A 57,027-nucleotide genomic window follows, 5' to 3' on the forward strand; every position below is an offset into this window, starting at 1 on the left:
GGCGTCGATGCCTTCCGGGCGCGGGCCGATGAAGGCGATGCCGGCATCGGTGCAGGCGCGTGCAAACGCGGTGTTTTCGGAAAGAAAACCGTAGCCGGGATGAATCGCCTGCGCACCACTCTTGCGTGCCACTTCCAGAATGGCGTCGCCGCGCAGGTACGACTCGGTGGGGCGGGGGCCGCCGATCGGCCATGCCTCATCCGCCAGCCGCACGTGCTGGGCATTGGCGTCGGCCTCCGAGTACACGGCGATGGTGTGGATGCCAAGCCGGCGGCAGGTGCGAATGACGCGGCAGGCGATCTCGCCACGGTTGGCAATGAGTACGCGCTCGAACATGCGGCTTCCGGGGATGAGGCGAAGCTGCCAAACGTAGCAGATTGCAGCGCCGCAGCCGATGCGCGGCGCAGCATTCCGCCGTCAGAAGGCCCTGGTCATTCCTCGTCCCAGTAATCCACACGCAGCTCGGTGCGGGTGACCAGGCGGAAGCCTTGCGGGGAGCCATCGGCGGCGGGCGGATATTCGGCCATGATGCCGATCTTGCCGCTGTCCGGGTATTCGCAGACTTCGGGAGACTCCTTGGTGCTCACGGCGAGATAACGCATTTCGGTGGTGCCGGTGTTGATGATCTGATGCGCCTTCTCCGGGCCGCCAGGAGGACAGGCGATGACGTCACCCGAACGTATCGGATAACGCTCCTCACCGATGCGAACCTCGCCGTGGCCTTCCAGCACGAAGAACATTTCTTCGTTGATGCGATGGTTGTGGAAGGGAAATGCGCGCTTGCCCGGCGGCACGGTGGTGATGTTGTAGCCCAGTTTTTTTGCGCCGATCTGCGTTGAAAATCGCCCGATGCGTGCCTCGAAGCGTTCGGCCGTTTCACCGGTGGGACCCATGCCGGGCGGAAACGGCTGCACCTCGACGTCGGCGATGTTCATGATGGGGTGTGTCATGGTGTGGCTTCCCTTGAAGTGGCCTGCAGCATCCCTTGTCGGCATGACGCTTTGCAGGTGCTGGATGGCCTAAGAACCTGTCACTTCGCTGTCATTCCGGCTGGTGACAAACCGCTTCGATATTGTGCCCATCGGGGTCGAGCACGAAGGCACCGTAGTAGTGCTCGTGGTAATGCGGGCGAAGCCCCGGTGCGCCGTTGTCCTTGGCGCCCGCTTCGAGCGCAGCGTGATGGAACGCATCCACGGCGGCGCGGTTGCCGGCTGTGAACGCCACATGCACGGCGCCGTTGCCTTGACCGTTATGCGAGGTGCCGATCCAGAACGTGGGTACACCGTTGGTGCCAAACCCGGCGTGTGCGCCGTCGCCGGTCTGCTCGGCGGTGACTTCCATCACCAACGTGCCGTCGAGCGGCGCCAGTACCTTGCGATAGAACTCTCGGCTGCGTTCGTAGCCGGAGACTTGCAATCCAACGTGGTCGAGCATGGCGTCATTCCTTGTGATGGCCAGAACCACGCCGAGTATGCGACGACGAAGGTCAGCCCGTCGTGCACCACGTTGCGGCGCGTTTGCCCAGGAACGCGCCAAGGCCTTCCTGGCCCTCCTCGGACACGCGAAGGCGTGCGATCAGCGCGGCATTCTCGCGATCGATGTGCTCCGCCTGTGCTTCGTCCGCACCCGCCATGCGCAGGGCCAGCTGCTTGGCTTCGGCCTGCGCGATGGGGGCGGCTTTTGCTAGCAGGTTCAGTGCGGTTTGTACGGCTTCATCCAGCTGTTCAGCGGGCACGCATTGGTGCAGCAGGCCGATCTGGAGCGCGGTGGGTGCGTCGAACAGCTCGCCGGTGACGAACAGCCGACGTGCGTGGCGCAGCCCAATGGCGTGGATGACGTAGGGCGAGATCACCGCCGGAACGAGGCCGAGCTTCACTTCGGTAAGCCCAAAGCGTGCGCTGTCCACGCCAATGGCGATGTCGCAACACGCCACCAGACCGACGCCGCCGCCATAAGCCGCACCGTTGACGCGGGCAATGGTGGGCTTAGGCAGGTATTGCAGCGTGCGCATCAGCTTGGCGAGGCGCAGCGAGTCTTCGCGGTTCTCCGCTTCGCTGGCGCTGGTCATGCCGCGCATCCAGTTGAGGTCGGCGCCGGCGGAGAAGCTGGCGCCTTCGCCGGTGAGCACCACGGCGCGCACGCTGACATCGGTGCCGGCCAGTTCCAATGCGCGAGTCAGCTCCGCGATCAATCCGTCATCGAAGGCGTTGTGCACCTGCGGACGATTCAATGCGATGCGACGGACGCCTGCGTGATCAGTAATCTGGATGCTGCTGGACATGGCGTGCTCCTTTCGAGGGCCGTCATCTTAAGGCGGAACGCGCTAATCCTTTACGGGTAACGCCAGAAATTCCGCCGCATCGATGGCCGCGCTCTGCCAATGGCCTGGTGCCACCTCGCGCCACCATGGCTGCACCAATTCAACCCGCGCCGGTTCCACGGGCTCGCCCAGGCGAGGCATCACGAGTCCTTCCTGTGCTTTTGCCAGCAATACCTCTGCAGGTTCTGCCCATGGGTGCATGGCAAGGTTGAAGGTGCCCCAATGCACTGGCAGCAGCCGTCCGCTGCCCAATTGGCGCCATGCCGTGAGCGCGTTGTCTGGCCCCAGATGCACGCTGCCCCATGAAGGATGGAACGCCCCAACTTCGATCATCACCAGATCGAACGGCCCCAGGCGTTGGCCAATCTCCGCGAAATGCGGCGAGAGGCCGGTGTCACCACTGAAGAACACCGAACTTTTCTCGCCGCGCAGCGCGAAGGATGACCAGAGTGTCGCGTTGCGATCCTTCAGGTTGCGCCCGGAGAAATGATGCGAGGGCGCGGCCGTCATGGTCAGCCCGCGCGGCAGCGTCACGCTTTCCCACCAGTCCAGCTCGGTGATGCGCTCGGGTGGTACGCCCCACGCTTCCAGATGCATGCCCACCCCCAGCGAGGTGATGAACGGCACGCGCAGCTTCGCCAGCGCGCGAATGCTTGGGTAGTCGAGGTGGTCATAGTGATCGTGCGAAATCAGTACGGCATCGAGCGGCGGCAGGGCGCTGATATCCACCGGCACTGGCTGAAAGCGCTTGGGCCCGAAGAACGAAAACGGCGAGGCGCGGGGACCCCATACCGGGTCGGTGAGCACGCGTACGCCATCGATCTCCAGCAGCACGGTCGAATGACCAAGCCAGGTCGCGCGAAGGCCGCTTTCGACCGGGCCGGTCCACGCAGCGCGTGGGTCGAGCGAGGGCAACGGGCGTAATGGCGTGCGCCCCTCGCCGCCGAAAAGGAGATCGGACATGGCAGGGCGAGCACTTTCGATGCGTGGGGCGCTGGAAGGGTAGGTGTTCACGAAACCGTCGCCACGGTACTGCGCGGACGCTTGCATGCGTTCGAGGCGCAGCCCTGAGGCATGTCGGGCAAACAAAGCCATATCGACCTCACGAAAAGTGGGCGCGGCCGGCGCTGTGCTTGAGGAGCGCCGTGCCGCTTCAGGTCGGACGTGCTGCGGCCAGATGCCGCAACCCCATCCACGAGTTCTGCTATCGGGGCGTGCTGCGTCAGTTCCAAGCCGAGCGGGCGCGGAACGGTTCAGGTTGCACGTTCTTGCGCTGCACCAAGGCCAACGCCAAGCGGCATTGCGTCGCGCTGCAGTTCAGGGGCAACTCATATACAATGCGAACCATTCTTATTTGGTTTTGGTGACCAGTGCGCCTGTCCGACCTGCCGAAAGGGGCTACTGCCGTGGTGGACCGAGTGGACGATGCTCACGTTTCCGACCCCATCGCGCAGCGGCTGCGTGACCTGGGGTTCGTGGCGGGTGAGCCGGTCCGCGTGGTGGCGCTGGGCCCCATGGGCGCTGATCCCTTGCTGATCCAGATCGGTTCAACCCGCTTCGCGCTTCGGCGCAACGAAGCGGCGCGGGTGATGGTGCACCCGGGGGCGAGGGCATGAGCGCCAGTACGCTGCGCATTGCCCTGGTCGGCAACCCCAATTGCGGCAAGACGGCGCTGTTCAACCAGCTCACCGGCGGTCGCCAGAAGGTAGCCAACTACGCCGGCGTCACTGTCGAGCGCAAGGAGGGCCGCTTCAGTGCGCCATCCGGGCGTGTGCTCCAAGTGCTGGATCTGCCGGGCACTTACAGCTTCGACGCCACCAGCCCGGACGAGCAGATCACCCGCGACGTGCTGGAGGGCAACTACCCGGGCGAAGCGGCACCGGATCTGGTGGTGTGCGTGGCCGATGCCACCAATCTGCGCCTGCATCTGCGCTTTGTGCTCGAAGTGAAGCGCCTGGGTCGCCCGGTGGTGCTGGCGTTGAACATGATGGATGCCGCCCGTCGTCGTGGCATCGCCATCGACGTGCCCGAACTCTCGCGCCGCCTTGGCATGCCGGTGGTGGAAACCGTGGCGGTGAAGCGCGACGGCGTGAAGATGCTGATCGCACAGGTGGATGGCGAAATTCCGGAAGCACCGCCGGCGCTGGCGGACGACCCAGCAAGCCGCGCCGATCTGCACGCGCAAGTGCGCGAACTGCTGGCGGCCACCGTCACGATGCCGCGTGCGACCGCCGAACTCGACGACACGCTGGATCGCTGGGCGCTGCATCCGGTGTTCGGGCTGGCGATCCTGGCCGTGGTGATGTTTCTGATCTTCCAGGCCGTATATGCCGCCGGCAAGCCGATGAGCGACCTGATCGGCGGAGGCTTCGGCTGGCTCGGTGCCCATGTAACGGCGTGGATGCCCGTCGGGCCACTGCAGAGCCTGGTGGTCGATGGCGTGTTCGGTGGCCTGGGCACGGTGATCGGCTTTCTGCCGGTGATCCTGGTGCTGTTCTTCTTGATCCTGGTACTGGAGGAATCCGGCTACCTGCCGCGCGCGGCCTTCCTGCTGGATCGCCTGATGGTGTCGGTGGGCCTCACCGGGCGCTCGTTCATTCCGCTGCTCTCAAGTTTCGCTTGTGCGATTCCCGGCATCATGGGTACGCGCAGCATCACCGATCCGCGCGATCGTCTGGCGACCATCCTGGTGGCGCCGCTGATGACGTGTTCCGCGCGCCTGCCGGTCTATGCGTTGCTGATTGGTGCGTTCATCCCCACCCGCAAAGTGTTCGGCATCTTCAACATGCAGGGGCTGGTGCTGTTTGCGCTATACGCACTCGGCATCGTTGGCGCGATGGCGGTGGGCTGGGTCATCAAGAAGGTACGTCGTGACCGCAGCGAGCACGCGTTGCTGATGGAGCTGCCGTCCTACCGCCTGCCCAAGGTGCGCGACCTGTCGATTGGCTTGTGGGAACGCGGCATGATCTTCCTCAAGCGTCTCACCGGCGTGATTCTCGGGCTGACCGTGCTGATGTGGTTCCTCTCCAGCTTCCCGGCGCCGCCGGCAGGGGCTACCGGGCCGGCCATTGATTACAGCTTTGCCGGCTACATCGGCCGTGGCCTTCAGGTGATCTTTGCGCCGCTGGGTTTCAACTGGCAGATGAGCGTGTCGTTGATTCCCGCCTTCGCCGCTCGTGAAACTGCCGTGGCAGCTCTGGCGACGGTCTATGCCGTGGGCGGGGATGGTGCGGACGGCGCAGGCCTGGCGCAGGCGCTGGCGGCCAATTTCTCGCTGGCGAGTGCGTTGTCGTTGCTGGTGTGGTTTGCCTTTGCGCCGCAGTGCATGTCGACCCTGGCGGTGATTCGCCGCGAAACCAACTCCTGGCGCAACGTCGGTATCTCGTTCGGCTACATGTTCGTGGTGGCCTATGTGGCCTCGTTCCTCACCTATCAGATCACGAGCTGGCTGACATGAGCGACGGCTTGCTGCTGCAGTACGTGATCATCGGTGTGATCGTGCTGATCAGCGCGCTGATCACCTTGCGCAAGCTGGCGCCGCAACTCACCAACCGCTGGCTTGCCGCCGCTGCGTTGCATTTCGATCGGCCCGGAAGGGTGGCGTGGCAACGGGCGCTGGGTCGTCACCTGCAACCGAAGCAGGCCACCGGCAACTGCAGCGATGGCTGCAGCACTTGCGGTGCCTGCGGCCCCAAGCCGCCCGCCGCGGCGCACGATGTGCAGCCGCTGGCATTCCGTCCCCGAGCAAAGTGACTCGCGCGCAGGGTTACGGGTGATCCGGCGGTTTGCTATCCATCGGTGGATTGATCTTGCGTATGGCCGGATCATCCGGCTTGACCGGCGTGAGGATGCCGACCGTCACTGTGCCCGATAGCAGATACGTCTCGAACTTCGGATCGTAGGGGTTGTTGCTCGCGCGCAACTGTTGGTAGGCCGTGACGCCGTCGGTGATATGTACGCCGGTCACCTCGCCGGGTGTATTGGCGAACATGCCACCCGCGCCCACGTCGTAGCTCGGGGGCGCCTGATGATTGTTCAGGCCCGACATGCCGCCAATCCACAAATGCGGTGCCGCTGAGCCGACGCGTGATCCCGTGGCGGAACTCAGCACTTCGCGCCAGCGCGCCTTGGCACGGCGCAAGGCCACCTCATCGCTATAGGTAGGCAGTAGTTCGCGCCAGATGGCGTTGGCTTCTTCGAACTGATCCTTCGTCATGTGCGCATAGAGCAGTTGTTTGGCATACACGTATTGCGTTTCGCCGCGCTCGGCAGCGAGCGCAAACCACGCCATGGCTCGCGGCATATCCACCGGCGAACCGTGGCCGTTGAGATAGAGCACGCCCAGGTTGTACTGCGCCGGCTTGAACGCCCACGACGCCGATACCTTGAACATGGCAATGGCGTGCGCGTAGTCCTGTCTCTGGTTGGCCAGCGCACCGAGATAGAAGAAATACTCCCCGGGGCGTCCGTCGTCGTTGGGCGTGTTGAATGGATCAGTGCGGCTAGTGGGGACATCAGGCGAGGCGTGAAAGCTCACCACCTGCGGTCGTTCCCAATGCGGGTCGATGGGGATGGTGGGCAGTGAGGTATCGCTGCCTGCATGGGCCGAGGTAACAACGAGCGCCAGCGACGCTACGAAGCAGCGCCAATGCCCTGTCGAGAGAATTCGCGTACTCATGCCGACACCCCGAGCGGTTCGCGTGGACATGCAGCAGGATCAAGCTACTCCCAACATGGGGCAGGGGCAATGGTGACCGTCTGGGCTTGCTTCCAGCGCTGATACCGCCCGCAACGCGCCGCCTGCTGCACGTATCTGCGACGCCCCTTTGTGGTTGATTTCCCGTGGGAGGGGCCGCAGATGGCTACAATCGCTGGACCTACCAGGAGTCCCTCATGCAGCAGACGTCTTCCACGGACAACATCGTGCCTGATGGCGACACAACGGAGATCACTGTGCCACCGACGGCGATGCGCCACCCGGCCAGTCACGGCCTGGCAGACAACGTCGATATTGCCGGTCATGACGAAGTGGATCATGAGGCGGCATTGCGCGATTCCGCGTTGCGCGCACCGCGCTGAGTCGTTGATGGAAGGCCGCCCGCCCACCCATGGGCAGGCGGCACAGCGGATCACATGCGAAACACGCCGTAACGCTGCGGCTCGATCGGCGCGTTGAGCGAAGCGGAAATCGCCAGGCCGAGTACGCGGCGCGTATCCGCCGGGTCGATGATGCCGTCGTCCCACAAGCGAGCGCTGGCAAAGTACGGATGCCCCTGGCGCTCATACTGTTCGCGAATGGGGGCCTTAAAGGCTTCCTCGTCTTCCGCGCTCCAGCTTTTGCCGCTGGCTTCAATGCCATCGCGACGCACGGTGGCGAGCACCGAGGCGGCCTGTTCGCCACCCATGACGCTGATACGCGCGTTCGGCCACATCCACAGGAAGCGGGCGCCATAGGCGCGCCCGCACATGGCGTAGTTGCCCGCACCAAAGCTGCCGCCGATCACCACGGTGAACTTCGGCACATGCGAACAGGCCACGGCGGTCACCATTTTGGCGCCGTCCTTCGCAATGCCCGCGTTCTCGTACTTCTTGCCGACCATGAAACCGGTGATGTTCTGCAGGAACACCAGCGGCACATTGCGCTGGTTGCACAGCTCGATGAAGTGCGCACCCTTGAGCGCCGACTCGGAGAACAGAATGCCGTTGTTGGCGATGATGCCCACGGGATAGCCGTGAATATGCGCGAACCCGCATACCAGGGTCTTGCCATAGCGCGCTTTGAACTCGTGGAACTCGGAGCCGTCGACGATGCGTGCGATGACCTCGCGGATGTCGAACGGGCGGCGCGTGTCCTGGGGAATCACGCCATACAGTTCTTCCGCCGGGTAGAGCGGCTCAGTCGGTGCGCGCAGCGCCAGCGGCATCGACTTCTTGCGGTTGAGGCTGGCGACGATATCGCGGGCGATCGAAAGCGCGTGCGCGTCGTTCTCCGCGAAATGATCGGCCACGCCGGATACGGACGTATGGACGTCTGCGCCGCCGAGTGCCTCGGCATCGACCACCTCACCCGTAGCCGCCTTCACCAGCGGCGGGCCGCCGAGAAAGATGGTGCCCTGTTCGCGCACGATGATGGTTTCGTCGCTCATGGCTGGCACGTAGGCGCCGCCGGCGGTGCATGAACCCATCACCACGGCAATCTGCGGGATGCCCAGGCCAGACATGCGGGCCTGGTTGTAGAAGATCCGGCCGAAATGCTCCTTGTCTGGAAACACCTCATCCTGCAGCGGCAGGAAGGCGCCGCCGGAGTCGACCAGGTAGATACAGGGCAAACGGTTCTCCAGCGCCACTTCCTGCGCACGGAGATGCTTCTTCACCGTCATCGGGAAGTAGGTGCCGCCCTTGACGGTGGCGTCGTTGGCGACCACCACCACTTCGATGCCGTTGACGCGGCCGATGCCGGTGATGAGGCCAGCAGCAGGCGCAGCGTCGTCATACATGCCGTGTGCGGCGAGCGGGGAGAGCTCCAGGAACGGCGAGCCGGGATCGAGCAGGGCGCGGATGCGCTCACGCGGCAGCAGCTTGCCGCGAGCGGTGTGCTTCTCGCGAGCCTTGTCGCCGCCACCTTCGGCGCTGCGCGCCAGCTCGCGGTGCAGGTCGTCCACCAGCCCCTTCAGCTGCGCGCTGCTGGCCTGGAATTCCGGAGAGCGGAGATCGATCTGCGAGGCGATGACACTCATGAGCTAACACTGCCGTTCGAAGGAAGTCACCGATGATACCGGTGCCGGCTCAGCGGCTAAATCGGCAACGCAGCATCTTGATAGGGCATAAAAAAAACCGGCCGCGCGAGGCGGCCGGTTTTCCGAAGTACACGAATGTACTTAGTGACCAGCAGCGGTCGAAGCAGCAGCCGGAGCCGCAGCGGTCGAAGCCGGGGTCGGAGCCGGCTGTTCGGCCGGGGCAGCAGCCGGAGCCTGCTCAGTCGGAGCAGCGGCCGGGGCCTGCTCAGCCGGAGCAGCAGCAGCCTTCTGTGCCTGATCAGCAGCCTGCTGCTGCTGGTCAGCCGACTTCTGGGCGTCCTGCGCGGAATCCTGCGCGCCGTTGCTGCAAGCCGCCAGCAGCGCGACGAGCGCAGAGGCGAGAAGGGTACGCGTGAACTTCATGGTGAATCTCCTTTGCCGTGGAATGCCGTTTGGCGGGCGTATTAATAGCGCTTTCGTGGAAATTGCGCCACATCTTTATGTAAGGCAGTGAAAATGGTTAACCCCGCTTTCATCGGCACCGGGGTGTCCAGATGCCGTGAAAAGCGCTGAATCAGGTCAATTCCACTGCAATAGCGGTGGCTTCGCCACCACCGATGCAGAGCGACGCCACACCACGCTTAACGCCGCGGGTCTTCAGGGCGTTGACCAGGGTAACCACCAGGCGGGCACCGCTGGCGCCGATGGGATGACCCAACGCGCAGGCGCCGCCGTTGACGTTGATCTTGTCATGCGGGATGGCCAGTTCGCGCATGGCGGCCATGGCGACCACGGCAAAGGCCTCGTTGACCTCGAACAGGTCGACGTCGCTGACCTTCCAGCCAGCCTTCTCCAGCACCTTGTGCAGCGCACCCACTGGTGCGGTGGTGAACCACTCCGGCTCCTGCGAATGCGTGGCGTGAGCGACGATACGGGCCAGCGGCTTAAGACCACGAGCCTTGGCGTCGTCGGACGACATCAGCACGACCGCCGCTGCGCCGTCAGAGATGCTGGACGAGCTGGCTGCGGTGATGGTGCCGTTCTCCTTGCGGAACGCCGGCTTGAGGGTGGCGATCTTGCTCAGGTCCGAGCGGCCCGGCTGCTCATCGGTGTCGACCTTCACCTCGCCCTTGCGGCTAGCCACGGTCACCGGAACGATTTCACCGGCAAAAGCACCCGATGCCTGCGCGGCCTTGGCGCGTTCGACCGACGCGGTGGAGAAGGCGTCCTGTTCTTCGCGGGTGAAGTGGTACTTGTCGGCGCACAGTTCGCCGAACACGCCCATGGCCTTGCCGTCGTACGGGTTGGTCAGGCCGTCCCACGCCATGTGGTCGACCAGGGTGCCGTCGCCATAGCGGATGCCGCTGCGCGCATTGACCATGTGCGGCGCGTTGGTCATCGACTCCATGCCGCCGGCCACCACGATGGAGGCCGAGCCGGCCTTGATCAGGTCATGGCCCAGCATGATGGCCTTCATGCCCGAACCGCACACCTTGTTGATGGTGGTGCAGCCGGTGCCGGCCGGCAAACCTGCGCCCAGCGAGGCCTGGCGCGCAGGCGCCTGGCCGAGGTTGGCCGGCAGCACGCAGCCCATGATGACTTCGCTGACGTCCGGGGCACCAACGCCCGACTGCTCCAGCGCGGCACGAATGGCGGTGGCGCCCAGCGTGGGCGTGGGTACGCCGGTGAACTGGCCGAGGAAGGAGCCAATGGCAGTGCGCTTGGCACCGACGATGACAACGCTGACGTCCGACATGGAGATCTCCGCAAATACTTGATGGGGCAAGGATGCCCGGTAGATAACCGGTGGATTATCGCAGTCTGTCCCAGATGGGGGCAAACCAGCCGCGTTTGCAGTGGCATGGCGATATTGGCGGCATTTAGTTGCGTTTTCGTTGTGCCACTATGGTGCTTGTCGCGCGTTATCGAGGCCAGGGGCTGGCGTCGGACGACCATCAAGAGTCACGTGGTAACGGGGTGGGTGCCATGAAGACAGGTATGCAGGGTTTGCGCTACCGCCAGGCGGCGGTGCTGGTGTGGATGGCCTTGGGCCTGGCAGCGTGTGGAGGGGGAGGCGGCAACAGCAACACCCGACCTAACCCACCCACCCCCACACCCCCGACGACACCGCCCTCAACGCCACCGCCCACGTCCAACCTTCCACAGCCACCGGTCGATGCACAGCTCAGCATCACCAATACCTATGCTGCGCATTCGGCGGGTTTCAACGGTGCCGGCGTCACCATCGGTGTGGTAGATACGGGTGTGATGCCCTCGCATCCCGCGCTGGTCGGGCGTGTCGTCAGCGAGCTCGTCTACGTCAATCCGAGTACCAACAACCTCAGTGTCGGCGATGCCAATGGTCATGGCACGTATGTGGCCGAGATCGCCGCGGGCACGCCGTTCGGTCAGTTCGCCGGTGGCATCGCATCGGGATCCAGTATCGTCTCGGCACGCATCATCGACGACAACGCGCCTGACGATAACGGTTCCACCCCGGCGACGCCGGTATCTTCCTCGGACGCCATTCCGCTGGGGCAGGTCAGCGCCGACCTGATCAACCATGGCGTGAAGGTCATGAACAACTCATGGGGCGGGGTCAGCTGGAGCTCCACCGACACAACGACTACCAAGGGTTTCCACGACGCGTACAACACCTTCATCAATTCGTGGGGTGGCCTGGTGGTGTTCGCAGCCGGCAACGATTCGCAGGCCAACCCCAGCACCATCGCCTCGCTACCTAGCCTGGCGCCTGACCTGGAGAAGGGCTGGCTCACCGTGGTGGCCGTCAACAGCAACCAGCCGACCCAGCTGGAGAGTTACTCCAACAAGTGCGGCATCGCGATGAACTACTGCCTGGCGGCGCCGGGCGACGTGATCGTGAGTGGCAAGGACGACACCAGCACCACCAAAGAGACGTACTGGATCGTTGAAGGCACGTCGCTCGCTGCTCCCCAGGTGTCAGGCGCGGCAGCACTGGTGTGGCAGGCCTATCCGTACTTCAGCAATGACCTGATACGACAGACGCTGCTGGGTACTGCCGATCCGCTGGGGGGCTCACAACCCAATGTCACCTTCGGTTACGGCGAGCTGGATGTGGGCAAAGCGGTGAATGGTCCGGAGCAGTTCAACTGGGGCGATGTCACGGTCAGCTTCAGCGGCGCTTCCCGCTGGAACAATCCCATCTCCGGTGCGGGTGGCCTGATCAAGCAGGGGTCGGGCACGCTCAGCCTCACCCAGCCTTCGAGCTATACCGGACTAACCCAGGTGCAGGGTGGCATGTTGGTGGCGAAGTCACTCGCGTCCAGCGTCACCATCGGCGCACAAGGTGTGCTCAGCGGTACGCCGTCCGTTGGAGGCTCGGTGATCAACGCCGGCGTAATCGCCGTGAGCGGTGCCGACACTACCGTTGGCGGCAATTACAACCAGACGGGGGCTGGTCGCCTTGCCGTGTCGCTGGGCTCGGCATTGCGCGTGACAGGTACGGCGAGCATCACGGGTGGCGATCTCTACGTCACGGGCATCAACAGCGGCTATGTGGCGAACTCGCATACCGATGTGCTTACCGCCAACGCCGGCCTTAGCGGTACGTTTTCGGCGGTCAACCAGGCCACTGGCGTGATGCTTGTCGCCTCAATCAATTACAGCGCTATCGATGCCTGGTTGAACGTGAGTCAGGTGCAGGCCACCAGCGTGACTGGCGTGACCTATACGCCGGCTTCGTTTGGTGCAGCTCAGCGCGTCGATGCCGCTTTCGGGCAGATCAATTCACAGGTCGGTCAGGGCGGGACGACCGCTGGTCCCACACCCACATCGTTTGTCAGTGGTGCAGCCCATTTGCAGCAGACCGCCACGGCCGCTGCCTTGCAGCAGTCACTGACCAGCCTGTCCGGCCAGTTGCATGCGGCCAGCGCGGCCATGACGTTCGATGCCATGGACGCAGGTACGCGGGCGCTTTCCCATCGTTTCGATCAGCTCACCGACGTCGGTGGCGTCGGTGGCTGGACACAGACGCTGGGTGATTACGGCAGCATGAGCCGCAGCGGCTATGACAGCGTGGGTTATGACCTCAACGGCTGGATGGTGGGCCAGGATCGGCGCCTGGGCAGCAATGGCGTGCTCGGTTTTGCGGTGAGCCAGAGCCAGGATCTTGGACGTCTGGATGAGTTCGCCGATCAAGGCAGAAGCCGTGCCGTGGAGGGCATGCTCTACGGCGGCCTGGTGCAGAACCGTTGGTATCTGATGGGACGCCTGGGTGTCGGCACCTATCGCGAAGACATGCACCGCCACATTGAGCTGGGCAGCGACATCGAAGCGGTAGCCAGCGACAGTAGCGGTCGTTACGACGTGGCATATGGCGAAAGCGGCTATCGCATGTCGCTGGGCGGCGTGCAGATCACGCCTTACGTCAATCTGCAGTACGCCAACATCCGTACCGATGGCTTCAATGAGTTCGGAGGCGATGGTTTTGGCCTCAAGGCTGGCGCGCAGACCATCGAGCGTTGGCAGGGCGGTGCGGGGTTGCGTGCAGGGCGGGACTGGTCGCTCGCAGGCGGCGGCCGCCTGAGTTTGCAAGGCCATCTGTTGTGGCAGCGTGCCTTCAGCATGCATGGCGATATCGTCGACGCCAGCTTCGCCGTGCTCAATCAATGGGCGCCGGTAGGTGGCATTGGCCTGTCACGCTACGGTGGCGATGCTGGCCTGAGCCTCGACTGGGCCATCAGCACACGCTCCAGCCTGTCCTTCGGGATGGATCAGTACGTCGCCCAACATGATCACGGCAAGATGGACACGCTCAGCTATCGCCTGTCGTTCTGATAGCCAACGGCCTCACCCGTACCCCTTGCGACGGCGCCGTGCCAGTCCCGCAACCGGTCGCCAGCTTTGTGACATAACGTAAGAACTTTTGGCGCAAGCTTGTGCGAATATGCCCCGAGGAGGTGCTGGCGGAGTCCAGTAAGGGACCGCTGCGCCGGGATGGCACAGGTTGCTCAGAAGAGCACAGGGGAAGCTATGGATAGTGGTGCGCGCGGACTGCGGTTCCGCCAGTTGTCGGTCGTTGTTTGGATGGCGCTGGGTGTGAGCGCCTGCGGAGGCGGTGGCAACGGCAACGTCAAGCCAGCCTCCCCCTATACGCCACCCAGTCCCGGTTACATACCACCCGGCCCCGGCTATCAGCCGCCCGGCCCTGGCTATCAGCCTCCGACCGGCCCAGGCACGCCTGGTACCACGCCCGGTACGACGCCCCCCACCACGCCTCCGGTGGCGACGAATCCGCCGCCGCTGGACGCGCAACTCTCGCTGACCCATGCCGACGATGCGCAGAAGGCTGGCTTTAGCGGCACTGGCGTCACCATCGGCGTGGTCGATAGCGGCGTCATTCGCAGTCATCCCGCGCTCGCCGGCCGCGTGATTCAGAATCTGGTCTATATCAATCCCAGCACCAACAATCTGAAGGTCGATGATGTGATCGGCCACGGCACCTGGGTATCGGAAATCGCCGCTGGCCGACCGTACGGCGGCTTCGCCGGTGGTCTCGCCCCGGGCGCAAACATCGTGTCAGCGCGCATCCTTTCCGACGCGGCGCCCAGCGACAACGGAAGCCGGCCGCCATCGCCGGTCACGGCGGCAGATGCCGCGCCGCTCCAGTACATCAACGCCGACCTGATCACTGCCGGCGTCAAGGTGATGAACAACTCCTGGGGTGGCATCACCTGGGCCAGCAACGACACGGCCACCACCAAGGGTTTCCACGACGCCTACAGCCCCTTCATCAATACGCAGGGTGGGCTAGTGGTGTTTGCGGCGGGCAATGCATCGCAACCCAACCCCAGCACGATTGCCAGCCTGCCGAGCCAGCAAGGCGCTGCCGACCTGGAGAAGGGCTGGCTCACCGTGGTGGCGGTGGACAGCAACAACCCCACGAAGCTGTCCAGCTATTCCAATCAGTGCGGCGTGGCCATGCATTACTGCCTTGCAGCGCCCGGTGAAGTGGTAGTGAGCGACAAGGGCGACACCGGCAGCAAGGCCACACTTTGGGTGGTTGGCGGTACGTCGTTTGCGGCGCCGGCTGTATCCGGCGCGGCGGCACTGGTGTGGCAGGCGTTCCCGTATTTCACCAATGACCAGGTGCGCCAGACGTTGCTGGGTACGGCAGACGATCTGGGTGCGCCGGGCGTGGATCCGGTGTTCGGTTACGGCATGCTCAATGCGGCCAAGGCGGTGAAGGGGCCGGGTCGTTTCGACTGGGGCGATTTCGATGTCACCCTCAACACCAATTCCACCTGGAGCAACCCAATAACCGGCCAGGGTGGGCTTATCAAGCGCGGCACGGGCACGCTGGTGCTTACCAACACGCTTACCTATCAGGGCGCCACTCAGATCATCGACGGCACCCTTTCCTCGGCGACCATTCCCGGCAACCTGTTCATCAACAACGTCACCTCGACGATGCGCGATGTGCACACCATCAAGGGGAATGTGAACAACTGGGGCACGCTCATGGTGGCGGGTGGTGACGTCGCGGTGAGCGGTAACTACTACCAGGGAACGCCCGCCGATTCGAACAATCCGAACGTGGGACGCCTGGCGCTGGAGCTCGGTTCGGCGTTGCGCGTCAACGGCACGGCCACACTGAGCGGCGGCGAGCTCTATGTCATCGGAGCAGGGCAGGGTTACGTCGTCAATGCACATACCGATGTACTGACGGCTGCAGGCGGTCTTACCGGCAAGTTCTACCGGCTCAACACCGCGCAGGGTGTATTGCTTCAGGCCAACCTCAATTACGACAGCAACAGTGCGTGGCTCAATGTCAGTCAGGTACAGGCTTCCGCTGTCACCGGCATGAACTACACCGCCACCTCATACGGCGCGGCGCAACGTGTGGACAACGCCTTCAGTCAGATCAACACACAGGTCGGCTCGGGTAGCACAGTCAACAGTGGCGTCATTACCACGGACTTCATCAACGGCGCCGCCAACCTGCAGCAAACAGCGACCAATGAAGCTTTGCAGCGCTCGCTGGAAAGCCTCTCCGGCCAGTTGCATGCCGCGAGCGCAGCGATGACGTTCGAGGCGATCGACGCCGGCACGCGTGCCTTGTCCGATCACTTTGACACGCTGGTGGACACGCACGGCGCCGGCGGTTGGGCGCAAACGCTGGGCTACCACGGCAGCATGAGTCGCGCTGGCTACGGCAACGTTGGCTACGACCTCAGTGGCTGGATGATCGGCCAGGATCGCCGCTTCGGCAGCAATGGCGTGTTCGGTTTCGCGGTCAGCCAGAGTCAGGGCTTGGGGCGTCTTGCCGAGTATGCCGATCAGGGGCAGAGCCGTGCCGTCGAAGGCATGCTCTACGGTGGCGTGACGCAGGGCTCGTGGTATGGCATGGGCCGGCTGGGCTTCGGCACCTATCGTGAAACCATGCGTCGGCATCTTGAGCTGGGCAGCGAAATGGCTGCCGTGGCAAGCGACAGCAATGGTCGTTATGGCGTGGCCTACGGTGAAACCGGTTATCGCGCCTCATGGGGCGAGGTGCAGTTCACGCCGTACGCGAATCTGCAGTACTCGCGTATCCAGCGTGATGGTTTCAATGAGCTTGGTGGCGATGGCTTCGGGCTGAAGTCGGCTTCGCAGACGGTGGATCGTTGGCAGGCTGGCGTAGGTTTGCGTGCCGGGCACAGCTGGTCGCTGGCGGGCGGAGGTAGCCTGAGTCTGCAGGGGCGCCTGCAGTGGCAGCAGGCGTTCGCCACGCATGGCGATGCATTTGATGCCAGCTTTACCGGTGTGGATCAGTGGGCGCCGGTGAGTGGTGTTGGCTTGTCGCGTTACCAGAGCCAGGCGGGGCTCACCCTGGATTGGACGATGTCGGCGCGGTCCAATTTGCAGTTTGGGATGGATCAGTATTTTGGGCAGCGGGGGCAGGGAATGATGGGGATGCTTAATTACAGTCTGCGTTTCTGAGTTACTGCTCTCTCCCTCTCCCCTCCGGGGAGAGGGTTGGGGTGAGGGGTCACTCTTGCCTCACTGCTTCATCTTTGCCGTCATCCCGGCGCAGGCCGGGATCCAGAGCCTCGGTCTTTGGTTTTGGCGATTCCGCCAGCGTGCCGCCTACGACGCGAAGCTAAACCCCGTGGGACTTTGGGCAAGCAAAGAAAAGTGACCCGGCCTCCGGCAGGAGGTCGGAAGCCCGCCGTCCCACGGGGACTAGCTTTGCGTCGCAGGCGAGCCAGATCGCGGCAGCGTCTGGTCATCGCAAATAAAGTGACCGAGGCAAGGAGATGCCACCAATATCACGCCTTCCCGTGAAACAACTCACGCCCGATCAGCATGCGGCGAATTTCATTCGTGCCCGCACCAATCTCGTAAAGCTTCGCATCACGCAACAAGCGGCCAGCCGGGAATTCGTTGATATACCCATTGCCACCCAGCGCCTGAATCGCCTCCAGCGTCACCTTCACGGCATTCTGCGATGCATTGAGCAAGCACGCCGCGGGGTCGATGCGGGACTTCACGTTGCTGTCGAACTGCTGTGCCACCATGTAGGCAAAGCCACGCGATGACTGCAGTGCGGTGTACATGTCGGCCACCTTGCCCTGCATCAGGCCGAAGGTGCCGATCGGTGCGTTGAACTGCTTGCGTTCGCGCACGTAGGGCAGGGTGATATCCATCGCTGCCTGCATCAGACCGATGGGGCCACCCGACAGCACGAGACGTTCGGTATCCAGGCCGCTCATCAGCACGCGCACGCCTTCGTTGACTTCACCGACGATGTTCTCGGCGGGAATCTCGCAGTCTTCGAACACCAGTTCGCAGGTGTTGGAACCGCGCATGCCCAACTTGTCGAGCTTTTGTGCCGTGCTGAAACCCTTCATGCCCTTTTCGATGATGAAGGCGGTCATGCAACGGCTGCCGGCGGCGCGCGGTGCGGTGCGCATGTAGACCAACAGCACGTCGGCGTCGGGGCCGTTGGTGATCCACATCTTGGAGCCGTTGGCGACCCACACGTCGCCTTTCTTTTCCGCCTTGCAGCTCATTGAGCCGACCACGTCGGAGCCTGCGCCAGGTTCGCTCATCGCCAGTGCGCCGACGTACTCGCCGGAGCAGAGCTTGGGAATGTACTTGCGGCGTTGTGCTTCGTTGCCGTTGTGGAAAATATTCTGCACGCACAGGTTGGAGTGTGCGCCGTAGGAAAGGCCTACCGAGCCGGAAGCGCGGGAGATTTCCTCCATCGCCACCAGGTGCGCGAGGAAGCCCATGCTGCTGCCGCCGTACTCTTCGGGGATGGTGATGCCAAGCAGGCCCATGTCGCCAAACTTGCGCCAGAGGTCGGCCGGGAAAAGGTTCTCGCGGTCAATGTGATCGGCACGCGGGGCGATCTCCTTCTCGGCAAACGCATGCACGCTCTCGCGCAGCAGATCGATATCTTCACCCAGCGGAAACGGACGCATGCCTTCAAACTCCGGAGAAACGTGAGATGGATATGGTAGCGCGCGCTCCATGACAACCCGTTGCGCGTCGCACAACGCGAGCTGCGCACAAACCGTTAACACGCCCTTGGATTCAGCGTTCGTGTAGCGCGTTGGCCAGTGTTGCCAAGCGGTCTCGTTGAGTCAGTACCTGAACCAGCTGGCCGAGCACCAATCGAGCCGTGTCGTCACGTTCCTGCACGGCAAGCGCGGCGCCAAGGGTCTCGTCATTGGCTGCAGGAATCGCGTTGAGACCGCCAGCCAGGGCGTCGGCCAACTGATCGAGCGCGTTGACCGTCAACGCGCCGGCTTGCGTGACGGCATCACGGGCCGGTGTCGATACGATGGCCTGCCGGTGCACACCGAGGGCGGAGAGCTGGCCCAACAAGGTATGGGCTGCCGCCAGAAAGTGCAGGAGCATCTCGGTGCCACGTCGATGCTGCCCCGGCTCGCGCAGCATGTTGGCTAGCACGGTGCTCAGCGTGGCATTCGCGTTGTGGGCGTCGCGGCGCGCAATGCGGTATTCGAGATCATCGCGGCGACCGCTGGCGTACTGCGCGATGATGCGTGCCAGGTAACGCGCGTCGCTGCGTACCATGTCGGCCAGCACATCGTCGAAGCGTCGGCCTTGCCAGTCCGGCAAAATCAGATGCATCGCCAGTGCGGCAATGACGGTGCCGATCAACGTATCCAACAGACGCGGCAGCATCACGTCGTATCCGCTGCCGACCTGGTTGAAACACAGCACCACAAACAACGTGATTGAGGCCGTAGCCGTGGGGTAGCGGCGCAGTCGTGTAGCAAAAAACGCAACGCCGGAGGCGACGATCAGCGGCACTTGCCATGGCCCGAACGGCACCAGCCGCAGCGTCACCCAGCCAAGTATCAGGCCGATCACCGTGCCGACAACGCGTTGCACCAGCCGCAGTCGCGTTGCGCCATAGCTCGGCTGACAGACCAGCAGCGTGGTGAGCAGAATCCAATAACCATTGCGCGGATGCACCAGATGCAGCACGCCGTAGCCCGCCAGCAGCGCTATCGCCAGACGCACGGCGTGTCGAAAGCGAAAAGAACGCGGCGTGAGCTGCATGCGTATGCGCTCCCAGGCCTCGCCCAGCGATTGTGGCGCGGGGTTCTGTAAGGCGCTTTCTTCGCCTTCCAACGGCAGGGCTACCGGCGATTCGCCCAGCAACTGCCGATGGATATCGGACAGGTTGCGTATCAACGCTTCCAGCGTGCGCAGCAGATGGGCCGCCGGCGGATGTGTCTGCTCGCGAAGGGCATCGAGGGCGCCGTGCAGGTCAGCTACGGAAGCGCTGTTGTCCTGGAGGGTGGCGCGCGTACGCAAGCGCAGCGCATCGGCCCGCTTGCGGCAAGCGCGCGCTTCGAGGCGAAGCAGATGTTCGCAGCGGAACAGCACGTCGCTGTGAAACAACGCTTCGGCGAGTGCATCGTAAGGGTAGTGCGCGGAGCTGATCCGCTCATGGATATCCTGCGCAGCGAAATACAGGCGTAGTCGCGCCGCCGTGGCGCCACGTGGGCGGCGCGAACCGATGCGGTCGAGCAGCACCAGCCGCGTATCGTTGAGCGCCTCCACCACGCGCTCATTTTGCATGGCCAGCGACAGCTGCATGGCTTCGCGATCCACGCCGTGCACAGGCGTAAACAGCGCAGCTTTGCCGTCGAGTACGTCGGCGAGTGCATCGAACAGTCTTGCCAGTGAAAGGCGCAGCGCCTGTTGCGGCGCCAGCACGCTCCATAGCAGGGACAGCACGCCGTACCATGCGGCGCCAGCCAGCAGCAGCAAGGGTTGGCGCCACGGTTCGCCCGATATGCCGGCCTGGTCGGCACCGATCATGGTGTAAACCGCCAGCAGCAATGTTGCCCCCGCGACGGTGGCGTAGCGCTCACTGGCGGCGCCGAGCATCACCAGTACGAAGGTGGATAGTGGTAGACCGATGGCAAACAGCAGCGGGTACGGGAACAACCACTGCACCGCGAACGACGACACGGCGAAGCACGCCAGTGTCAACAATAGCGTCGAGAGCCGATTGCGCCAGTAGTCCTCGGTTTCCGCGAGGGCGCTGGCGATCACGCCGAGCAGGATGGAGACAAGGTCGTCGCTGTGCCCGGTACCGAAACACCAGGCGACGGCGCCGCCCAGCGCAAGCAGCACGCGCAGGCATTCGCCGTAGCGATCGGAGCCGCGCAGACGGCGCCAGCGGTAAGCCAGGGCGGCAGATGGAATCACGTGTCTAGCCCGTGGTGGGGTAATGCATCATATCCCCCACCGGCCGGGTGACTGCACTTTAGAGTGAAGGCGTCGCCGGTACGGGCGACGCCTTCGTGGCTTGCAGTGACAAAGCGAGATCAGGGCATCTTGGCCAGCTTGGCCTTCAGTTCTACGCCGGACATCAGGAATCCGACGTGACACTCATAGTTCTTCGGGTCGCTGTACTGCGTGCCGTTGTAGTTGCTGACAATATCGACCACGGCGTTGGCGCCGGCGGATTTGGCGCTGTCCTGCAGGGCGATAAGGGCGGACTGCAGCACCCATGCGCAAGTCACCTCATCCTTCTTGCCGAAGACGTTGGTTTTGCGATTGGTTGTCACGTTGTCGTTGACGACGGTGAACTGGCCCGAGGGTGTGTTGCCGGCGAGATAGAACTTGATGTTCGGATCCAGGCGACCGTCTTTCTGTGCTTCGGCCACGACTTGATCGAATGGCAGGTGCACGACTTTGTCCGTGGCCATGCCAAGGGCCGGAGCGGCCAGCAGGGCAAGCGCGATCAGATAATGCGATGTCTTTTTCATGCGTCGATCTCTCCTTAGAAAAACGGGCTCAAACATGGCCGCCAAATAACCTGGCGAGCCTCAAAGTGGATTCAGCACAGCCCGCCATTCACTGCCAACACCTGGCGCGTGACATAGCCAGCTTCCGAGCTCATCAAGTATTGGACGGCCGCGGCCACTTCGTCAGGCGTGCCCATGCGCTGCATGGGAATCATGGCGAGAATCTCGTCCAACGGGAGTTCGTCGCCGAGCATGTCGGTGTCGATCAGTCCGGGCGCCACGCAGTTGACCGTAATCTTGCGCTTGGCTAGCTCGACCGCCAGCGCTTTCGCTGCGCCGATGACGCCCGCCTTTGATGCGCTGTAGTTGACCTGACCACGGTTGCCGATGAGGCCAGACACCGAGGTGATGCACACAATGCGCCCCGGTGCGCGACGACGGATCATCGGCATGATCAGTGGATGCAGGACGTTGTAGAAACCGTCGAGGTTCGTGCGCAGCACCTGATCCCAGTCCTCATCGGTGAGCGCAGGGAAGGCGCCGTCGCGGGTAAGGCCGGCATTGCATACGACGCCATAGTAAGCGCCATGTGCAGCGACGTCGGCCTCCAGAATGGCAGCACTCGCCGCGCGATCGGCAATGTCGAACTGAAGAATGCGAGCCTGGCGACTTAGCGCCTGTATAGCACTCTGCACCGCCTCGGCCTCGTCGCGGCGAGAGCGGCAATGCAGCACGAGGTCGTAACCGGCGGCGGCCAGCCGCATGGCGATGGCGCGCCCGATGCCGCGGCTGGAACCGGTAACCAGAATGGTCTCGGACATGAGACTGTTTTCCTAGGCGAGTGACGCGAGAAAGGCAGAGGGATCCGTGGGGCTGAAGACGGTAAGTCGTGCTTCGGCGTGCGCGTCGCCGGCATCAATCCGGCAAGCGAACACGCCCATCCCATCCTCGTCGTGGAATGTTCGCACAGCCTCGATACGCAGTTCGCTGCCAGCGGGGAAGGTGTTCACGTTGCAGCTGTACAAGCGCGAGCCAAGCAGGAAACCCAGTCTTACTGGCAAGCCTGCATCCCGAGAATGACTGCCAGACCAGGCGGCAACCGTCTGGGCCATCAGCTCGACCCCCGCCCATGCTGGCAAATGGCCTTGGGAATCGACAAAGGGAGCCCCCGGTTCCAGCGTGCGCACACATACCATGCTGTTTTCGTCGTAGCTGACGATGCGATCGATCAGAATCATCTCGCCGGTATGAGGGAGCACATCAGCGAGCGGCCGGGGCGTCATGCCGCGTCTCCCAGGATAAGGGTGGCATTGTTGCCGCCGAAGGCGAACGAGTTGCTCATGAGATAGCGCCGGCCGTGCTCAGGCAGGTACTCGTCCGATCCGGTGAGATCAAGTGTGGGCAAGGCGGGGTCGCGCTGACCATCCCAGACATGACGCGGCAGGCGCCGACGGCTACCTGTGTCAGTGAGGCTGAGCCAACAGAAGGCGGCTTCGAGCGCACCCGCTGCACCCAGCGTATGACCCGTGAGGGATTTGGTGGAGGAGCACGGGACGCCATGCGGGAATAGGGCGGCGACTGCGTGGCTCTCCATCGCGTCGTTCTGCTCAGTGGCGGTGCCGTGAAGGTTGACGTAATCGATCTGTGTCGGATCGAGACCCGCACTGGCAAGCGCGGCGCGCATGGACGCCTGCGCGCCGAGTCCTTGCGGATCGGGCGAGGACATGTGATACGCATCGGAGCTCGCGCCGCCGCCAAGCAACTGCACCGGCCCACGTTCGCGCGTCATCAAGAACAGTGCAGAAGCTTCCCCGATGTTGATGCCGCCGCGCTGCCTGGAGAATGGATTGCAACGAGCCCGGTCCATCGCCTCCAGCGCGTGAAACCCATTAATGGGCAGCCCACTCAGCGTATCTGCGCCACCGCACAACACGGCATCGCACACACCCATCCGCAGCAGACGCTGCGCACTGAGCAGCGCGCGAGCGCTGGAGGTGCAAGCCGTGGAGATGCCATAACAGGGGCCAGCCAAGCCCAGCCATTCGGCGAGAAAGGCGGCCGAGGCGCCAAGCTCCTGATGGGCATAGTGGTAATGCGCTGGCCACGCGCCATCACGCCGATAGCCGTCGATACCCAGAGTCGCTTCTTCGATGCCCGTGGTGCTGGTGCCGATGATCACACCCATCCGCGCGCTGCCGAATTGTTCGATAGCTCGCCTGATCTCCGGCTCGATCTCCAGCGCGGCAGCCAACAGCAAACGGTTGTTGCGGTTGTCACGGGTGGCCGCCAGTGCATCCGGCACCGGCGGTAGTTCGATACGCACCGAGCCCAGGGGTACCTCGCGGTCGGGTATCCAGTCGGGCTCGAGCCTGATGCCCTGGTCATTGCCCGCAAACAGCGCGTCGGCCACGACGGCTTTGCCAGCCCCTAGCGTGCAGACGACACCCAAGGCGTTGAGATACGTGTTCATACCGTGGCGAGCGGTTTCTGGGCCACGACGTTGACCAGTGTTTCCTCACGAACGCCCGGCGGCGGCGGGGCACGCAGGCCCCAACGCTCCAGCAAGCCAAAGTCGCTGGAGCGGCTCCACCAAAGATAGGGCAGGGAGACGCGATCCGCACCAAAGACAAAGCCGCGACCATGCAACATGGCGATATATTCCTCGGCGCTCTTCTGCACATGCATCGGATGCCGGAAGAACCATCGAATCACCCAGGTGTCGATATATGCCTTGGTCGATTCGGCGAAGAGCAGCAAGCCACCGGGCTTGAGTACGCGCCAGTATTCGTCCAATGCACGTTCCTGTTCCACCAGGTGATGAAACGTTTGATGGCAGAACACAACGTCGACACTGGCATCGGGCAAATCGATCTTCGCGCAATCGCCGGTGATCAAGTCAACCTTGATACCTTCGCGTGCAGCTTCTTCGCGAGAGAGTTTGATACTGTGCGGATCGGCATCCAGCCCTATGAATTGCGCGGGTTGGAAGGCGTCGCGCAGCAGGCGAAACGAACGGCCCTGGCCACAGCCCACGTCCAGCAGCGTGCCGACCGATGGCAGTGGGCTGCCGATCATGCGCTTCAAGTCATTGATGGCCACGCGCAGGACATGATGCTGCCAGGTGTGGGTGCGGAGGAAGCGAAAGCCGATTCGAGTCTCCGGAACATAGGTGGCGCTGGCGTAGCTCATGCGTGTGTCTTGCTCAGAAGAATAGGGAAAGTGTGGGTCGCGGGATCTGCAGGCAAATGCCGTTCGACGGCGGCGATGAAAACGTGTGGCGATTCCAGTTGCATTTCACCCTGCAGATTCACCGCAACCTGGATGGTGCTGGCGCGGGTCAGACGCTCACCTGTAATCGCATCGCGAATGAGGTAATGCACCTTCAAACGGTTGCGCCATTCGACCAGCTCGGCGCTGACGATCAGCTGCTGGCCAAACTTGGCCGGGCCGACATAGCGCAGCTGCACGTCGATGACGGGCCAGACCCAGCCTTCGGCCTTCATCTGGGTGTAGTTGTGGCCAATCGCATCCAGCAGCGCACAGCGCGCCATTTCCAGATACTTCACGTAGTGGCCATGCCAGACAACATTCATCGAGTCCACATCGAAGAACGGCACCAGGATGTCAGTTTCGGTGCGGAGTACGCCTTTAGCTCGCAAGATCGGCCTCCGTCTTCGGTGATTGCCAATAGGGGAAGAAGTTGAACCATTGCTGCGGCGCCTCAAGGCAGCGCTGGGCAAGGCGATCTGCATAGCCCTGCGCCCAGCGCTGGATGGTCGCATCGCGCTGGCCGCGCGCCCATGAGCAATCGTCGAGGTATGGCTCAAGGTGGATGGTGTAGCGACCGTTCACCTTGAGGCAGCAAATCAGATTGACCGGGCAGCGCAACAGACCTGCCATCAGCCACGGTCCTTGCGGGAGCGGCGCCGTTTCGCCGAGAAACGTCACCTCGACGCAGCGACCACCGTGCAGAGGCACGCGGTCTCCGGCAACGGCCAGCCATTCGCCGCGCTCGATGCGCTGCGAGAGGTCCATCATCAGGGCCGTATCCAGTTCGCTCACCTGAATCAGGCGCATGCGATGCTCGCCGGCTTCGCCCAGCAGTTCGTTGAAGTGGCTGACGTGGTGCGTGTGCACCAGCACGTTCAGGGGCACCTGGTCACCCAGCTCCGCCATGGCGCGGCACACGTCCAGATTGCCCAGGTGTGTGCACACCAGAATCTGTCCACGCTCCTGGTTGCGACTTTGCAGCAGCCGGTCACGGATGCCGGCAGGGTCGTCGAGCAGGACCTGGTCGAGGCGAAGCTTGCCGGCCCACACATCCAGGCGATCAAGCATGCAGTCCGCGAATGCCATGAATTGGCCAAACACCGAGGAGCGGTGCGGCATCAGCTCGGCTTTCCCGGACCAGGTCGCCAGGCGGGACTGGTACTGGCGGATGCCCGAACGCCCGCGGCGATCAGTAGCGTAGAAGTAGAACACGATGAGATAGAGCAGCGGTGCCAACACACGTCGCCCCAGCCGACGCGCAATCCATGCCGTCAGCTTCATCAAGACGAAACTGCCGCGCTCTTTGCGGCCCGCCCAGTGCTGCTCGTTCGGAAGCACATCAGCCATCGGTGCGATCCCAAACCAGTCGGCCCGAGGAGTACTCAAGCTCACCCTGTGCGTAGGTGAAATGCAGGCGTCGCAGGTCCGCGTCGTAGCGCAGGGTCAGCGAGACATGGTCGCCCGGGCGCACCGGGCGCAGAAATTTCAGCTGCTCAATACGACGACAGACGTCCGGCGTACCAAAGCGAGTCGCGCCGAACGAAAGGACCCAAGCCAGCTGCACGACGCCCGGCAGAATGGGGAAATGCGGAAAATGAACGTCGAAATGGCGCAGATCCAGCGGAATGCGCAGAGTAAGCGTGGCTTGATCGGGAAGTAGCTGCTCGTCGAGCAGCATGGCGCACTCGGGACGCGGCTCCGCCAAAAAGCGACTCGCCCAATCGGTGTCGGCGTTTGCCGGCCATGCATCGCACAGCCGCCAGGACGTAGGTGATGCCATGCCTTGCGCGACCAGCTGCGTTTCCAGTGTTTGCACAAAGGCGGGCCGGCCCTGCTGACGCAGCGCGGTTACGCCGGCAGCGCTGGGCAATATCACCACGCCTTGTTCAGCGATTGCGGCTTGTGCCACCCAGGGGTGGCTGTGCAGGGCGTCCATTCCCGTTGCCTCGATCATGCAACGCCTCGTAGGCGCCGCCGCAGCAACCACTCACCGGCGAACAGCGTGCCCATGATGAAATAGACGATGAGGCCGTTGTAGAGCGTCCACCAGCTGAGCGGTTCCCAAAGCGTGAGTACGGTCGACGTCAGCGCATTGAACACGAAGAAGCCGACCCATACCCAGGTCACCTTGCGTGTGTAGGGAATGGCAGCGTCAGGAAGGTCCGGCTCTCGCAGGCGCGCTATGCGCTCCACGATGGGCGGCCCGAACTTGAGGCTGAAGCCGAAGACGAAAAGCAGCAGCAGGCTGATCAACGCGGGATACCAGCGCAGCAGGGTAGCCTCACCGCTGAAGGCAAGCACGACGCAATAGATCAGGGCGGCGCCCACCATCCATCGCCCACCGGGCTGCTTGAGCAGCGCCGGCGCACGTATCAGCCAGACCGCGCCCAGGATGAGCGCGAACACCGGTGCATCGACATGCTCCATGCCGAAGTACACCAGGAACGGATACAGCAGCCCGACGACAGGCAGCAGAATGGAGGTCAGCCGGCGCATGCGGTCCGTTGAGCTTCGACGAATTCAGTCAGGCTGGCCACGTTGGCAAAGTGGCGGCGCGCATCGCGCGAGTCCGAAGCGATCTGGATGCTGTAGCGGTTCTGCAGCGCCAGCGCCAATTCCAGGGCGTCGATGGAATCCAGGCCAAGACCCTCACCAAACAGGGGGAGCGTGGGCGTAATGTCGCTGGCCTGGATGTCTTCCAGACTCAGCGTATCGATGATGAGTTGTGCAATGTCCAGTTGAAGGTCGGTCACGGCAGTGCCAGCTCCTTGAGGTAGAGGGTGTGCAGGTGTTGATTGAGTCGACGTGATGCGATGGGCAGCGGTGCGTCGGCATTGAAGGTGGCGGGGTCGATGTCGGCGCCCACGCGCAGGCACACGTGCATGCGCCTATGCGGAATGCTGTACCAGGGCTCGGCCTTGGTCAGGGTGGTGGGGTTGACCGAAATGAACACCGGTGTGATGACGCGCGCACCGCGAAGCGCAATGGCCGATGCGCCGCGGTGAAATAGCGGCGCCTCACCCGGGGTCGTACGGGTGCCTTCCGGAAAGACGATGAGTGTCTGTTCGTCGCGCAACACATCGGCCGCTTCTTCCAGCATTTCGGGGCTGCCGTTGTTGCTGATGTATTCGGCGCGGCTGATGGGCCCGCGCATGCACGGGTTGCGCCACAGGCTTTGCTTGACGATGCAGTTGGCATCACGGATCTGCGAGACCAGGAACACCACGTCGATCAGCGAAGGGTGGTTGGCGATGATCATCTGGCCCGGTTGGCCCAGGCGATCGGCGCCGACCACCTCAAACGTCAACACACCGGTTCGATACATGAACTGCACATGGAGGTGGAACGCAACACTGATCGCCGCGCGCATGCGTCGGCGTCGCGTCAGTGCGCTGCCAGGCAGCACCCAGAGCAAGGGGAATACCAGCCCATGCAGCAAGATGCCGCCAATGCCGAACAGCAGAAAGCTCATCGCAGTGGCCATCAGGCGCCACGCGTAGAAATCACTGCGACGAAGATTTACGGGCTCGGCTGCCAGGTCCATTGGCGTGTTTTCCAACAATGATTAAAGGGGGCGTTGGGTGCTTGCAACGCACGCAGAAAATCCAGTGCGAACGGCCAGTCGGTTTTGACTTCATTCGCGGTGTTACTGGCGAGACGGAGTTGCCACTGAGTGGCTGGCGACGCCTCTGCTTTGGGAGCCGAAACTCCCACGCGCAACGCGACCGCATACGAAAACGGAACATCGTCGATCCAGCCGTCATAGGCGGCGGGTGGACGTTCCTCGGCTATAACTACAATGACCGCAGGCGCGCCCTGATCGATCAGGGTCGCCGCTTCCAGCATGGCGTGCTCGAAGGTATCGGCTTCGCCGGCAATGGCTGAAGATTCGCCGCGTTGGCCGCGCAGGATCGACCATTGCCCGGCAATGGCGTTGTGCACCGACAATCCGAAATGCGTCGGCGATAGCGGTACACGGTCGGCGACGTCGCCAAGCAACGCGTAGGTTCGGGTGGTTTCGCCGTGGCGGGATGCGAACACCAGCGGCAGCTGTTCATCGTCGCCACATAGTGGCCACGCCACATGCAGGGCGATGCGCGCCATCCGGCTCAGGCGTCGTCGCTGCATGGCGGGCAGAAAGCTGCAATCCGGCTGTTCGCCTTGGTCGTCGGGTGACCAGGGCGCTCTGGCCCATGTCTGCCAGGCTTCGATGGTTTCAAGGCCAGGCGCCCAGGCGCGCCAGTCGGCGATACGCAGATGGATCATGCGTCATGGCCTCCCGTATAGGTGCGAAACATCAGTGACGCGCAGCTGCCACCGAAACCAAAGCTATTTGAAAGCACACAGCCGACCTTTCGCTCCGCATTGGCAGTGAGTAATGGCGTGGCGTCGAAGGCAGCATCGCGCTTGCTGATGGCGGTGCCGGCGGCGAAGTCATGCTGCATCATCATCAGAGAGGCCACGGCATCCAGCGCGCCCGCGGCGGCAGGCGCGTGGCCAATCAAACCCTTGATGGATGAAAGCGGTGGCGCGGACATCCCGCGTTCTCGGAACACGGTGTCGATAGCCTCCCACTCGGCCTGGTCCCCCAGCGGCGTAGAACAGGCGTGCGCGTTGATGTAGTCAGGCAGGGCATCACTTTGTGCCAGCGCCTCACGCATGGCTTCCGCGATGCCGGCGGGGCCGGGGCCGACCATGCTGGTCGCATCGGTGCTGGCGCCGTAGCCGCACAACTCGGCAAGAATCGTTGCGCCTCGGGCTTGGGCATGTTCCAGCGATTCAAGCACCAGCACGCCGGCGCCGGCAGCGAGCACAATGCCATCGCGATCTGCGTCGTAGGGACGCGATGCCCGGTGCGGTTGCTCGTTGCTGTTGACCGAGAGTGCGCCCATGGCGTCAAACCAAAGTGCGGTAGTGTCGTGCAGTTCCTCGCTACCGCCGCAGATAACTTGTTGCAGCTTGCCCAATTGGATCAGCTCCATCGCCTGGCCAATCGCGTGCGCGCCGCTGGTGCACGCAGACGACACCACCATGCTGCGACCACCCACGTTGAACGCATGCGCAAGGCCGGCGGCAACCGAACTGCTCATGCCGCGCGTGACGATATAAGGGGAGAGCCGGGCAATCCCGCGAGAGGCAAAGCTCTCGAGTGCGGTCTGGTGCTCGCTCAAAGCAGCACCACCACCAATCACCAATCCACAGGCAGTTGATGACAACTGATCGGACGTGACGGCTGCCTGAGCAATCGCCTCGCGTGCGGCCTGCCAGGCATACCAGGCGGTAACGGGCAGGAAGCGACGCAGCTTGCGTGGCGGCTCTTCCAGCTCACGTTCGTCGACCGGTCCACCGACCTGGCAGCGCATGCCCAGTGCTTCGAGCTGCGGCATATGGCGCAGGCCGCTGCGCCCTTGACGCAGCGCTTCGAGCAGACGTTCATTGCCCACGCCAACGCAAGACACAGATCCCGTCCCGGTCACGACGACACGAGGGAGGGAATGGCGTGGCGTGGCAGCGACGTTCATGCGTCGACGGTCTTGAAGATCAGCGACGTGTTGATGCCGCCAAACGCGAAGTTGTTGTTCATCACGTAGCGCGTCCTGAGCTGGCGACCTTCGCCGACGATGTAGTCGAGCGAGGCACACTCGGGGTCGGGATTTTCAAGATTCAGCGTCGGGGCGAACCAGCCCTCTCGCATCATCTCGATCGCCCACCAGGATTCCAGCGCACCACACGCACCCAAGGTGTGTCCGACGAAACTCTTCACCGAGCTGATCGGCGTGCTCGTGCCCATCACGGCCAAGGTTGCGTGGCTTTCGGCGACGTCGCCGCGATCGGTCGCGGTACCGTGCGCACTGATGTATCCGATGGCATCGGGTGTCAGCGCGGCATCGTCGAGCGCCATGCGCATGGCCACCGCCATGGTTTCGCGTGTCGGCTGGGTAATGTGGCTGCCATCGGAGTTGCAGCCGAAGCCGACGATTTCCGCGTAGATGCGCGCGCCACGAGCAACGGCGTGTTCGTACTCTTCCAGCACGAGCGTAACGGCACCTTCACCGACCACCAGACCATCGCGGGCCCGATCAAACGGGCGCGGCGTCAGCGAGGGCTCGTCATTGCGCGTGCTGGTGGCAAACAAGGTGTCGAACACGGCGGCGCCGGGGCCGGAAAGTTCTTCCGCTCCGCCGCACAGCATCAGCTTCTGCTTGCCTTGCTGGATCGCCTCGTAACCGAAACCGATGGCCTGGCTGCCGGAGGTGCAGGCGCTGGAGGTGGGAATGATGCGTCCCTTCAACCCAAAGAACACGCCGATGTTCACGGCCGTGGTGTGCGCCATCATCTGGATATAGCTGGTGGCGGTGACACCTTGCATCGAGCCGGTGTCGAGCATGTGGCCCATCACGCGAATCGGCTCTACGCTGCCACCCGACGAGCCGTAGGCGACGCCCATGCGGCCATCGGCGATCAACGCGTCACCATGCAGGCCAGCATCCTGCAGCGCGCGCTCGCTGGCGGCAACGGCAAGTTGCGCCACACGGCCCATGGAGCGCAGGTGTCGGCGGGGCCACGGGGGCGGGGCGAAGTTGTCGACGGGGCAGCCCAGGCGACCGTTGAGTGCGTCGAAGTAATCCCATTCGGGCATGCGACGCACCGCGTTGCGATACTGGCGCAGGCGCGTGGAAATGGTGGTCCAGTCGTGGCCGAGCGGAGTGATGCCACCGATGCCGGTAATGACGACGCGCTTCATCGGCTGGCGCCCTTCTCAGGGAAAGAAACGTTCATGGGGTAAGTCTCGGAGGCGGGCAGGCTGACGGGTGCGAGAAGCGCGGTGAAGCCGATGCCCAACAACAGGGTGATGCCAAAATGCTGCAGCGCCGGCATCGCGCTCAGACCCAACAGCCCGAACGAAAGCAGCGCAGTGACGGCGGAGAGCAGCACGCTCGCGTAGCTGGCGCCCGGGAGATGTGCCGTGTACGGCTCACCCTCGCGCAGAAACACAGCGTAGTTGGCGCCCACACCCAGCACCAGCATGAGCGCCATCCAGTGGAATAGCGTCAGCGGCTGGCCCAGGTAGCCAAGGGCTGCGACGGTCAGCCCGATGCCCATCAGCGGCGGCGCCAGCACACGCGCGGCACCCCTGCCGTAGCGCCAGGCAAACGCGGCACCTACGAGGACCAGCGCAGCGAGCAGCCAGACGCTCGCATACTCGCGATAGCGACCAAACAATGCCGATACGCTGGCCGGCTTGTCGATCAGCTCCACGCCCGCCAGGCCTTCGGATGCGCCGCGCAGAACAGCGGCATCCTCCTGACCTTGCGGAATGACGATCGATGCATAGCTGTTCGCACCTTGGTCCATCCACAGGTATCTGAAAGGGAGAGACAAAGGCATCGACAGCCAGTCGTCGATCTTGAGCGTGCGTCCCGGCCACGCGGCCAGATACGCATCCGCCACGGCTGTCTTCACGCCGGCTTGCAGAAGGGTGGTTTGGAGCGAACGACTTTCCGACGCAAACATCGGCTCCAGCGCAGCCAGGTTTTGCTGCTGTCGCTGCGCCGACGGCACCATGCCAGCCAGACCGATCCATGCATCGAGCTGCTGCCGGTCAACCATCGCCTGGAGACGCGCCTCCAGCGTTTCCTCAGCTTGCAGCGTTTCTTCGGGCGTGCTGCCCGTCACCAGGTAAAACTGACTGCTGTTGCCGATGCCCGTGATGTCGCGGATGCGTGCTTCTTGCTGGGCCAGCGCAGCGGGCGAGGCGATCAACTGGTGAACGTCGTCGTCGTGCCTGAGCCGCAGCCAGCCAGGCGCCGCCAGGACTGCGATCAGCACGAGCGCAACCATGCCGCCACGGCCGTGTGCCATCTTCCCTACATGGTGCTGCCATGCTTGGGCGATGCGTACCAAGGCTGGCGATATCGGCTTGCGAGCGGGTGCGGAGGCCAGCAGAGGCAGCAGCCAGAACACGCTGAGACAGGCGACGCTCATGCCCACCATGGCGAAACAGGCCATCTGGCGGAGCGCGGGAAACGGCACCAGGCCAAGTAGCGTATAGCCAAGCAACGAGGTGCCCAGTGCCAGCAGCAATGCGGGGCGCACCTGTCTTGCACCGCGCTGCGGCTGCCAGGCGTTGCCCGCGTTTGCTCGTGCGCAGAGATACTGGATCGAATAATCCACCGCCTCGCCGAGCAAGGCCGCACCGAACACCAGGGTCAGCAGGTGGATTTGGCCAAACAGCAGCAAGGTGATAGTGAGGGCGCTGATCACTCCCACCGCCGTCGACAGGAAGGCAATCAGCAGTGGTCGTGGTGAGCGGAACGTCCAAAACAACAGCAGTGCGATGCCAAGGGTCGAGGCCAGCCCTACCACGTGCATATCGCGCTCTGCACCCGCGCGCGCCACGGCGGCATAGAACACCGCGCCCGTCCTGAGCAGCTCCGTGCCGGGATGTTGGTGACTCACCGATTGCCATGCGTGGTCGAGTGCGCCGATGGCCTCGCGCTGCACGGCGTCGTCGTAGGAGGAGCCGCGCAGGGTAGCGATCACCATCACATAGGTGAGCCCATCCTTGTGCGCGGTAAGCAGATCGTCCTCGGGCATCAGGGGCGAGCGACTCCAAGGCTGCTGGTTCAGCCAGTGCTGCAGCCAGCCGAAGGGATCGTTCTGCAATGTCGTGCCGACGCCCGCAAGAAACGGCTCGTTGAGCCGGCGCGCCAGCGCTTCTCCAGCGTCGTAGTTGGGGGCGACCAGCGCCATGCGGTCTGCATGGGTGAGCAGGCCGAAGCGATAGGGCAGGTAGGGCGAAACCAGTTGATTGAGGTCGAATGCCGGCAGTTCGGCGGTGACCGACGAAAACGCCGGTGAACGGGAGAGGGCGCTACCCAGTTCGCGCGCGGCGTCCTTCGCGGTGGTGTCATCGGCATCGGCGACCAGCAGCACAACACGGTCGCCATTGGCGTGGGCGAGGCGGTCTACTGCCGCTTCGGCCAGCGGGTGGCGCTCGGTCGAGGGAAGCATGGCGAGCAGATCGGTCTGGATCGGCATGCTGCCGCGCCAGAACAGCAGCCAGGCGCCAAGCAGGACCATGCTCAGGGCGAAGCCGCCAAACAACGCAGCACGCGGATGCAGACCCTTGGTGCTCATGGCATGCCAAGCGCCTGTCGCTCGAGCGGACTCAGTGCGCCCGCATCGCGCGTGCCATCAAAGCGTATCAACGTACTTTCGCCGTTCTGCATGGTGACGTGAATGCTCTGCAGGAACTGGTCGCCGCTGAGCTCGATGGCCTGAAGTACACGGGCCATGCGCTCCTGTCTCGGGATGAAGCGCAAGGTCCACTGCGCGGTGGTACCCCGGCTCTCCACGTTGAACTGGCGCAGCGCCTCGTCCGGCTGACCCGCGAGCATTGACTGCAGCATCTGCGTCACCTGAGTCACGCCACGATCGCCGTTGCGTACGACTTGTGCGTTGCCCTGATCGTCGATGCGCGTCGTGCGCGCGCCGGTCAATGCCAGTGTTTCCCTATAGGGCTGGGACACCTGCCACAACATGCCGTGTCCAGTCACAAATACCAGCTGCCCCTTGCTGAGCTGCGGCTTCTCCAGCGCAGGGTTTTCGCGGCTCTGGGTAAAGTTGGCGCGCACGCTGGGGTGACCTGACAACTCATGCAGCACGCGATGGAGCAGGTCGGCGTCCTGCGCATGCAGGGTGAGTGCGAAAAGGCAGAGCAGGGCTGCTATCAGCTGGCGCATGCCGCCTCCGTTGCGCGAAAACGACGCCAGATCAAACGAGGCGCACGTGGCAGCATGCCCAGCAGCAGGCGGGTATGCATGGCCGAAATGCGCACGTTGTCCCGGAACATGCGGAAGTGGGACAGCCCATTCTCCGGATAGATCACCCGGGTCGGCAGATTGCGCACGGGCACACCACGCCACACGAGCCGCACAGCGGCCTCGGTATCGAAATCCATGCGCGCGGGAAACGGTTTGCGCGCGAGCTCGGCGCACGTGGGTGCGAGTGGGTACAGGCGGAAACCGCACATGGAGTCCTGAATCTCCATCGACAGCGTTTCCAGCCACACGAAGAAGTGGGTGACATAACGGCCGTACAGGCGTCCACGCGGCACGCTGTGGTCGTAGATCGGGCGCCCGCAGATCATGGCGCGCGGATGGGCCGCACTTTCTGCGAGGAAGCGCGGCACATCGTTGACGTCGTGCTGCCCGTCCGCGTCGATCTGCAGCGCATGACTGAACCCCATCTCCCTAGCCGCCAGCAGGCCGGCGCTAAGTGCGCGGCCCTTGCCTTGGTTTTGGGGAAGGCGCAGCAAACGCACCGCGGGTTGGTTGATCACCAGTGCGTCGAGCACCTCGCGGGTAGGGGCGTTGCTGCCATCGTCCACAATCACCACCGGCAAGCCATGCGCGAGCAGGCCAGCCACGGTGTTACCGATGGTGTCCTTGTGGTTGTAGATGGGTATCAGCGCGCAGGGCGCAAACGCGCCCTCAACTGGCAAAGCGCTCGCGTTCATGCGAGGTCCCGCCGCTTCAGCGGTGGAGCAGGGTTTGGACGGTAGCGATTACATCGCCGACCGTACGCACACTCTTGAAGTCTTCGGGCTTGATGCGCGTCCCGGTCATGTCCTGGACCTGGATCGCCAAATCAACCGCATCAATGCTGTCCAACTCGAGGTCGGTGAACAAATGCGCGTCAGGCTTCACCCGCGCCGGTTCGATCTCGAAGGTTTCGTGCAGCATCTCCTTCAGGCGGGACAGGATGTCCTCGTCGCTGATGCCGCTGGCCATGATGGTGCTCATAAGTGCTAAATCCTGCCCTGCGTTCCACGGTCGTTGCCGATAGCAATTTCTTGCGATACAAAGACCATTGGAACTTGTCGCTCCCGCTTCTTTTGCGGAATGCAAAAGAAACGACACCGGCAGAAAGCCGGATAACTTGAGCGTTCCTTGAATTTATTTGCCGGTGAAACCGGCCCCCTGTTTCCGCCAATACCTTTTGTAGGCAATGCCTTACAAGAGTGCACGGCAGCTGGAGGAGTTTATCAGAAGATGATTCGCTTTGACGTGTTCTTTCGGAAGGCGAAAGGTCTGGCGGCCGGCGTGTCCATAGAAACGTGCTAACGCCTGTCGTAAGGCGGAAAAGGTAAGCGCCGCCGCCGCGTGCATAGCAGCCCAGTTCGGCGCCGATCATCCCCTGCAAGCGGTCGATCGGGTGCACTGCCAGCCACCGGCCCATCAGGACCTCCAGGGTCAGCGACGATGTCGTCGTCGCCACCCGGATGGGTGCCAGCGCCGCTGCCGTTCCAACCTCGCGTTGCCCACACATCCACCGCGCATAGCTCAGTCCGTGTCGACGGCCATACGCCGCCACCGACAATTCGCCATCGCGTCACGCCGCGTGACGTGCTCTCCTTGGCGTTGCCTTGTCTGCCAACGTCAATCCACCTGCTTAGAGGAAAGCGTGCACCTCAGCAGGCACATCCTTTCAGGGCAAGATGACGCGAGCGGACGGTTACCCGTGTGCTCTCGATATGGTGGTTGAAATGAAAAAAGCCGCCAGAAGCACGGTAGGCAGGTTGGCGATAAGTTTTTGTTTTGATGCCGTAGTCTGGCGGAAGACTACCGATCGTTGATCAGCATCCAGGGGCGGTCAGAAGAGTCGCCACGGATAAGGCGAAATTCGCGTGCGTCACTCCGTGGCGCACTCTCGAACCATCCTTCAATGGCGCGCTCATTGGGAATGGACACGTTCTTCCCGATCGTCTGATAGATCAAGTTGCCATTGATGAAGATGGGCTGATTTTCAATGCGAACAACATCGCCATCGCGGACTCCGTCAAAGAGAACGTTATGTAATGCGGCCACCAGTGACTCACGCGGCTCCCTGAAGTTCGCATCAAGGCGAGCCGATTGATGCATATTCATCACCCAATTCAGTGGCGAATAGACTGTAAATGCGATCGCCACAATGACAATCGCCCACGTCGCGCGCTTCGAGATCAGATAATCAATGGTGATCGCACCTAAAATCGCCAGGCCGAAATATTCATAATAAACCGGGATATATCCAGAACCCCACCACAGCGTCGTCTGATACTTTGCCGAAATCGCAATGAGCGCGGCCGGAACAGTCAACAGGGAAACCGCCACGAGGATCGCAGCGCCAGGTTGGTATCGCTCAGTCGTTGGGGTCCGCGAGATCCCACAGAAGAGCGTGCACCACAAAATGGCAATCGCCCACGCGCCCTTGCTGCCCACCGCCAAGCGAAGAAGACTGGCGATAGGCATCTCGTTGCGGCCATCAAACGCATAGAAGCTGCCGGGAAGAGCCGCGAAAAGCTGCTTTAGAAATGCAATTGGAATAGCGGTAACGTGCCCGAACTGAGATCCCTCATAAATCTTCGATGCGCCATGCTTCAGCATGAGGCTCGCGATGACGAAGCAGAAGAATGGCAAAAGGATCGCGATAGCGTTGCGCGCCAGTTTTTCCCGCGCCACCCAGATCGCGCCGAGTGCTATCGGGATGTACGCAACATTGATCTCGTAGCACATCATCGAGGCCGTCGCGAGCAACGAGGAAGCGACCAACCAACGGAATGCACCTGTTTCTCGCCATTTCTGGAGCAGTAGCAGAGATACCGTCAAGGCGATGCCGAGCATCTGACAAAATGTTGCATAAGCCCCGATCGGATCATCCATATTCCTTATCTGGAATAGCGGGGCCAGGAGAAGCAGGAAAAGGCCAGCGGTGCGCCAACGCGCTCCCAGTCTACGCAGCAGCCACGCAGTCAGCGTGATATGTACGAGCAGCAACCCAATATCGATCAGGCGCACTGCCAGCACGTCGCGGACAAAATAGAAAAAGCCATACACGGCTGGCCAGCAAAGGATGATCCTTCCGTATTCCGTCAACCATGCAAAGAAAACACGGGACGAGAATGACCACACAGTGGTGTGGAAGCGGCCGACTAGTCCCGATATCTGGCTATTGAGCGTGTCATCAAACCAGAATCCATTCTTCACATACGGGACAAGCATCATCGCGAGCAGCAGAATCATGCCTGCAGACCAGCCAATCCCCCTTAGCTTCTTATTCATTGTGGCCTTTGCCCAAATTCCGTTGGACGCATCTTACAAGGCGCCAGACGATGTGCGCTGCCATTGTCCATTTGTATCAGCGCAGGCAAGCGAAGTTGATACGTCAGCGGGTCCATCCCCGCCATTACATCTTCGCTTTTGAGCTGCTGCTTCACTCCGATGGCCGGTCGTCCCTTGGTGAAATTGTTCACGACCGGCAATGCGCGGAACTTTCGCCCATCGAATAAGCCGTCCGCCACGGAGTTCATACTCCGGCAATGATCAGGGGCCGTAAGCACGAGTTGCTCCTGTCGGCGTGTTGCCACGACGCCCAATTTCCTCGTGCTACGTGAACCTAATGGCAGGGAAAGCGTCAATCGGAGGTTATTTCTCAAAGAAAACGCCGGCCTGAGGCCGGCGTTTTCGTCTAACCAACTGCCTCAGTCTTACTGACCGCGCATGCGACCAGCAAAGCGCGGACCGTGGTCGCCCATGGTCGGCAGCTTGATCTTGCCAATGGACTCGATGCGCTCTTCGGCCAGACGATCGGCCGCCTTGTAGGTCGGCACGCCTTCGGCCTTGGAGATTTCGAAGATGCGGCCCAGGTTGTAGTAGATCGTGCGCATCATGCGCATGGCGCGCTCGCGGTTGTAGCCGTCGATTTCCAGCGACACGTTCATCACGCCGCCGGCGTTGACGGCATAGTCCGGGGCGTAGAGCACGCCGCGACGCTGCAGTTCGTCACCGATGGCGTCGGTGGCCAGCTGGTTGTTGGCGGCGCCGCAGATGATCTTCGCCTTGATGCGGTCGATGGTCTGCTCGTTGAGCGTGCCACCCAGTGCGCACGGCGAGTACACGTCGGCGTCGACGTCGTAGATCTCGTCCAGGCCCACGGCTTCGCAGCCCAGTTCGTCGACGCAGCGCTGCACAGCGTCCTTGTTGATGTCGGTGACGAACACCTTGGCGCCCTGCTCACGCAGCAGCTTGATGAATTCGCTACCCACGTGGCCACAGCCCTGCACGGCGTAGCTGTACTTGCCCACGTCTTCGTTGCCGTGCTTGACCTGCAGCGCGGCCATCAGGCCCTGCAGGGTGCCGAACGCGGTGAACGGCGACGGGTCGCCCGAGCCGCCGTGCACCTGGTGCACGCCGGTCACGTATTCGGTTTCACGGAACACGTATTCCATATCGTTGACGTCGATGCCGACGTCTTCAGCGGTGATATAGCGGCCGTTGAGCGAGTTGACGAAGCGGCCGAAGGCGCGGAACAGCGCCTCGGACTTGTCCTTGCTCGGATCGCCGATGATCACCGCCTTGCCACCGCCCAGGTTCAGGCCGGCCACGGCGTTCTTGTAGGTCATGCCGCGCGACAGACGGAGCACGTCGTTCACTGCGTCCTGCTCGCTCTTGTACGGCCACATGCGCAGGCCGCCGAGCGCGGGGCCCAGCACCGTGTTGTGGATCGCGATGATGGCCTTCAGGCCGGCGTCCTTGTTGTGGCAGAAGACGACTTCTTCGTGACCCGTTTTGGCGATGGTTTCGAAAATCATTGGAACGGTGACTCCACGTTTGGCGGTGCCATGGGGATGGCGCAGCGGGATGGAGGCGGGGTTCGATCCAGTGCGGCCCCGCCAGGGCGTACTAACTAGCCTTAAAGCCAAAGCCCCGACCGAGGTCGGGGCGCTGAATTTAGTCCAATAGTTTAGTACGTCCCCGGGACGACGCTTGCTGCGTCGCCGCAAGTCGTTGACGTATGGAGGGTTTGTCGTTTACGCCGGGGCGGCGAGCCGGCTCTTGCGGCGACCGTAGGTCAGGTACAGGGCGCAGCCCAACAGCAGCCAGATGGCGAAGCGCACGTAGGTAATGGTGGGCAAACCCCAGATCAGCCAGCACGAGAAGCCCACGCCAATCAGCGGGACCAGGGGGACCAGGGGCGTGCGGAACGGGCGGTGCAGCTCCGGCTGGCGCCAGCGCAGCACCGTCACCGCGGCGCAGATGACGATAAAGGCTCCCAGCACGCCGATATTCACCAGCTTGGCGAGTTCATCCAGGGGAAACAGTCCGGCCGCCACCGTGGTGACGGCGCCCAAGAGCAACGTGGCACGGTGCGGCGTGCGCCAGCGGGGGTGGATGCCGGCGAACCACCCCGGCAGCAGGCCGTCGCGACCCAGACTGAAGCCGATGCGGGCCCCTGCCATCAGGTTGGCGAAAATCACGCTGGTGATGCCGCACACCGAGGCCAGTGAAATCACCACCATGGCCCACGGCAGGCCGATGCGGGTGAAGGCCCCGGCAACCGGCGCGGCGTTATCCAGCGTGGTGTAGGGCACGATGCCCGTCAGCACCAGACAGATGGCAACGTAGAGAACCAGGGCGATGCCCAGTGACAGCAGCACGGCACGGGGAAGGTCGCGCTGCGGGTTGCGCGATTCTTCCGCTGCAGTGGTCAGCATGTCGTAGCCAAACACCGCAAAGAACACCACCGCGGCGCCCGTGACCACGCCATGCATGCCGAATGGCATGAACGGATGCCAGCGTTCCGGTTTCACGTAAGCCGCACCAACAATGACGATGAGCGCGGCGCCCGCGATCTTGATCGACACAATCAGCGTATTGAAACGCGCACCCCATTCCATGCGCACGGCCAGTAGTGCGGTGATGGCCAGCGAAATGAGGATGGCCGGCAGGTTTACCACGCAACCCGGCGCGCTGCCCCAGGCGCCCTGCGCCCACACGGGAAGCGGCAGGCCTGCGGCATCCAGCAATGCCTGCACATAACCGGACCAGCCCACCGCGACCACGGCGGCGATCAGCGCGTACTCCAACAACAAGTCCCAGCCGATGATCCAGCCGGCGAATTCGCCCAGCACGGCATAACCGTAGGTGTAAGCGCTGCCTGAAACAGGAATCAGGCCCGCGAACTCCGCGTAGCAGAGCGCGGCGGCAGCGCTGGCGATGCCGGCGATGATGAAAGAGAGCAGCACGGCGGGACCGGCCTGTGTAGCGGCCACAGTACCGGTGAGCACGAAGATGCCCACGCCGATAATGCCGCCCAAGCCGATGGCAGTGAGCTGCCACAATCCCAGTACGCGTCGTAGGCCGCTGCCGCCTTTCGCTGCCTCACCCTGCAGCGTTTCCACTGGCTTTCGCCGCAGCATGTCGTTGATCAAGCTCATCGGTACCTCCCCCGTACAGCGTGTCATCTCATAAGTTGTGTCCGCGTCCTGGCGGTTGGTGCCTTACTGTTTCGCGTAAGGCGACTTGCCGCCGTCCGCGATGAACTTGTCCACCTGCTGCTGCAGCACCGGCAACGGCACGGAACCCAGCGACAACACCGTGTCATGGAATGCGCGCAGGTCGAAACGTTCACCCAGCGCTTTCTCCGCTTTCGCACGCGCATCCACGATGGCAAGTTCGCCCAGGTAGTAGGACAGCGCCTGTCCCGGCCACGCGATATAGCGATCCACCTCGGTTTCGATCTCGTGCTCGCTCAGCGCGGTGTTGTCGCGCATATAAGCCTGTGCCTGCTCGCGCGTCCAACCCAGGTGATGGATGCCGGTGTCCACCACCAGCCGGCATGCGCGCCACATCTGATAGCTCAGGTAACCGAAGCGGTCGAAGGGCGTGTCGTACATGTCCATCTCCACGCCCAGTCGCTCGGCATACAGTGCCCAGCCCTCGCCGTAGGCGGAGATATAGGTGTAGCGGCGAAAATCCGGCAGGCCTTCATGCTCAGCCGCGAGCGGCATTTGAAATGCATGGCCCGGCGCGGACTCATGCAAGGTCAGTGCAGTGAGTGAATACAGCGGGCGCGACGGCAGGTCGTAGGTGTTGACCAGGTAGATGCCGGGTCCGCCACGACCGCCGGTATAGAACGGTGCCAGGTCCGCTGGCACCGGCTCGATGGCAAAGCGTTGGCGGGGCAGGCGGCCGACGTAGTTGCCGATCTTGCCGTCGACGCGCTTGGCAATCCACGCGGCATCCTTCAGCAGCTCGTCCGGCGTCTTGGGGTAGAACTTCGGATCGGTTCGCAGGTAGTGCAGGAATTCGGGGAAGCTGCCTTTGAAGCCGGCATCACGGATGGTCTCGTCCATCTCCTTGCGAATGCGCGCCACTTCCTTAAGGCCCAGCTGATGGATCGCATCCGGGCTCATGTCGAGTGTGGTGAATTCGTTGATCCGCGACTGGTAGAACGCTTTGCCGTCCGGCATCGCTTCCGCCGCCAAGGTAGTGCGAGCCTGCGGCATATAGGCGTTGCGCATGAAGTCCAGCAGCTTTCCGTAGGTGGGGATCACCGAATGCTGGATGGCCTCACGGCCTTGCTGACGTAACTGCGCCTGCACGTCGGCAGGAAGGGTGGCGGGCATCTTGCGGAACGGGGTGTAGAACAGGTTGTCATCGCCCTTGGCATTCACCACATCGGCAATGGACTGGTCGCGCCCCGTCAATGTCACGCGTGGCACACTGAAGCCGCGGGCAAGTCCTGCGCGCATATTTGCGGTCTGCTCATCGAAATAGCGCGGCATGTCCTGCAGCTGATGGATGTAGTGACGGTAGTCATCCGCGGTGCGCAGCGTGCGGCGCGCGGTGAATCCAAGATTGGTCCAAAACGCGGAGTCGCTGTTGAAGGGCATTTCCCAGGTGCGGAAATGCTGGTCGGCCAGCAGCGTCTGGATCTGGTTGCGATAAACCGCGTAACTCACCGGGTCGTCGCCGTGCAGTTGGCTGGGTGACATCGCGTCGAGCTGATTTAGCACATCAGCCCAGTAGCGCTCGCGCATGGTCTGGGTGTCCGCATCCACCTTGGGCAGGTGGTCGGCTAACGACTGGTCGTGGTTGTCTTCGTCATCCTCACCCTTGAACTGCGTTTGTCGCCATGCCCATTCCTTCGTGTAGAGCGCGTGGAAGCGGGCGGTGGCATCGTCTTCTGCGTGTGCAGGCAATGCGGCGAGGCATAGCGTGCAGGCTAGGGCGAGGAAGAGTGGCTTCATGTAATAGTTCCTGGTGCAGATGCCTGTAGGAGCGCACTTGTGCGCGACAAGCCAACGAAGCGGTGAAGCTGCAACGTGATGGTCGCGCACAAGTGCGCTCCTACAGTTGGTTTGGAGATCACGCGAAGGGTTGGTCGATGGCAGGCGAGGGCGGGGTGAACCAGGCGGCACCTTCCTCCGTGACGTAGAAGTGATCCTCCAGCCGCACACCGAATCGATCCGGCACCACGATCATCGGCTCGTTGCTGGCGCACATGCCAGGCGCAAGCGCAGTCTGGTCTCCACGCACGAGGTAAGGCGTCTCATGGATGTTCATGCCGCAGCCGTGACCGGTGCGATGCGGGATGCCCGGCAGTCGATAGTCGGGGCCAAGGCCGGCCTTCTCCACCACGATGCGCGCGGCGCTATCCACCGACTCGCAGGTCACGCCCGGGCGAACCGCGTCGAACGCGGCTTGCTGTGCTGCCTGTTCCAACTCCCAGATACGCGCCTGTTCCGCACTAGGCTTGCCGAAGATGTACGTGCGGGTGATGTCGGAGTGATAGCCCTGCACCGTGCATCCGGTATCGATCAACACCAGCTCGTTCTGTGCGAGGTATTGCTCGCCCGGCACACCATGCGGGTACGCGGTGGCCTGGCCAAATTGCACGATGCAGAACGTGGAGCCGTTGTCGGCACCCATGGCGCGGTGCGCTTCGTCGATGAAGCGCACCAGCTCGGTGCGACTGATGCCTTCGCGCATCAGGCCGGCCGCGAAGCGATGCACTTGAAGCGTCATCGCGGTGGCCTGCTTCATCAACGCCAATTCGGTCAGCGACTTGCAGATGCGGCAGCCGTTGACGATGGCGCTGGCATCCACCAAGGGTTTGCCGCCAAGTGTTGCGCGTAGGCGTTCTGCGACGAAGAAAGCGGCTGCCGGGTCCAGCGCAAGATTGCCGGCGCCGCACTCGCGCAGTGCATCGGCAACCAACTGGTACGGATTCTCGTGCTCTTCCCACAGGCGCACATCGGCGGGGACCAGCAGCACGCGTTCCAGCGAGCCGACTTCAAAGGCTGGGCAGATGACGATGGGCGCGCCACGCTGGGTGATCAACATGCCGACCAGCCGCTCGCTGGCGGCCCATGCCACGCCGCTGAAATAGCGCAGTGAGGTGCCCGCCGTGATCAGCACCGCATCGATGTTGTGGCTGCGCAGCAGGGCACGGGCCTTTTCCAGTCGCTGCTCGTACTCGTCTGCGCTGATCGGGCTCGCAGGCGTGGCCCATGGCGTCAGGGAGGCGCGTGCCTGGGTGATGTCGAGACCGCCAATCTGTCCGTTTGAACTCATCCGAGACATGCTCCCTGGTCAATATCTTCAGTGGACCAACCACCATCGATGCAGCGTGCCACGCCGCCCGGGTTGTGGTCACCCAATTCGGGCGGCAGCTGATGCTCGGGCACGTTGTCGTAGCAATGCAGTGCGGTGAAGCGCTGTATGGCCGACGGCATGCCTACCGCCGTAAACCCTGGATGACTGGTGCTTGGATACGGGCCGCCGTGATTCATGGCAGCACTTACCGCCACGCCAGTGGGCATGCGGTTGCCAATCAGACGTCCAACGCGCGGACGCAACGCCGAGGCAATCCGCTGCCATGCATAGTCATCGCCGCCGTTGGAAGCGGCGTAGATCGTGCCGGTGAGATTACCTTCGAACGCCGCGGCGACGGCCACCATTTGCGCCAGGTCATCAGCGCGAATCAACAGACTGACCGGGCCGAAGGCTTCAGTCTGCAAGACTTTCGGTTGACGAAGGAACTGTGGCGCATCGACGCTGAGCAACGTCGGCGCATAGCGATGGCCGGGGGCGCCCGCGTCTCCACCGGTCAACAGGTCGGCGCCAGCCGAGCGCAAGCTTGCGACACCTTTCTGCAGATGCTCAAGCACCCCACGCGAGAACAACACGCTCGGAGCGGCACCTGCGAAATGCGATGTGGCGGCAGCAACGAATGCGTCGCCCGCGGCGTCGCGCGGCACGATCACTACGCCAGGGTTGGTGCAGAACTGGCCACTGCCCATGGTGCACGATGTGAAGAACTCCTGCGCCAGTGCCACGCCGCGTTCCGTCAGTGCGCGGGGCAGCAGAAACACCGGGTTCACACTTGAGAGTTCCATATAGGCCGGAACACCCGCTGCATCGGCGGCGGCCTTGAGGGCGAGGCCCCCAGCGCGACTGCCGGTGAAGCCAATCGCGCCCAGGCGTGCATCACCGGCCAGCCGGGCACCGATGGCATGGTCGAAGTGGTAAAGCATCTGCACCGACGCTGGCGGAAGGCCGGCCTGCTTCAAGGCCGTCACCGTCAGTTGCGCCAGTCGCTCGCTGGTCGCCGGGTGTGATGGATGGGCTTTCGCAATCACCGGATTGCGCGCAGCGATGGCCGACGCGAAGTCGCTACCCGCGATCGCGTTGAAGGCGAACGGGAAGTTATTGGGCCCAAACACCAACACGGGCTTCGATAGCGGCGCGCGGTGCGAGCGCAGCTTGGCGGCAGTGTCGATCACTGGCTGCGTCCACGCATAAGCGCGTACGGCCTTGGCGGCCTGACGCAGCTGGTTGGTGGTGCGCGGCAATTCCACAGCCGCAAGACGCGGCTGCTTTGGTAGGGCCGTTTCCGCGTTGGCCAATGCCACCAGCGTGTCCGCATCGGCCTCGATGGCAGCGGCATACGCCTCCAGAAACGCAGCGATGCGTTCCGGTGGCGTAGCCGCCAGCGCATCGGCAGCCGCTGTTGCCGCCGCGAGCGCGGCCTCCACATCGGCTTCGCCGCAGATGGGGAAGGCGGGGCCGATGGGTTCACCGGTAGTGGGATCTTCCGCACGGAACTCATCCACCACCTCACGTGCCGCGCACCACTCGCCGTTGATCAACAGAGGCTGCGTTGCCATGTCAGAGTACCGGTGCGTTGGCGATGGCGTGATCGATCACCTGCATGGCCGCGTCACGCTCTGCTCCCGTGATGACAAGGCGAGGCGCACGCACGCGTTCGCTGCCAAGGCCCACTTTCTCCTGCACCAGTTTGATGAGCTGGACGAACTTGGGCACGGTGTCGAGTCGAAGCAGGGGCAGGAACCATGCATACAGTTCGGCAGCCGCATCGGTACCACCATCGCGCGCCAGCTCGAACAGCTTCACCGACTCCTTGGGATAGGCATTGACCAGGCCGGCGATCCAGCCGCGTGCGCCCATCGCCACGCCTTCGACGATCGCATCGTCCATGCCCACTAGCAGTTCCAGGCGGTTGCCCAGCAAGGAACGCAGCGCGGCGAAGCGGCGTACGTCGCCTGACGATTCCTTCACCGCCTGCACGTTCGGGTATTCGTGCGCGAGCTGGGCGATCTGCTCGGGCGAGAAGTCGGTTTTGTAGGCGATAGGGTTGTTGTAAAGCATGCACGGCAGATCGGTGGCGCTGATCACGGCCCGCAGATGGGCACCCATCTCGCGCCAGTCAGTGGAGTACACATACGGCGGCAACACCATCAGGCCTGATGCGCCCAGTGCCTTGGCTTCGCGCGCCAGACGCACGGCTTCGTCGGTGGAAAGGGCGGCAATGCCGGGAATCACCGGCGCACGGCCTTCCAGCGCGTTTACCAACGTGCGGATGATGGCCAGCTTCTCGTCGAAACTCAGCGTGGCGGCTTCGCCCAGGGAACCCAGTGGCACGATGCCGGTGCAACCGCTGTCGATCAGCGTGCGTGCATGCAGCGCGAGAAAGCTGTGATCGACCTGGCCATCGGCAGTGAAGGGCGTGGTAATGGCGGGAATCACGCCGCGCCAGATGGAAGCGTTACTCATGATCAGCTACCTCGTTAATCGTCGGAAGAGGGGAACGTCGTGAGACCAGCCAGCGTGGCCAGCCGGGTGGGAAAGACAGGTGGGCGTGCGCCATTGCGTGGAAAGCGCCCGAGCTCGGCAAGCGCCGTACCGCAGATGCGTCCCTGGCAGGCGCCCATGCCACAGCGAGTGACGAGTTTGGCGGAGCGGGCGTCGCTGAAACCGTCCAGTTCGCCGAGCGCGACGTCTTCGCAGCGGCAGATCAGCGTTTGTGCGTCGGCCAGTTGGTGCAGGCGCGGGTCGAGCGCGAAGTGATGCGCGAGCAGGGCGCCGAAGTGTCGCTCCTTGTCGCGCCGTGGAAGCAGTGCGGTTGCGGCTTGCGTTTGGCCTGCCGCCATGTACCCTGCGATCTCGCCTTCGATGCGCGCTACGCCAAGTCCACCGATGCCACCCGCCTCGCCGGCAGCGAAGACGCCGGCAACACTGGTTCTCAACAGCGCATCCACCTGGACGCGAGGATGGGCTCCCTGATGAACCAGCGCGCAGCCGAGCAGTTGCGCCAGTTCGACATTGGGCACCAATCCGTAACCGACGCCGATCAAGTCGCAGTCGACGCGCTGGCTACCGTGTGGACTGTCGATGTCTACGCGGTTCAGGGCTTCATCGCCGTACGCACGGCGAACGAAACTGCCGAAGTGATACGGCACACCCGCCAGGCGCGTGCGCAGGCTAAACGCCTGCATCGCCTTGGCAGGCCAATGCATGAGCTGGCGCGCAAACGCATACGCGTTGGTCGCGGGCGCCTGTTCATAGATGCCGAGAAGATGGGCACCGTGCGCGCGTAGCGTAGCCGCGGCGGCGAGCAGCAGCGGCCCGCTGCCGGCGATCACCACGCGTTTGCCTGCCACGGGCCAGCCTTGTTTTGCCAAGGCCTGCAGCCCGCCTGCGCCGGTGACGCCTGGCAGGGTCCAGCCTGGAAAGGGCAGTAGCAGTTCACGTGCGCCGGTAGCGAGAATCAGCGAGTCGTAGCTCAACAAGCCGGCACCGCTCGGCGTCTCCACGCGCAGTGCGGACGGCTCAACGGCCACCACGCTGTGTTGCGAAAGCAGTTCCACCTTGCCCAGGCTGCCAATGACATCACGTGCTTCGCGCGGTGCAGGGCGGCGCACGTCATGACGCCATATCTGCCCGCCCGGTCGCGCTTGCGCGTCGAGCAGGCCGACCCGTGCGCCGTGCGCCGAGGCGGCGCGCGCTGCGCTCAAGCCTGCCGGGCCTGCGCCCACCACGAGAATGTCGTAGCGCTCAGTCATCGGTTCGCACCTGCATGCCTTCGCTCACCGGAGTCATGCATGCTCGGAGGTGCGGCACGCCATCGATGTTTACCCTGCACTCGAAACAGACACCCATGCCGCATAGTGGCGCGCGCGGCGTGCCGCTGACCGAGCCACGAAAGTGCAGGGTGACATGTGCCATGGCCGCCGCCACGCTGGCGCCCGCCGGCACTTCCACCGGTTGCCCGTTCACGCTGAGTCGAACCGTGGCGCTCATGCCGCCATCCTCGATGGGGCATAAGGGGTGGGATCAATGGCCGGCTCGCGGCCGTGGATCAGATCCATCAACAGGCGCGCGCTACCAAACGCGGTGGTGACACCGAGGCCTTCGTGACCCGCTGCCACCCATTGATTCGTGGTTCCGGGCACCGCGCCGAGATACGGGCGGCCATCTGGTGTGGTGGGGCGAAAGCCGGTCCAGACGCGCAGTGCCTGCAGCCGGCGAAGGGACGGCACAAAGGCGAAACTGCGTTCCAGCATGCGTTGCACCATGGACGGCGAAACAGAAGCATCGACCGCACTGAACTCTCGCGACGAACCGATCAGGATTTGTCCCGTAGGACGCGGCTGCACATTGAACGCAACGCTGCTGTCGGCGTCGCCGTGGGCGCTGTCGGCGTAGCCCAGTTCCAGTAACTGATGGCGCAGCAGATTCGGGTAACGCTCCGTGATGACCAGATGCCCCTTGCGCGCGCGCATCGGCAACATCGGCAGCAACTCGGGCAGGGCGCATCCCGTCGCCACCAGCACGGGGCCGCTCAATCGGGTGCGATCATCCAATTGCACGCCACTGCTGAGCAAAGCCTGTGCGCGGCGGCCCGCATAGAGGCGGGCACCACGCGATTGCGCGCGCTGCACCAGATAACGCGCCACACGCGGCGGATATACCACCGCCTCGCGTGGCACCAGCATGCCGCCGCTCAAACCCGGCACCAGCGCGGGCTCCAGTTCGTAAAGCGTTGCGGCATCGATGAGGTGGGCTTCAACGCCGGCAGCGCCGAGTCGCGCAGCACGCGCCGCGGCAGCCCGGCGATCGGTATCGCTGCGTGCCACCCACAAGGTGCCGCAACGACTGAACTCCGCTTCCTTCAGGTCTGCAAACGCTTCCCAGTGCTGCAGTGAATAGCGCGCCAGCGCCAGCTCGGCCGGGTCGTCATCCATCGCCACCAGATGGCCCATCGCTGCGGCCGTCGCACCGCCGCCGATCGGGCCGGGTTCGACCAGCGCCACGCGCAGGCCTTCGGCACTGGCTGCATCGGCACAACTGGCGCCGATGATGCCGGCGCCGATCACGATCAGGTCATAGCTGGCGATCGCGCCACTCATTCCGCGCCGCTGCCCCAGGTGAATTCGTCGGCTTCATCGATTAACAGCGTCGCGCGTGCCACCACATGGGCGGTGCCGGTAATGCGTGGCAACACACCGTGCGTACCGGGCTGGTATTCGCCCTCGAACACACTGCCGAGAATGCTTTCCTGTCGCCACACCTCACCCGGCGCGAGCTTGCCGTCGGCGGCAAGGCAGGCCAATTTGGCACTGGTGCCGGTGCCGCAAGGCGAGCGGTCGTAGGCGAAACCGGGGCACAGCACGTAGTTGCGGCCATGCATGCCGCTCACCGGCGAATCAGTGTTGATCTCGATATGGTCAATTTCGCCACCATCCGCACCGGTGATGTGGTTGGTTTCAAGCGCGAGGCGAACGGCTTCGGTAAATGCCGTCAATTCGCGATGATTCCCGATCACCAAAGGTGCAGGCGTGTTCTTGGTGATGAAGAACCAGTTGCCACCCCACGCGATGTCGCCGGTGACCTCGCCATAGCCGGGCACATCGACGCGCACCGCGTTGGCGTGCCGATAACTTTCGACGTTGTCGATGGAGACGCGCCCGTCCTCGTGCAACTCCGCGCCGACCATGCCCACCGGTGTTTCGATCCAGTGATGACCGGGTGCGATGCGCCCCATGTGTTGCAGCGTGCGCACCAGACCGATGGTGCCGTGGCCGCACATGCCGAGGTAGCTGACGTTGTTGAAGAAGATCACGCCCGCGCAGGCCTGCTCACTCTGCGGTGGCAGCAGCAGGGCGCCGACCACGGTGCTGGACCCGCGCGGCTCGCAGGCAATGGCGCTGCGCCAGTGGTCGAACTCGTTGCGGAAGCGCTCGCGCTTCTCCATTGGCGTGCCGACGCCGAGGTCAGGAAAGCCAGAGATGACGACACGGGTAGGCTCGCCGCCGGTATGGGAGTCGATCACGTCGATGGTGTGCATGCTGGTCATGCTCGCGCCGCGGGCCATCGGCGGTCTAGAAAAGCTTGCCCGGCTTCGATGCGGAATTCGGCACAATGGATCACGCCATCCGCCATCCTTGCTGCAGGTGCAGCAAGGACTTAACCGCTAGCGCTACTATCCACCGATATGAAGATTTCAGCCGACGAACTGGAAGTGCTGTTCGACGCGTTACCCGACGTGGTGTTCTTCGTGAAGGACAGCCATGGGCGCTACACCCACGCCAATCAGACGCTGCTACGGCGGCTGGGGCTGAAGCAGCGCAGCGATGTCATCGGCCGCAGCGTGACGGAGCTGTTTCCCGCCGCGTTGGGTGGCTCCTATGCCACACAGGACCGTCGCGTGCTCGCAGGCGAGGTGATCGACAATCAGTTGGAAGTCCATATCTCGCCCAATCGCGCGCCGGGTTGGTGCCTCACCTGCAAGCGCCCGCTGGTGGAGCGCGGCAAGGTGCGCGGCGTCGTGGGCATTTCGCGCGACCTGGGTAAGCCGGACGGCAGGCATCCCACCTACCAGCGCCTGGGGCGCGTGCTGGCGTACCTGCAAGAGCACTACGCCGAAAGCGTTCGCGTTGGCACACTGGCCGCGCTCGCCGATTTGTCGGTGGCGCAGCTCGAGCGCCATTTCCGCAAGGTGTTTCAGCTGACGCCGCAGCAGTTGCAGACAAAGCTGCGTATTGAAGAGGCGATGCGTCGCCTGCATGGCAGCGACAGCGTGGCGGCAATTGGTCTGGCTTGCGGGTTTGCCGATCAGAGTGCGTTCGCCAGACAGTTCAAGGCGACCGTGGGCATGACGCCGAGGGACTACCGAAGCATGGCCGCGGCCACGACAGAAGGGCGTCGAATGCCCTCCGCCGGTTCAGCGACCTGAGGCCAAAAAAAGCCCTGCGTGAGCAGGGCTTTTCTGTACGGCTCGGCAGCGGCTTATCAGCCAGCCACCCACACACCTACGTTGAGGTGCCAGCCGTCGTTGCGCTGCACGTAGTGCGGGTGCACGTAGTGGTAGCCCGGGTGCTCGGGTTCCCAGTGGCCATGCATGGCGACGTACTGGCGGCCGTCCCAGTGCCAGTAGCCGCGGGCCCAGACATAACCGTCGCGACGCGGCGGTTCGACTTCCACCACCTGCACCGGCGGCGGCTGCGGAGCGATCACTTCGACATATTCGCGCTGCACCACCTGCTCGCGCTCCACCACAACCGGGCGCTCCACCACCACGGTGCGCGGACGGGGAGCCGGATGCTCCACCACGCAGCCACTGGCCAGCAGGGTCAAACCAGACAGGGCGATGAGACGAAAACGGATCGACATAGATGACGTGCCTTTGTGAAAGGAATGTGAGTGCAATAAGGGAAAGATGACGTGCTTGGCTTAGGCGTACCTTTCTATTCCTGATCTTTTTTCCATCCGTTTTTGCTTGAATGGCAAGGACTTGCGACGCTCCTCGGAGCCTCCTGCGGTGGTGTTTTCACCCATGTGGACGCTATGTGATTGACCTTGCTCGGAGAGTCGCTGTCGGCGTTGGCCGTCAGTGGCTTCCGGTGTCGCAAGTTGTTGCTTCGGTGTTTCCAAAACCCCTTGCCGGGTACAAGCCGGCGCTCATGCTCCTTCGCTGTAGCCACACTGGGCGGCCTTGTGTCGGGGAACGGAGGATTTCGGTGTCTGTTGACGCCTGGGCCCAGACTTGTTCAGCTTCGCGTGGGCAGATCGACGCGATTCGTTCAGCAAACGTTGACGACAAAAGAACGAACGGTCGTGCTATTTTGTTGCCCATGAACAGCACCCCGACCGTCACAGGCAAGCGCGCCGCCACTCGCGAACTCATCCTTGACCACGCCTTTGAACTGGCGCGCCATGAAGGGTTGGAAGGCCTTTCCATCGGGTCGCTGGCGCAGGACGTGGGCATGTCCAAGAGCGGTGTCTTTGCGCACTTCGGCTCCCGCGAGGAGCTGCAGTTGGCGGTGCTGGAGGCGGCGCAGCTGCGCTTTCTGCAGAACGTGAAGTGGCCAGCCCTGAAGTTGCCGCGTGGTTTGCCGCGCGTGCGCGCCATCGTCGCCAATTGGGTGGATTGGGGGTGCGAGTACCAGAGCGGCTGCGTGCTGCTCAGCTCGGTGAGCGAATACGACGGGCGAGAAGGCCACCTGCACGACGCTGTCACCCGTCAGCAGGCGGGCTGGCGTCAGGAAATGTGCCGAGCGATCGGTCACGCCATCGAGAACGGCGAGTTGAGCGACACCACGGACCCAGCGCAGCTCGCTTTTGAAATCTACGCCCTGATGTTGGGCCTGCATCACGACGCAGGCCTGTTTGGTTTCGAGGAAGCGCGCCGGCACACGCTGGCCGCGTTCGACCGTCTGCTCGCCAGCTACAGCCCGGCATCGGGCCAGAGGACTGCGCCATGACTCGCCAAGCCACTACCGTTGTCAAACCTCATCACCGCCACGGCGCTTTCAAACTGGGCGCGGTTCGCGCTGGCTTCGCGGTAGGCGGGCGGCTCGCACCGGCCCGTACTGTCGATCAGGCGGTGCGCCTGTTTGTTACGCCATTCGCCAGTAGCCGTACGCGTGCGCAGCGGGCAGAGCCCGACGCCGGCATGCAACGAGGCGAGCTCACCATCCACGGCCGTCGCATCGCCACCTATGTCTGGGGTGACCCTTCGCGGCAGCCCTATGTGTTGCTGGTGCACGGCTGGTCCAGCTTTGGCCTGCGCTATCTGCCGTGGGTCGCTTCGCTGCGTGCGATGGGCTACGCACTGGTGTCGTTCGACCAGCCGGGCCACGGCAACAGCGAAGGACGCTATTGCACGCTGCCAGACTTTATCGACACCGTGCGCGAAGTAGGGCGTCACTTCGGCGATGCGGCCTTGACCATTGCCCATTCGTTGGGCGGTGCGGCCGCGGCACTTGCCCAGGGCGAGGCGTGGCATGCGCGGAAAGTCATCCTGATTGCGCCGGCCGCCGATCCGGTCGACGCCACCCGGCGTTTCAGCCGCTTCGTCCATCTTGGCCAGCACCTGTTTGGGCGCCTGCACGCCGGCCTGCAGTCGATGACCGGTGTGAACATCCACGACCTGCAGGTGCATCACCACCTCCACAGCCTCGGCCAGCCCGCGTTGATCGTGCACGACGTGGACGACCACGACGTGCCCTGGGGTGAGGGTGAGCGCTATGCACGCCACTGGAGCGGGGCGCGTTTGCTGAGCACCCAGGGGCTGGGGCATCACCGTGTACTCGACGCGCCGGAGGTGATCGAGGCGTCGCTGGCGTTCCTGAGGGGCGAAGTGGTGGGCGAGCGCGTGGTGTCGTCGCCGAACTTGCCATTTGGGGACAGCTGACCGTCAGCGAGCGTCCCGTGTAGGAGCGCACTTGTGCGCGACAGCCTTATGGCGCATGACGTGCCGGGCTACGGTCGCCCACAAGTGGGCTCCTACAGAAAACCATGCGCCAGATGCCCCGGGGCACGAGGGGATAGATCAATACCAGCGCGCACGGTTAAGCAAAAAACGACGTTGCCATCGCGCCGCAACATGTTCAGAACGTAAGCATCCATTAAAATCGGGGGTCCGACGCACCGCAGTCCCCGGAGTCCCCATGAGTTCCACCGCCCAGCACGTTCCCGCCAGCGCAGCCCAGGCGGAGACCCGCCCCCTGCGTTTTGTCACCGCCGCCAGCCTGTTCGACGGCCACGACGCCGCCATCAACATCATGCGGCGCATCATTCAGTCGCAGGGCGCAGAGGTCATCCACCTCGGCCATAACCGTTCGGTGGAAGACGTCGTGCGCGCCGCGCTGCAGGAAGATGCAGACGCCATTGCGCTGTCGTCCTACCAGGGCGGCCACGTCGAATACTTCAAGTACATGGTGGACATGCTCAAGCAGCATGGCGCTTCGCACATCCGTGTGTTCGGCGGCGGCGGCGGCACCATTACGCCGGAAGAAATCCGTGAACTGCAGGCCTACGGGGTCGAGCGCATCTATCACCCCAACGACGGCATGAAGCTCGGCCTCACCGAGATGATTCATGACGTGATGCATCGCACGCGCGCCGCTGCGGTGAATCGTGCCAAGGAAGCCGAAGCGACCACCGTCGCGCCGCGCGTCGACATCGACGATGAAATCTCCATCGGCCGCATGCTCTCCGCTATCGAAGAGGCCGAGCTGCCCGAAGGCGAGCTCGAGCACTTGCGCAAGCAGTGGAAGATGGCCGGCAAGCAGACGCCGGTGCTGGGCGTCACGGGCACCGGCGGTGCGGGCAAGTCGTCGGTGGTGGACGAACTGCTGCTGCGCTTCCTGCATGCCTTCCCGCAGATGCGCATTGCCGTGCTCGCGGTGGACCCGACCCGTCGCCGCAGCGGAGGCGCCTTGCTGGGCGACCGCATCCGCATGAACTCGCTGCGCAGCCATCGCGTCTATATGCGCTCCATGGCCACGCGTCGGCAGCACGCGGCAACCAGCGCGGTGCTGCGTGACTGCATCGATTTCCTCAAGGCCCAGCCGTACGACCTGGTGATTGTCGAGACTGCCGGTATCGGCCAGAGCGATTCGGAAATCGTCGACCTGGTGGATTTCCCCACCTACGTGATGACCAGCGACTACGGCGCCGCCAGCCAGCTGGAAAAGATCGACATGCTCGACTTCGCCGAGCTGATCGTGCTCAACAAGTTCGACAAGCGCGGCGCGGAAGACGCGCTGCGCGATGTGCGCAAGCAGTGGAAACGCAACCGCACTGCCTTCACGCTCACTGACGAACAGGTGCCGGTGTATCCCACCATCGCCAGCCAGTTCAACGATCCGGGTGTCACCTGGATGTTCACGAATCTGTGCCGTCTGCTGCGCGAGAAGCTCAGCCTGCCGGCAGACAAGTGGTCACCGAACCTCGACACCACGCTCAAGGAGCCGCGCGCCACCGTGCTGATTCCAGGCAGCCGCGTGCGCTACCTCGCCGAGATCGCCGAGCAGGGTCGTGGCATCAACAAGGAAATCGAGCGCGAAGCCGAGTTCGCCAGTAAGGCGCAGCACTACTTCGAGTCGCTGAAGGATCTGGGCGACCAGCACCTGCCGCGTCCGTTGGCTCGTTACGAGTCGTCCGCGCTGCACGAAGAGGGCGTGGACCGTACGCTGCTGACGCTGCGCCAGCGCTACAACGAAGCCATCAAGGAACTCAGCCACCACGCCATCCATCTGCTGCACGAGTGGCCGGCGCGCTACAAGTCGGTGACCGATGAGGTCAACGAATACAAGGTGCGCGACAAGGTGATCCGCGTGGAGAACTACCGCGAATCGCTGAGCCACCAGAAGATCCCGAAGGTAGCCCCGCCCAAAACCAAGGATTGGGGTGACCTGCTGCGCTTCCTGCAGCGCGAAAACCTGCCGGGTCACTACCCGTATACCGGTGGCGTGTATCCGTACCGCCGCACCGGCGAGGATCCCACCCGCATGTTCGCGGGCGAAGGCACGCCTGAGCGCACCAACCGCCGCTTCCACTACTTGAGCCAGGGCGGTGCAGCCACGCGCCTGTCCACCGCGTTCGACTCGGTGACGCTGTACGGCGAAGATCCCGCGCCGCGTCCGGATATCTACGGCAAGATCGGTAATTCCGGCGTCAATATCGCCACGCTGGATGATATGAAGAAGCTGTATTCCGGCTTCGACCTCAGCGCGCCGAGCAGCTCCGTGTCGATGACCATCAATGGTCCCGCGCCGATCATCCTCGCGATGTTCATGAACACCGCGATCGACCAGAACATCGAGAAACACCTGAAGGAAGACCCGGCACGCTGGGCAGCAGCTGAAAAGAAGATCGCCACGATGTTCCCGAATGGCCGCCCGCAGTACTCGGGCGACCTGCCGAAGGGCAACGAAGGTCTTGGCCTTGGCCTGCTCGGCGTCACTGGCGACCAGTTGGTCGATCCGGAAACGTACGCGCGCATCAAGGAAGACACCCTGCAAACCGTGCGCGGGACCGTGCAGGCAGACATCCTGAAGGAAGACCAGGCACAGAACACCTGCATCTTCTCCACGGAATTTGCGCTGCGCATGATGGGTGACATCCAGCAGTACTTTGTCGACCACAAGGTGCGCAACTTCTACTCGGTATCCATCTCCGGCTATCACATCGCTGAAGCCGGCGCGAACCCGATCAGCCAGCTGGCTTTCACGCTCAGCAACGGCTTCACCATCGTCGAGTACTACCTCGCTCGAGGCATGAACATCGACGACTTCGCGCCGAACCTGTCGTTCTTCTTCTCCAACGGCATGGACCCGGAGTACACCGTGATCGGCCGCGTGGCTCGTCGCATCTGGGCCCGCGCCATGCGCGAGCGCTATGGCGCCAGCGCACGCAGCCAGATGATGAAGTACCACATCCAGACTTCCGGTCGCTCGCTGCACGCGCAGGAAATCCAGTTCAATGACATCCGCACCACGCTGCAGGCGTTGTATGCGCTGTTCGATAACTGCAACAGCTTGCACACCAACGCCTACGACGAGGCCATCACCACGCCGACCGAAGAAAGCGTGCGTCGCGCGGTGGCCATCCAGATGATCATCAACAAGGAACTGGGCCTTAACTTCAACGAGAACCCCTGGCAGGGCAGCCATATCGTTGAAGCGCTTACCGACATCGTGGAAGAGGCGGTGTACAAGGAGTTCGAGGCGATCAGCGAACGTGGCGGCGTGCTTGGCGCGATGGACACCATGTACCAGCGCGGCAAGATCCAGGAAGAGTCGATGTACTACGAGCAGAAGAAGCACGACGGCAGCCTCCCGCTGATCGGCGTGAATACCTTCCTGCCAAAGGATCACGGCGGCGAGATCGCTACGGAGATCGAGCTGATTCGCTCGACGGAAGGCGAGAAGGGTCAGCAGATCGACAATGTGCTGGCGTTCGGCAAGGTTCGTAACGGGCTGGCGCCGGATAGTCTGAAGGTGCTGCAGAACACGGCGCGT

General features: G+C 63.2%; 51 protein-coding genes (2 of these 51 only partly in view). 10 read left to right on the top strand and 41 right to left on the bottom strand.

From position 1 onward, the window contains the following. The 5 genes from AC0GUR_RS01545 to AC0GUR_RS01565 all read right to left on the bottom strand — a co-directional run. A protein-coding gene (locus tag AC0GUR_RS01545) for an acetyl/propionyl/methylcrotonyl-CoA carboxylase subunit alpha (protein WP_472875700.1) crosses the window boundary here: on the bottom strand, positions 1–336 show its beginning. Its footprint begins 1,662 nt before the window's first position; the window shows 336 of its 1,998 coding nt (coding positions 1–336); it begins with the start codon at positions 334–336; the stop codon falls past the left edge of the window. Positions 337–431: 95 nt separating this feature from the next. Further along, positions 432–950, bottom strand: a complete 519-nt coding sequence (locus AC0GUR_RS01550; RefSeq protein WP_472875701.1) for a cupin domain-containing protein — start codon at positions 948–950, stop codon at positions 432–434. Between the two features lie 91 nt (positions 951–1,041). Beyond that, complete coding sequence (locus tag AC0GUR_RS01555) at positions 1,042–1,434, bottom strand: VOC family protein (protein ID WP_472875702.1); 393 nt, start codon at positions 1,432–1,434, stop codon at positions 1,042–1,044. Positions 1,435–1,486: 52 nt separating this feature from the next. Further along, entirely contained in the window at positions 1,487–2,281 is a 795-nt protein-coding gene (locus tag AC0GUR_RS01560) for an enoyl-CoA hydratase-related protein (protein WP_472875703.1), read from the bottom strand. 42 nt (positions 2,282–2,323) lie between these two features. Continuing rightward, positions 2,324–3,415, bottom strand: a complete 1,092-nt coding sequence (locus AC0GUR_RS01565) for an MBL fold metallo-hydrolase (RefSeq protein ID WP_472875704.1) — start codon at positions 3,413–3,415, stop codon at positions 2,324–2,326. Positions 3,416–3,690: 275 nt separating this feature from the next. On the opposite strand from AC0GUR_RS01565, the gene AC0GUR_RS01570 reads away from it, so the two are divergent. The 3 genes from AC0GUR_RS01570 to AC0GUR_RS01580 are packed head-to-tail and all read left to right on the top strand — an operon-like array spanning position 3,691 to position 6,073. Next, positions 3,691–3,936 carry a FeoA family protein gene (locus AC0GUR_RS01570; protein ID WP_472875705.1) on the top strand — a complete coding sequence of 82 codons (246 nt, stop codon included), beginning with the start codon at positions 3,691–3,693 and terminating at the stop codon, positions 3,934–3,936. Continuing rightward, on the top strand, positions 3,933–5,777 hold the full coding sequence (gene feoB / locus AC0GUR_RS01575; RefSeq protein WP_472875706.1) for a ferrous iron transporter B: 1,845 nt from the start codon (positions 3,933–3,935) through the stop codon (positions 5,775–5,777). Before AC0GUR_RS01570 ends, feoB begins: the two co-directional genes overlap by 4 nt. After that, the gene (locus tag AC0GUR_RS01580) at positions 5,774–6,073 is read left to right on the top strand and encodes a DUF6587 family protein (RefSeq protein WP_472875707.1); all 300 of its coding nucleotides are present in this window, start codon (positions 5,774–5,776) and stop codon (positions 6,071–6,073) included. Before feoB ends, AC0GUR_RS01580 begins: the two co-directional genes overlap by 4 nt. A gap of 13 nt (positions 6,074–6,086) precedes the next feature. Here AC0GUR_RS01580 and AC0GUR_RS01585 read toward each other — a convergent pair whose 3' ends face one another. Beyond that, positions 6,087–6,998 carry a tetratricopeptide repeat protein gene (locus AC0GUR_RS01585; RefSeq protein ID WP_472875708.1) on the bottom strand — a complete coding sequence of 304 codons (912 nt, stop codon included), beginning with the start codon at positions 6,996–6,998 and terminating at the stop codon, positions 6,087–6,089. A 215-nt stretch (positions 6,999–7,213) separates the two neighbouring features. Between AC0GUR_RS01585 and AC0GUR_RS01590 the strand changes: the two genes are divergently transcribed. After that, positions 7,214–7,399, top strand: a complete 186-nt coding sequence (locus AC0GUR_RS01590) for a hypothetical protein (RefSeq protein WP_472875709.1) — start codon at positions 7,214–7,216, stop codon at positions 7,397–7,399. Positions 7,400–7,449: 50 nt separating this feature from the next. On the opposite strand, the gene AC0GUR_RS01595 is transcribed toward AC0GUR_RS01590, so the two are convergent. The 3 genes from AC0GUR_RS01595 to AC0GUR_RS01605 all read right to left on the bottom strand — a co-directional run bounded on the left by AC0GUR_RS01595 (position 7,450) and on the right by AC0GUR_RS01605 (position 10,813). Continuing rightward, positions 7,450–9,057 (bottom strand): carboxyl transferase domain-containing protein, encoded by a 1,608-nt coding sequence (locus AC0GUR_RS01595; RefSeq protein WP_472875710.1) that lies wholly within the window; start codon positions 9,055–9,057, stop codon positions 7,450–7,452. 141 nt (positions 9,058–9,198) lie between these two features. Then, a complete protein-coding gene (locus tag AC0GUR_RS01600) occupies positions 9,199–9,480 on the bottom strand; it encodes a hypothetical protein (RefSeq protein ID WP_472875711.1) in 282 nt (93 codons plus the stop codon). 151 nt (positions 9,481–9,631) lie between these two features. Next, the gene (locus AC0GUR_RS01605) at positions 9,632–10,813 is read right to left on the bottom strand and encodes a thiolase family protein (protein WP_472875712.1); all 1,182 of its coding nucleotides are present in this window, start codon (positions 10,811–10,813) and stop codon (positions 9,632–9,634) included. A gap of 230 nt (positions 10,814–11,043) precedes the next feature. On the opposite strand from AC0GUR_RS01605, the gene AC0GUR_RS01610 reads away from it, so the two are divergent. Together AC0GUR_RS01610 and AC0GUR_RS01615 are read left to right on the top strand one after the other, a co-directional pair. Continuing rightward, on the top strand, positions 11,044–13,875 hold the full coding sequence (locus AC0GUR_RS01610; protein WP_472875713.1) for a S8 family serine peptidase: 2,832 nt from the start codon (positions 11,044–11,046) through the stop codon (positions 13,873–13,875). 195 nt (positions 13,876–14,070) lie between these two features. Then, entirely contained in the window at positions 14,071–17,019 is a 2,949-nt protein-coding gene (locus tag AC0GUR_RS01615; RefSeq protein ID WP_472875714.1) for a S8 family serine peptidase, read from the top strand. Between the two features lie 329 nt (positions 17,020–17,348). On the opposite strand, the gene AC0GUR_RS01620 is transcribed toward AC0GUR_RS01615, so the two are convergent. From AC0GUR_RS01620 to AC0GUR_RS01770, 31 genes are all read right to left on the bottom strand, one after another. Then, entirely contained in the window at positions 17,349–18,506 is a 1,158-nt protein-coding gene (locus AC0GUR_RS01620) for an isovaleryl-CoA dehydrogenase (RefSeq protein ID WP_472875715.1), read from the bottom strand. 112 nt (positions 18,507–18,618) lie between these two features. Next, positions 18,619–20,775 carry a YccS family putative transporter gene (gene yccS, locus AC0GUR_RS01625; RefSeq protein ID WP_472875716.1) on the bottom strand — a complete coding sequence of 719 codons (2,157 nt, stop codon included), beginning with the start codon at positions 20,773–20,775 and terminating at the stop codon, positions 18,619–18,621. 119 nt (positions 20,776–20,894) lie between these two features. Beyond that, positions 20,895–21,338 carry an excinuclease gene (locus AC0GUR_RS01630; protein ID WP_472875717.1) on the bottom strand — a complete coding sequence of 148 codons (444 nt, stop codon included), beginning with the start codon at positions 21,336–21,338 and terminating at the stop codon, positions 20,895–20,897. A gap of 71 nt (positions 21,339–21,409) precedes the next feature. Continuing rightward, positions 21,410–22,138: a 3-oxoacyl-ACP reductase FabG gene (gene fabG, locus AC0GUR_RS01635; RefSeq protein ID WP_472875718.1), complete on the bottom strand. Its 729-nt coding sequence runs from the start codon at positions 22,136–22,138 to the stop codon at positions 21,410–21,412. A gap of 12 nt (positions 22,139–22,150) precedes the next feature. Next, entirely contained in the window at positions 22,151–22,600 is a 450-nt protein-coding gene (locus tag AC0GUR_RS01640; protein WP_472875719.1) for a hotdog family protein, read from the bottom strand. Continuing rightward, the gene (locus tag AC0GUR_RS01645; protein ID WP_472875720.1) at positions 22,597–23,787 is read right to left on the bottom strand and encodes a beta-ketoacyl-[acyl-carrier-protein] synthase family protein; all 1,191 of its coding nucleotides are present in this window, start codon (positions 23,785–23,787) and stop codon (positions 22,597–22,599) included. The genes AC0GUR_RS01640 and AC0GUR_RS01645 overlap by 4 nt, the downstream gene beginning before the upstream one ends. Then, the gene (locus AC0GUR_RS01650) at positions 23,784–24,506 is read right to left on the bottom strand and encodes a class I SAM-dependent methyltransferase (RefSeq protein WP_472875721.1); all 723 of its coding nucleotides are present in this window, start codon (positions 24,504–24,506) and stop codon (positions 23,784–23,786) included. Before AC0GUR_RS01650 ends, AC0GUR_RS01645 begins: the two co-directional genes overlap by 4 nt. Then, the gene (locus AC0GUR_RS01655; protein ID WP_472875722.1) at positions 24,503–24,976 is read right to left on the bottom strand and encodes an acyl-CoA thioesterase; all 474 of its coding nucleotides are present in this window, start codon (positions 24,974–24,976) and stop codon (positions 24,503–24,505) included. Before AC0GUR_RS01655 ends, AC0GUR_RS01650 begins: the two co-directional genes overlap by 4 nt. Continuing rightward, entirely contained in the window at positions 24,966–25,934 is a 969-nt protein-coding gene (locus AC0GUR_RS01660) for an LpxL/LpxP family acyltransferase (protein ID WP_472875723.1), read from the bottom strand. The genes AC0GUR_RS01655 and AC0GUR_RS01660 overlap by 11 nt, the downstream gene beginning before the upstream one ends. Then, positions 25,927–26,541, bottom strand: coding sequence for an ApeI family dehydratase (locus AC0GUR_RS01665; RefSeq protein ID WP_472875724.1), 615 nt, complete (start codon positions 26,539–26,541; stop codon positions 25,927–25,929). Before AC0GUR_RS01665 ends, AC0GUR_RS01660 begins: the two co-directional genes overlap by 8 nt. Next, on the bottom strand, positions 26,538–27,083 hold the full coding sequence (locus tag AC0GUR_RS01670) for a COG4648 family protein (protein ID WP_472875725.1): 546 nt from the start codon (positions 27,081–27,083) through the stop codon (positions 26,538–26,540). Before AC0GUR_RS01670 ends, AC0GUR_RS01665 begins: the two co-directional genes overlap by 4 nt. Then, positions 27,071–27,340: a phosphopantetheine-binding protein gene (locus AC0GUR_RS01675; RefSeq protein WP_472875726.1), complete on the bottom strand. Its 270-nt coding sequence runs from the start codon at positions 27,338–27,340 to the stop codon at positions 27,071–27,073. Before AC0GUR_RS01675 ends, AC0GUR_RS01670 begins: the two co-directional genes overlap by 13 nt. Next, positions 27,337–28,131 carry a lysophospholipid acyltransferase family protein gene (locus AC0GUR_RS01680; protein ID WP_472875727.1) on the bottom strand — a complete coding sequence of 265 codons (795 nt, stop codon included), beginning with the start codon at positions 28,129–28,131 and terminating at the stop codon, positions 27,337–27,339. The genes AC0GUR_RS01675 and AC0GUR_RS01680 overlap by 4 nt, the downstream gene beginning before the upstream one ends. Continuing rightward, on the bottom strand, positions 28,107–28,853 hold the full coding sequence (locus AC0GUR_RS01685; protein ID WP_472875728.1) for a beta-ketoacyl synthase chain length factor: 747 nt from the start codon (positions 28,851–28,853) through the stop codon (positions 28,107–28,109). Before AC0GUR_RS01685 ends, AC0GUR_RS01680 begins: the two co-directional genes overlap by 25 nt. Continuing rightward, positions 28,850–30,109 carry a beta-ketoacyl-[acyl-carrier-protein] synthase family protein gene (locus AC0GUR_RS01690; RefSeq protein ID WP_472875729.1) on the bottom strand — a complete coding sequence of 420 codons (1,260 nt, stop codon included), beginning with the start codon at positions 30,107–30,109 and terminating at the stop codon, positions 28,850–28,852. The genes AC0GUR_RS01685 and AC0GUR_RS01690 overlap by 4 nt, the downstream gene beginning before the upstream one ends. Then, entirely contained in the window at positions 30,106–31,332 is a 1,227-nt protein-coding gene (locus tag AC0GUR_RS01695; RefSeq protein WP_472875730.1) for a beta-ketoacyl-ACP synthase, read from the bottom strand. The genes AC0GUR_RS01690 and AC0GUR_RS01695 overlap by 4 nt, the downstream gene beginning before the upstream one ends. Then, positions 31,329–33,728 (bottom strand): MMPL family transporter, encoded by a 2,400-nt coding sequence (locus AC0GUR_RS01700; RefSeq protein WP_472875731.1) that lies wholly within the window; start codon positions 33,726–33,728, stop codon positions 31,329–31,331. The genes AC0GUR_RS01695 and AC0GUR_RS01700 overlap by 4 nt, the downstream gene beginning before the upstream one ends. Continuing rightward, complete coding sequence (locus tag AC0GUR_RS01705; RefSeq protein ID WP_472875732.1) at positions 33,725–34,333, bottom strand: LolA family protein; 609 nt, start codon at positions 34,331–34,333, stop codon at positions 33,725–33,727. The genes AC0GUR_RS01700 and AC0GUR_RS01705 overlap by 4 nt, the downstream gene beginning before the upstream one ends. Next, positions 34,321–35,109: a glycosyltransferase family 2 protein gene (locus AC0GUR_RS01710; RefSeq protein WP_472875733.1), complete on the bottom strand. Its 789-nt coding sequence runs from the start codon at positions 35,107–35,109 to the stop codon at positions 34,321–34,323. The genes AC0GUR_RS01705 and AC0GUR_RS01710 overlap by 13 nt, the downstream gene beginning before the upstream one ends. A 16-nt stretch (positions 35,110–35,125) precedes the next feature. After that, on the bottom strand, positions 35,126–35,395 hold the full coding sequence (locus tag AC0GUR_RS01715; RefSeq protein ID WP_472875734.1) for an acyl carrier protein: 270 nt from the start codon (positions 35,393–35,395) through the stop codon (positions 35,126–35,128). An 819-nt stretch (positions 35,396–36,214) separates the two neighbouring features. Continuing rightward, the gene (locus tag AC0GUR_RS01720) at positions 36,215–37,693 is read right to left on the bottom strand and encodes a hypothetical protein (RefSeq protein ID WP_472875735.1); all 1,479 of its coding nucleotides are present in this window, start codon (positions 37,691–37,693) and stop codon (positions 36,215–36,217) included. 425 nt (positions 37,694–38,118) lie between these two features. Next, positions 38,119–39,222 carry a Glu/Leu/Phe/Val dehydrogenase dimerization domain-containing protein gene (locus AC0GUR_RS01725; RefSeq protein ID WP_472875736.1) on the bottom strand — a complete coding sequence of 368 codons (1,104 nt, stop codon included), beginning with the start codon at positions 39,220–39,222 and terminating at the stop codon, positions 38,119–38,121. Between the two features lie 219 nt (positions 39,223–39,441). Then, positions 39,442–40,848, bottom strand: coding sequence for an amino acid permease (locus AC0GUR_RS01730; RefSeq protein ID WP_472875737.1), 1,407 nt, complete (start codon positions 40,846–40,848; stop codon positions 39,442–39,444). A 63-nt stretch (positions 40,849–40,911) separates the two neighbouring features. Next, the gene (locus AC0GUR_RS01735; RefSeq protein ID WP_472875738.1) at positions 40,912–42,663 is read right to left on the bottom strand and encodes a DUF885 domain-containing protein; all 1,752 of its coding nucleotides are present in this window, start codon (positions 42,661–42,663) and stop codon (positions 40,912–40,914) included. A 118-nt stretch (positions 42,664–42,781) separates the two neighbouring features. Beyond that, a complete protein-coding gene (locus AC0GUR_RS01740) occupies positions 42,782–43,990 on the bottom strand; it encodes a M24 family metallopeptidase (protein WP_472875739.1) in 1,209 nt (402 codons plus the stop codon). Then, positions 43,987–45,585, bottom strand: coding sequence for an aldehyde dehydrogenase family protein (locus AC0GUR_RS01745; protein ID WP_472875740.1), 1,599 nt, complete (start codon positions 45,583–45,585; stop codon positions 43,987–43,989). Before AC0GUR_RS01745 ends, AC0GUR_RS01740 begins: the two co-directional genes overlap by 4 nt. A gap of 1 nt (position 45,586) precedes the next feature. Then, positions 45,587–46,492: a dihydrodipicolinate synthase family protein gene (locus AC0GUR_RS01750; RefSeq protein WP_472875741.1), complete on the bottom strand. Its 906-nt coding sequence runs from the start codon at positions 46,490–46,492 to the stop codon at positions 45,587–45,589. A 14-nt stretch (positions 46,493–46,506) separates the two neighbouring features. Then, positions 46,507–47,781 (bottom strand): FAD-dependent oxidoreductase, encoded by a 1,275-nt coding sequence (locus tag AC0GUR_RS01755; protein ID WP_472875742.1) that lies wholly within the window; start codon positions 47,779–47,781, stop codon positions 46,507–46,509. Beyond that, positions 47,774–48,019: a (2Fe-2S)-binding protein gene (locus AC0GUR_RS01760; RefSeq protein ID WP_472875743.1), complete on the bottom strand. Its 246-nt coding sequence runs from the start codon at positions 48,017–48,019 to the stop codon at positions 47,774–47,776. Before AC0GUR_RS01760 ends, AC0GUR_RS01755 begins: the two co-directional genes overlap by 8 nt. Further along, complete coding sequence (locus AC0GUR_RS01765; RefSeq protein ID WP_472875744.1) at positions 48,016–49,128, bottom strand: NAD(P)/FAD-dependent oxidoreductase; 1,113 nt, start codon at positions 49,126–49,128, stop codon at positions 48,016–48,018. The genes AC0GUR_RS01760 and AC0GUR_RS01765 overlap by 4 nt, the downstream gene beginning before the upstream one ends. Then, positions 49,125–50,066, bottom strand: coding sequence for a 4-hydroxyproline epimerase (locus AC0GUR_RS01770; protein ID WP_472876280.1), 942 nt, complete (start codon positions 50,064–50,066; stop codon positions 49,125–49,127). The genes AC0GUR_RS01765 and AC0GUR_RS01770 overlap by 4 nt, the downstream gene beginning before the upstream one ends. A 147-nt stretch (positions 50,067–50,213) precedes the next feature. Between AC0GUR_RS01770 and AC0GUR_RS01775 the strand changes: the two genes are divergently transcribed. Further along, positions 50,214–50,954, top strand: coding sequence for an AraC family transcriptional regulator (locus AC0GUR_RS01775; protein ID WP_472875745.1), 741 nt, complete (start codon positions 50,214–50,216; stop codon positions 50,952–50,954). Between the two features lie 56 nt (positions 50,955–51,010). On the opposite strand, the gene AC0GUR_RS01780 is transcribed toward AC0GUR_RS01775, so the two are convergent. Further along, the gene (locus AC0GUR_RS01780; RefSeq protein WP_472875746.1) at positions 51,011–51,391 is read right to left on the bottom strand and encodes a YXWGXW repeat-containing protein; all 381 of its coding nucleotides are present in this window, start codon (positions 51,389–51,391) and stop codon (positions 51,011–51,013) included. 461 nt (positions 51,392–51,852) lie between these two features. Here AC0GUR_RS01780 and AC0GUR_RS01785 point away from each other — a divergent pair, with 461 nt between their 5' ends. The 3 genes from AC0GUR_RS01785 to AC0GUR_RS01795 form a co-directional block, all read left to right on the top strand. Then, entirely contained in the window at positions 51,853–52,482 is a 630-nt protein-coding gene (locus AC0GUR_RS01785) for a TetR/AcrR family transcriptional regulator (RefSeq protein WP_472875747.1), read from the top strand. Further along, complete coding sequence (locus AC0GUR_RS01790; protein ID WP_472875748.1) at positions 52,479–53,414, top strand: alpha/beta hydrolase; 936 nt, start codon at positions 52,479–52,481, stop codon at positions 53,412–53,414. The genes AC0GUR_RS01785 and AC0GUR_RS01790 overlap by 4 nt, the downstream gene beginning before the upstream one ends. Positions 53,415–53,670: 256 nt before the next feature. Continuing rightward, on the top strand, positions 53,671–57,027 hold the 5' portion of the coding sequence (locus AC0GUR_RS01795; RefSeq protein WP_472875749.1) for a methylmalonyl-CoA mutase family protein. Its footprint extends 111 nt past the window's final position; only the first 3,357 of its 3,468 coding nucleotides appear in the window; it begins with the start codon at positions 53,671–53,673; its stop codon lies off the right edge, out of view.

This window comes from Dyella sp. PARNA 12/25, assembly GCF_055702865.1.

Excerpts from the sequence above, each read along its gene's own strand:
- AC0GUR_RS01550 (WP_472875701.1), bottom strand. The coding sequence starts at position 950 with ATGACACACCCCATCATGAACATCGCCGACGTCGAGGTGCAGCCGTTT.
- AC0GUR_RS01555 (WP_472875702.1), bottom strand. The coding sequence starts at position 1,434 with ATGCTCGACCACGTTGGATTGCAAGTCTCCGGCTACGAACGCAGCCGA.
- AC0GUR_RS01560 (WP_472875703.1), bottom strand. The coding sequence starts at position 2,281 with ATGTCCAGCAGCATCCAGATTACTGATCACGCAGGCGTCCGTCGCATC.
- AC0GUR_RS01565 (WP_472875704.1), bottom strand. The coding sequence starts at position 3,415 with ATGGCTTTGTTTGCCCGACATGCCTCAGGGCTGCGCCTCGAACGCATG.
- feoB (WP_472875706.1), top strand. The coding sequence starts at position 3,933 with ATGAGCGCCAGTACGCTGCGCATTGCCCTGGTCGGCAACCCCAATTGC.
- AC0GUR_RS01580 (WP_472875707.1), top strand. The coding sequence starts at position 5,774 with ATGAGCGACGGCTTGCTGCTGCAGTACGTGATCATCGGTGTGATCGTG.
- AC0GUR_RS01585 (WP_472875708.1), bottom strand. The coding sequence starts at position 6,998 with ATGAGTACGCGAATTCTCTCGACAGGGCATTGGCGCTGCTTCGTAGCG.
- AC0GUR_RS01590 (WP_472875709.1), top strand. The coding sequence starts at position 7,214 with ATGCAGCAGACGTCTTCCACGGACAACATCGTGCCTGATGGCGACACA.
- AC0GUR_RS01595 (WP_472875710.1), bottom strand. The coding sequence starts at position 9,057 with ATGAGTGTCATCGCCTCGCAGATCGATCTCCGCTCTCCGGAATTCCAG.
- AC0GUR_RS01600 (WP_472875711.1), bottom strand. The coding sequence starts at position 9,480 with ATGAAGTTCACGCGTACCCTTCTCGCCTCTGCGCTCGTCGCGCTGCTG.
- AC0GUR_RS01605 (WP_472875712.1), bottom strand. The coding sequence starts at position 10,813 with ATGTCGGACGTCAGCGTTGTCATCGTCGGTGCCAAGCGCACTGCCATT.
- AC0GUR_RS01610 (WP_472875713.1), top strand. The coding sequence starts at position 11,044 with ATGAAGACAGGTATGCAGGGTTTGCGCTACCGCCAGGCGGCGGTGCTG.
- AC0GUR_RS01615 (WP_472875714.1), top strand. The coding sequence starts at position 14,071 with ATGGATAGTGGTGCGCGCGGACTGCGGTTCCGCCAGTTGTCGGTCGTT.
- AC0GUR_RS01620 (WP_472875715.1), bottom strand. The coding sequence starts at position 18,506 with ATGCGTCCGTTTCCGCTGGGTGAAGATATCGATCTGCTGCGCGAGAGC.
- AC0GUR_RS01630 (WP_472875717.1), bottom strand. The coding sequence starts at position 21,338 with ATGAAAAAGACATCGCATTATCTGATCGCGCTTGCCCTGCTGGCCGCT.
- fabG (WP_472875718.1), bottom strand. The coding sequence starts at position 22,138 with ATGTCCGAGACCATTCTGGTTACCGGTTCCAGCCGCGGCATCGGGCGC.
- AC0GUR_RS01640 (WP_472875719.1), bottom strand. The coding sequence starts at position 22,600 with ATGACGCCCCGGCCGCTCGCTGATGTGCTCCCTCATACCGGCGAGATG.
- AC0GUR_RS01645 (WP_472875720.1), bottom strand. The coding sequence starts at position 23,787 with ATGAACACGTATCTCAACGCCTTGGGTGTCGTCTGCACGCTAGGGGCT.
- AC0GUR_RS01650 (WP_472875721.1), bottom strand. The coding sequence starts at position 24,506 with ATGAGCTACGCCAGCGCCACCTATGTTCCGGAGACTCGAATCGGCTTT.
- AC0GUR_RS01660 (WP_472875723.1), bottom strand. The coding sequence starts at position 25,934 with ATGGCTGATGTGCTTCCGAACGAGCAGCACTGGGCGGGCCGCAAAGAG.
- AC0GUR_RS01665 (WP_472875724.1), bottom strand. The coding sequence starts at position 26,541 with ATGATCGAGGCAACGGGAATGGACGCCCTGCACAGCCACCCCTGGGTG.
- AC0GUR_RS01670 (WP_472875725.1), bottom strand. The coding sequence starts at position 27,083 with ATGCGCCGGCTGACCTCCATTCTGCTGCCTGTCGTCGGGCTGCTGTAT.
- AC0GUR_RS01680 (WP_472875727.1), bottom strand. The coding sequence starts at position 28,131 with ATGGACCTGGCAGCCGAGCCCGTAAATCTTCGTCGCAGTGATTTCTAC.
- AC0GUR_RS01685 (WP_472875728.1), bottom strand. The coding sequence starts at position 28,853 with ATGATCCATCTGCGTATCGCCGACTGGCGCGCCTGGGCGCCTGGCCTT.
- AC0GUR_RS01690 (WP_472875729.1), bottom strand. The coding sequence starts at position 30,109 with ATGAACGTCGCTGCCACGCCACGCCATTCCCTCCCTCGTGTCGTCGTG.
- AC0GUR_RS01695 (WP_472875730.1), bottom strand. The coding sequence starts at position 31,332 with ATGAAGCGCGTCGTCATTACCGGCATCGGTGGCATCACTCCGCTCGGC.
- AC0GUR_RS01700 (WP_472875731.1), bottom strand. The coding sequence starts at position 33,728 with ATGAGCACCAAGGGTCTGCATCCGCGTGCTGCGTTGTTTGGCGGCTTC.
- AC0GUR_RS01705 (WP_472875732.1), bottom strand. The coding sequence starts at position 34,333 with ATGCGCCAGCTGATAGCAGCCCTGCTCTGCCTTTTCGCACTCACCCTG.
- AC0GUR_RS01710 (WP_472875733.1), bottom strand. The coding sequence starts at position 35,109 with ATGAACGCGAGCGCTTTGCCAGTTGAGGGCGCGTTTGCGCCCTGCGCG.
- AC0GUR_RS01715 (WP_472875734.1), bottom strand. The coding sequence starts at position 35,395 with ATGAGCACCATCATGGCCAGCGGCATCAGCGACGAGGACATCCTGTCC.
- AC0GUR_RS01720 (WP_472875735.1), bottom strand. The coding sequence starts at position 37,693 with ATGAATAAGAAGCTAAGGGGGATTGGCTGGTCTGCAGGCATGATTCTG.
- AC0GUR_RS01725 (WP_472875736.1), bottom strand. The coding sequence starts at position 39,222 with ATGATTTTCGAAACCATCGCCAAAACGGGTCACGAAGAAGTCGTCTTC.
- AC0GUR_RS01730 (WP_472875737.1), bottom strand. The coding sequence starts at position 40,848 with ATGAGCTTGATCAACGACATGCTGCGGCGAAAGCCAGTGGAAACGCTG.
- AC0GUR_RS01735 (WP_472875738.1), bottom strand. The coding sequence starts at position 42,663 with ATGAAGCCACTCTTCCTCGCCCTAGCCTGCACGCTATGCCTCGCCGCA.
- AC0GUR_RS01740 (WP_472875739.1), bottom strand. The coding sequence starts at position 43,990 with ATGAGTTCAAACGGACAGATTGGCGGTCTCGACATCACCCAGGCACGC.
- AC0GUR_RS01745 (WP_472875740.1), bottom strand. The coding sequence starts at position 45,585 with ATGGCAACGCAGCCTCTGTTGATCAACGGCGAGTGGTGCGCGGCACGT.
- AC0GUR_RS01750 (WP_472875741.1), bottom strand. The coding sequence starts at position 46,492 with ATGAGTAACGCTTCCATCTGGCGCGGCGTGATTCCCGCCATTACCACG.
- AC0GUR_RS01755 (WP_472875742.1), bottom strand. The coding sequence starts at position 47,781 with ATGACTGAGCGCTACGACATTCTCGTGGTGGGCGCAGGCCCGGCAGGC.
- AC0GUR_RS01760 (WP_472875743.1), bottom strand. The coding sequence starts at position 48,019 with ATGAGCGCCACGGTTCGACTCAGCGTGAACGGGCAACCGGTGGAAGTG.
- AC0GUR_RS01765 (WP_472875744.1), bottom strand. The coding sequence starts at position 49,128 with ATGAGTGGCGCGATCGCCAGCTATGACCTGATCGTGATCGGCGCCGGC.
- AC0GUR_RS01770 (WP_472876280.1), bottom strand. The coding sequence starts at position 50,066 with ATGCACACCATCGACGTGATCGACTCCCATACCGGCGGCGAGCCTACC.
- AC0GUR_RS01775 (WP_472875745.1), top strand. The coding sequence starts at position 50,214 with ATGAAGATTTCAGCCGACGAACTGGAAGTGCTGTTCGACGCGTTACCC.
- AC0GUR_RS01780 (WP_472875746.1), bottom strand. The coding sequence starts at position 51,391 with ATGTCGATCCGTTTTCGTCTCATCGCCCTGTCTGGTTTGACCCTGCTG.
- AC0GUR_RS01785 (WP_472875747.1), top strand. The coding sequence starts at position 51,853 with ATGAACAGCACCCCGACCGTCACAGGCAAGCGCGCCGCCACTCGCGAA.
- AC0GUR_RS01790 (WP_472875748.1), top strand. The coding sequence starts at position 52,479 with ATGACTCGCCAAGCCACTACCGTTGTCAAACCTCATCACCGCCACGGC.